A 56,359-nucleotide genomic window follows, 5' to 3' on the forward strand; every position below is an offset into this window, starting at 1 on the left:
GTGGTTTAGGCGCAATAGGAATAATGAGTTTCACTCAACTTGCTCCTTTCGCTGATTCTTTTCGCTTAAATATGCGGCTAGCTTTGCATCGATTTCAGCCTGTCTCTCTGGAGAAATCTGAGGTTCTTCAACTGGATTATCTGCCCAATCAGGAAGCTTCTCTTCACGAATCGGCTTTTGATTATAGCTTTGCTTTTTAGCACCTCTTGTCCGTTGATACTCCCTTGCCTGTTCAATGGTTTTTACGTTAGCATCTGCCCATTCTTGTAGAGACGCTGTTAAAAAACTAATAGCTCGATTCTTAGGAACATCTTTACTACCAGCAAGTTTAATTGCAGCATTTACAAGTTCATCGCCATAAATGTCCACCAGATTAAGCAGATCATCGACCTGTACAACATTGGGAAAGAGCCATAACTTTTGAAAAGTTTCAAGAGACGCGCGCTCGCTCGCAGTAGCATCTTCTTTTATTTCCTTTTCTTTACTTTCCTTTTCTTTACTTTGTTGATTATTCCCCTGATTAACCGAATTATTCCGCCCATTAATCGAGATATTCGATCGATTAACTTCATTTGTCAGCAAATACTTATATTCAAGCTCAACTTTTTTGCGTTCCTTAGTGGCCAGAATGTATCTGCTTTGAATACCTTTAGAAGTTAATACGGAGTATTTATCAAAAATATCTTTATCAAAGAATTTTACTTGCACGGCTTTTTTCACCAGTTCTTCAACTGTGCCCTCCTTCGTACCAACTTCGTCAGCCACTAAGAACGCAAGGTCGTCATCCCACAAAACGTAATACCCCTCATCTCGATAAATATTAGCCAGCAGGGCGACCAGTATATGAACGGCTTCTTTACCGCATGCTTTGATAATTCTTCGAACTTTTAGATCTGATAAAAAATCGACATCAAGAGGAAAATAATCAAGACCTTTCTTAGTCGGTCTTGCCACGTCTATTCCTCCTAATCAGAGGGAGATAAACTCCCTCATTGTATTAAAACGGTAAATCATCATCACTAATGTTGACAGCTCCACCAAAGCCACCATTTGCAAAACTACGAGTGTCTTGAAAAGGATCTGTACCTGGTAAAGAAGATTGTCGATATGTTTGTTGAGTGGCATTTGAATCATGGAAATTTGTTTGATTGCTGGCTTGATTCTTAGAAAACTCTTCTTTAGTTAGAAAGTTTTTGATATCGGTTCCGATAGATTGCTTTTCCTCACCGTTTTTATCTATATAAGTACCAGTTTTTGCTTTTGCCATGATAAATACACGCTTATTTTTTAGGAAGCCTAGAGTGTTTTGGTTAAATCCATAGTCCAATGGTGCTATTGTTTGATTATTGTCCTCTATGCTTGCTAGTAGTCGATTTAAATTCGCATCCGACCAGTCAAGTCCAAATGTTAACCAATAGCTGCCTTGCTCTCCCTGTTCACCTTCCAGATCAATCTGAAACATATCCTTGCCACTTTTACTTTTCTTATTTACAACATTTGTGATCCTTGCTCGATGAACACCTTCTGAAAAATTTTTGAAAGTGTTTAAATCGCTCATATTATTTCGGTTATATTGCATTTTAAATTCCTCATTCCCTTATTTTTTATTGTTTTCAAAATTAAATAGTTCTTCAATGGGACATACAACCCTACTATCAATTCGATTCTTCGCATATACACTATCATTTCCCTCTAGAATGGCTCCACGTCCTCCAGTCTTAGGATTAATCTTGATACGTCCAACCACATCTGTTAGACCTAACAGCTGATTCAAGACTTGATCCCGAACTTGCGGAACAAACTGAGTAATTCTTGAACCGTCTTCCATCTCTAGATCTCGTGTGATTTCCCAAGCAGTAACATAGACATTTACAGGAAGACTGTAAATTTGAGTGATAATCCTTAAGAAGAAATTTGTATAGTCTCCGTAATGCTGAATCTCATTTCGAATACCATTTTTTGAGTGTTTCCCCTGTTCTACAAACCAATCAAATTGAAAAGCTGTGATATTATCGAAAACTACTGTGTCAAAATCTTTAAGCATTTCTGGAATCTCTCTTAAAACATTAGTAATTTCTTTGGTAGGATGTTTTCTATCAAATTCATATACTTCAATATTTTTTGAGTTAGCAAGAACTTTACTTGATCCATCTAAATCAATTAGGAGAACATTTCCTTCAAGATTCTTTACAGCGCTAGTCTTACCCTGCCCAGGCTTCCCATAAAGCAATACTCGCCAATTATTTGTACGGCTTATAGTACTGGCATTTTTAGTAGTTAATGCCATTTTAATTCCCTACCTTTCTATAATTGATACCGTTAAGTTTCATGAATTCGTTCATTGATGCCAAAGATTCAAAACTTCCTGTTACCTCTAAAAAAAACGTCATCATTTTAGATTCAGTAGACTCTAGATTTTTTTCAGTTAAGACTTCACCTGTTTCTATGTCAATCGTTGAATCATTAATTTGTTTTTGTTGATCACGTGCAAGCTCTGCCATTGCAGCTTGATATTGTTCTCTAGCAATTCGCTGCCGTTCTTTTTCCTCTTGGTCAAGGCGTTTTTGCTCAACTGCCTGTTTGATTTTTTCAATTACATCTGCAGTGGAAAATCCTTGATCAATAAGATTTTCCCAAGCATATGGATCCAAACCGGATAACTCAGCAAACTCTTTAACTGCTTGTTTACTAGAGAGAATTTGTTGCTTTTGTAGCTCTAAATAGCCTAACTTGTTGTGAATAGCTTCAATAGTTTTCTTAGTTGGCTCTCCTTTTTTGGTGAAAGCAGTTGTGTTATACCAGCTTTTATCAATTTCTAAGTCTTTGATATCATCATCAACTAGGTTATGGGATACCATCATTTCGGAAAGTAGCTCATAAAGCTTTTCTAACCTAATTTCCGTTTGCTTTGATTCGTAGGAATCAATGTCTTGTTTTATTCCATCAACTACCAATCCAAGCTGATTTGTGTATTTCTTTATTTTCGCTTCAAACTCATTCAGAGGCTTCTGAAATTCACTTTTTACTTTCTTGCGCTCATTATCTAGAGCATTTTTAATTCTGTTTAATTCGGTTCTAGATTGTTTTGCTTCTGATATGTTTTCATCAGAAAAAACTAGTGATCCATAAAATGCTACTTTCTCCTCAACAAATTTTTGAAGACTTTCTTCGTTCTGAATTTCGATAATAGAAGGTTTGAAATTTACTCCTACTTTCAAATCAGTGGTTAGTTCGTTTGTTGGCATTGTGTTTTCCCCTTTTCTGTTTTAAACTAGAGACAAAGATATTTTCAAAAGAATTTCTTGTGACTTGCTATTGCTTTGGTCGGCTAGCAAGTCTTTTTTCTTTGTCTTGGTAATCTTTTGAAGCTACATCATATACAAGAGTTGCGTAAGACCATAAAAAAACTAAAGCTAAACCTGCTGCAACATGAATTGCTGTAAAAGCTACTACAAAAAGTAATAGTGCTGTGACGATAAATGTATCTTTAATTGATCGTTTCATGTTTTATGCCTCCTTGTAATTGTATGTTCGATTACGTTCTTCCCATTCCTTCACTTTTTGCAGATCATATTGAAGCATCCCGCTAAGTTTTGAAAAAGGAATTGGATCTACTTTCCGATGTGTTAGCTTCGATAATGTTGGTCTTGAGATGCCTAGATAATCGGCGATTTCTTTGGCTTTTTTCCACTCAACTTCGGTAACTTCTTTTTTTCTCTCAAGCGGTACAACATTCTTCATTTGAGAAATTTTCACTTTAGATCATCCCCTCATATATCTTTTTTTAATCCAGTGAGGCATACGCTCCTTAATTGCCTCTTGAATAGTGATGTTCAGAATCTTTAGGATGGAGAAGACGATCGCCATTTCAACAATGATTTCATCAAGAAATTCGTCTGTGTAATTCCTAAGCTCCGTTTTTTCAACATCAGTTAGCATCCTGACTTGAGATTCAGCAACAATTCTCTGAACTACTTTTTTCCGTTCTTTCCTTTCGTTTGACTCTATTTCTTGAAAAATTTCTAGATCATTCGTTGATTTGACATCTGCTAGTTGACCATCCATTGATTTGAAAAATCCTAAGTATTGATAACTGATGTCTCCTGTTAATTCATCAGTTGCTTGATACCCATTTTCTTTCATGGCTTCTAGATACTCGATTGCCTTATCAATAGGGACATTGGCTCCGTTAAAATGATCGCTGATCGTTGCGTTTGGTGTTTTGGCGTCGATTGCTAATTCTTTCTGACGTTTACTCGAAAGAAATAATGCAAGCTTTAAAGATCGCCCAATTTTTGCTGTTTTCGGCACGTTATCACTCCTTATATTCGTTATTGTTATTGGCTCAAACGGTCAATAATTGCTTAAAATGTAATCAAGCAATAAGTTTCGGTGTTGAGGCGAACTGCCATTTTTCATCAATATATGAATAAATGTCCTGCGCTACATCATCAGTAGCTAAGAAACGAATAATGATTTCTTCAACACCGCCAGTGTTTGTAAACAGTTCGCCTTCAATACCGATTGAGATATTAAATTTACGTTTGATTGCCGGAACAATCATTTCGATATATTGTGTAAAAAATCCAGAATCGATATTAGCTTTAATCATTTGCGGTTTGTCTTTCATTCGGAGACCTCCGTTCTCTTTTTGTTCGCCTGCCCCTTTTGATATGATTTTCAAAAGGAGGTGACCCTTTTGGATTTAAACAATATTGCTAAAAAGAAAGCTCAAGAGATTTTGCAAACAAAAGGCATAGAAATTACTTGCCCAAGTTGCAAAGAAAAATTCATTGGTCGTTCTATGGAAGTTGAATGCCCTCACTGCCATAAAACTTTTGACGTTGAATTTAATGTGAAGTAATTTGAGCTTGTAGCCAATCATCATTTGTGGTTGGCTACTCTAACATTTCAACATCAATCACAACTTTGCCGTGCTTATCCTCTTCCCATTCAGAATCAACTAAGCCCCACGCTTTTTTGACTTCTTCTGGAATAAGTCGAGGTGTTCCGATAATGATCACTTTAGGAACTTTATCATCTACTAAATCTAACTTGACTGCTTTAACACCTTTGCCAGCTTTTAGTCCGTTAATCACGATTGGATTCGTATAGCACTTATCTGACCCGTTAGAGTTAAGCTCGATGGATTTGATATTTTCTGGTTTTAATACTTGTTGCTTTAGCAATGTGTTGGCTCCTTTCTTTTTAACTCATTTTTGTAGTTAAAAGCTGTAAAAAAAATTTTCTCTTTAGGTACCTTAAAGAAATCCTCAATTTGTTGCATTTGACTTGGCTTCGGAGTAGTACGACCAACTTCCCAAGAACTAACAGTTTTTTGGGATACTGAAAGTTTTTGAGCCAGTTTTTCTTGAGAAATACCTTTGACAGTTCTAACGTTTTTCAACTCGTTTTCCATTGTTATCACCTCTCTTTAACTACCTTATTTAGTAATCATATACTACCTTTCGTAGTAAATCAACGTTTTTTACTACATTTTATTGTAATACTCGTTTTTTTCTTTTTCTACTACATTATGTAGTATATAATCACAGTGAAGGAGGAGCTGCCCATGCTGAAAAATAGAATAAAAGCTTTAAGATCTTCAAAGAAATGGACCCAAGCTGAACTTGCTAAAAAGTTAAATGTTTCTCAGCAAACTATTGGGAGTTGGGAAGTAGGCAGAGCCGAACCTAATTCAGAAGCATTAGTTAGCCTTGCCAAACTTTTTGGTGTTACTACCGATTACTTATTAAATGGTACCGAATCTAACACAGACCCTAACCTCCTTGTTGCAACTCACGTAGATGATGACTTGACTGAAAAACAGAAAAAAGAAGTTCAAGATTTCATCAAATTTATAAAAATGAGAGATCATAACAAAGAGTAGGTGCTTGGATTTGAATGTTTCTGAAGAATTGATGGCCAAATATGATGAACTTACATACAAGTTTGAAAAAAAAATGCCGGATCATCAAAATGGTCTAATTATTGGGAAAACAATATATCTGAGGCCAGGTCAATCTGCAATTGAGCTGGCAACTACTATTTCAGAAGAGATTGCTCACTATTTAACTTCTGTGGGCGATATATCAGACTTAAATAATCCGTTTAATAGGAAGCAAGAAAGAAGAGCTCGTGATATCGGTGCCGTGATGCTAGTATCGCCTTTTGACATAATAGATTGTTTTGAGGCGGGATGTGTTTCGGTTTGGGAATGTGCTGAACATTTGCAAGTATCTGAAGTCACATTTAAGGATGCAGTAAAATGGTATGCAAGAAAATGGAACGGCATTAAAACAGAAAACAACTACACTCTCCTATTCCAACCGAATGGGACTGTAGCAGTTTTAAAATCATTTAATAATTTTTAGGAGATGTATTCATGAAAAAGTTAGCAAGTTTAGGGTTAGTTCTTTTTGCCACAGTATCTTTGGGAGCGTGTGGTAGTAACGAGAAAAAGGAGACTAGTACTGAGAGCACCACTATTGAAACAACTGTAAGTGTTCCAGAGGAAACTAAAATGGATGATGTTTATTTTGATGGGGAAACAATGAAAATTGAAAAGGCTACTGTCAAAATTATCTCTACTGAGGTTCTAACACCCGATGAATCGGTTTATCGAGATAACAATCAACTTGCATTCGTATATGAAGTTACAAATGATAGCGAAGAACCTTTGGATGGATCAATGGCTTGGATTGCTTGTATGAACGCCTATCAGGAAACAGAAAATACAGTTGGTAAATTGCAAGTAGGTACAACACCCCAAGACGAAAAATTCGCAGAATATCGTGGGGATGAATTCGATGAACTGAAGCCTGGAGGAACAAAGAAATATGTGATTGCTTATGATCTTAATGACACTACTACCCCAGTAATATTAAAAGCAACGCAAGGTGTAGCAGGAAAAGAAATAGGCGAAAAAACTTTCAATTTACAATAAAGATTAGCCTCCGGGCTTTTCTTTTTAGGCTCAAAGGAACATACGTTCGGATAAATAGTAATAAACTTCGAATACTTCATTATTCAAGTGATTATTCGATTGAAATCACTCGAATAACCGAATTTATTATGTAGAAATACGAAAGGAGAAGTCTAATGGCTTCTATTAAGAAATACTATTTGAAGAAAACAAAACAATATAGATATGAAGTTTTCGTTTCTAATGGAATTAATCCCGGAACTGGTAAACAAAACAAGATACACAAAAAAGGATTTAAGTCATTTGACGAAGCAAATAGTTATGCCAAAATAATTGAAGGAAAAATAGCATCCGACGAATTTTTCAAAGAAAATCCTCGGAATTTAACTATAGAAGAATTTCTTGAGGATTGGGTAACTAATTACAAGCAGGCTGTAAAAGAAGGAACCCGTGTGGTACACAGAGCGAATATACGAATGTATATTAAACCCTATATAGGAAAATATTCTTTAAACAAATACACACGAGCCAACCATCAAAAGTTCATTAATATGCTGTTAAATAAGAAAGGACTAGGTCGAAGTGGTCAAGGTTTGTCAATCACTACTGCCAAAAGCGTAAATGCTACCCTTAGCAATGCTTTCAAAAAAGCAATTCAATTAGGATATATAAAAGATAATCCGACTCAATTTGTTGAGTTCCCAAGAATCATTGAGAAAAAGGAATCTGTCAGATACTACGATTTGCAACAAGCAGATAGATTTCTGGATTTCGCAAAAAAGGAATCTGAGGTCTTATGGTACCCTTTCTTCCTATTAATATTCGATCAAGGATTAAGAAAATCAGAAGTAATGGGGCTACAGTGGCAAGATATTGACTTTGGAGGAAACATGATAAGCATTGAAAGAGAACGTTTGGGAGCAGTTGAAAAAGGCGAAAACGTGAATTCAATTACTACAGACGATCCGAAAACACCGGCAGGAGTCAGAAGTATGCCAATGACCAAAAGAAGTAAACAAGCCCTGCTTGCCTTTAGAAATCATATCTTAAATATTTTTGGTGCCTTCCCTTCCACTGAAGATGGCGAACAATTTATCTTCTTGCAAACCAGTAAGAGATACAGAGGGAAAATCGTCCGTGATCGATCAGTGAATGGTGCATTTAATCGGATTGCTGAAAAAGCTGAATTGCCGAAAATTAGAGTCCACGATGGCCGGCATACATTTGCAGTAAGGTCTCGTCAAGCTGGTCTATCTTTAGAAGATATAAAAGACTTTCTTGGCCATAAAGACATTTCAACAACTCAAATCTATGCCCATATTTCTCCAGAGGTCAAAAAGAGGTCCATGGAACAGTTCGAAAACTACATCGAAAGCGAAAGAAAAAAGCACTCGCAATGAGTGCTTTTACTCTGTCACTATCACCAAAACTATCACCAGTTGTGAACTAAAGCGAACATGTTTCGTTCACCACGAATTTATAAAAGTGGTAGAAATATTGATTTATAGGCGTTCGTTCAATTCTTTTGCAAGATCTTCAAAACCTGGTTTGCCAAGTAAGGCGAACATGTTTTTCTTGTACGCTTCAACCCCTGGTTGGTCAAATGGGTTCACGCCATTTAAGTAGCCAGAAATACCTACAGCGATCTCAAAGAAGTACATGGTGTAACCTAACGTGTATGCATCCATTGTAGGAATTTTTACTAACAGATTTGGGACATCCCCATCTGTATGTGCAAGTAATGTTCCTTCAAAGGCTTTCGTATTAACAAAATCAACTTCTTTTCCTTCTAAGTAGCCAAGACCATCAAGATCTGCTTCTTGTGTAGGGATCACAATTGATTTGCGTGGTTTTTCAACTTTAACAACTGTTTCAAAGATATTGCGACGGCCTTCTTGGATGTATTGCCCAAGAGAATGCAAGTCTGTCGAGAAGTTTGCACTTGAAGGATAGATCCCTTTTTGGTCTTTTCCTTCAGACTCGCCGAATAATTGTTTCCACCATTCTGAGAAGTATTGCATGCCTGGTTCGTAGTTGATCAGCAATTCGGTTACTTTGCCTTTACGATAAAGGATGTTACGCATTGCTGCATATTGATACGCTTCATTTTTTTCAAGGTCGTCACTTGCGTAAGCATCGCTAGCATCTGCTGCCCCTTGCATCAAGGCATCGATATCCGCTCCGCTGGCAGCGATTGGTAATAAACCAACAGCAGTCAATACAGAGAAACGGCCGCCGACGTCATCTGGAATCACAAAGGTTTCCCAGTTTTCAGCATCTGCTTCAACTTTTACTGCACCTTTCGCTTTATCCGTTGTTGCGTAGATCCGTTTGTTGGCTTCTTCTTTGCCGTATTTTTCAATCAAACGTTCTTTGAAAACACGAAAAGCGATCGCTGGCTCAGTAGTTGTTCCTGATTTTGAGATCACATTCACAGAGAAGTCACGGTCACCGATGATTTCGATCAAATCTGCTAAGTATGTTGAAGAAATCGAATTACCTGCAAAAAAGATTTGTGGTGCTTTGCGTTCTTCATTTGGTAGCAAGTTAAAGAAAGAGTGATTTAAGAAATCAATCGCTGCTTTCGCTCCTAAATAAGATCCGCCGATCCCGATCACGACTAATACTTCAGAATCAGATTGAATTTTTTCAGCCGCTTTTTTGATACGCGCAAATTCATCTTTGTCATAGTTTTTAGGAAGGTCGATCCAACCTAAAAAGTCGCTACCAGCACCTGTTCCTTCGCGTAATTGTTTGTCTGCTGCTGTAACTTGACTTTGCATGTAGCTCAATTCGTATTCGTTCACGAATGGTGCTACTTTCGAATAGTCAAACTTGATGTGTGACATGATTTGTCCTCCTTGAAAAAATAGTTTTTCATACACTACCTACTTTACGTTTTTTTTCAACTTTTTTCAAGTAATTCCGGATAGGTAGCCTGTTGGGTGATTTTAGACAAGTCCTTGAGCAAACATTGCTTTAGCAACTTTTTCAAAGCCTGCGACGTTCGCACCTAACATAAAATTATTTTTTTGATCGAAGGTTTCAGCAGTATCACGGCATGCTTCATAGATCGACTTCATGATATCGTCCAATTTGGCATCGACTTCAGCTTTTTCCCATTGCAGTCGTTGGGAGTTTTGACTCATTTCTAACGCAGAAACGGCCACGCCGCCAGCATTGGCTGCTTTTCCTGGGCAGTAGAAAATTCCTTCTTCAATAAAATATTCTGCTGCTTCTAATGAGCTAGGCATATTCGCGCCTTCAGAAACGACCCGGACACCATTGGCTTTTGCACGTTTGGCTTGTGAGAGATCAATCTCGTTTTGGGTCGCGCAAGGAAAGGCTAATTCCGCTGGTGTATCAAAATCCCAGACAGATGCCCCTTCATGATATTCGGCTGATGGACGTTCCTTGGCGTAAGCCGTCAACCGTTCACGCTTCACTTCTTTGATCTCTTTTAACAAGGCCAGATCAATGCCGTCTTTGTCATAGATAAAACCAGAGGAATCAGAACACGTGACAGGGATCGCACCTAATTCTTGCAATTTCTCAATTGCATAGATCGCAACATTGCCGCTTCCAGAAACGATCGCTTTTTTGCCTGCAAAGGTTTCACCTAGGTCTGTCAATAAATGCTTAACGAAATAAACGGCGCCATAACCCGTTGCTTCTGTGCGGTTTTTACTGCCCCAGAAGTCTAATGGCTTACCAGTTAAAATACCAGCATCGTATTGCTTCAATCGTTTGTAGGCACCAAACAAATAGCCGATTTCTCGGCCTCCGACACCAATGTCGCCAGCTGGAACATCTAAGTCAGGTCCGATATGTTTTGACAGCTCCGTCATAAAGCTTTGGCAAAAACGCATCACTTCGGCATCTGATTTGCCTTTTGGATCAAAATCACTTCCGCCTTTGCCGCCGCCGATCGGCAGACCTGTCAAGCTGTTTTTGAAGATTTGCTCAAACGCCAAAAACTTCAAGATACTCAAGTTTACACTTGGGTGAAAACGCAAGCCGCCTTTGTAAGGCCCCATTGCCGAGTTGAATTGAATCCGATAGCCACGGTTTACTTGCCAGTTGCCTTGATCATCTTGCCACGGGACTCTGAATTGGATAAAACGTTCTGGTTCAGTTAAGAGTGCAAGGATATTTGATTCAATATATTCTGGATGCTCCTCTAAAAAGGGAACGATCGTAGGCAAAAATTCATCAATTGCTTGAAGAAATTCCGGTTGGTGTTGGTCTTTCTCATGAATCTTCGCTTGAATTTCTTTCACGTAAGCTGAAGCTTTGGTCATAGTGCATTACCTCCTTTAAGATATTTTCTATTTTAAAGAAATTTTCTGAAATTGCACGCTTTTTTTTAGAATTGTCAGAATTTTTTATTATTCGAAAAAAATCGACCAATCCTTTCAGCACTCATAGCCGATGTGTTACAATCCCAAAGAGGTGAAAAGAATGGAAAAAACCTATGATGTCATTGTTGTTGGTGCAGGTACGAGCGGCATGATGGCTGCGATCACTGCTGCCAAACAAGGTGCGCGGGTGTTATTAATCGAAAAAAACAAAAAAATCGGCAAGAAATTATTGATGACTGGCGGCGGACGCTGCAATGTAACCAATAATCGGCCGGTAGATGATTTAGTTGCTCATATTCCAGGAAACGGCAAGTTTTTGTATAGCACGTTTTCTCAATTCAATAATTATGATGTAATGGCGTTTTTCGCAGACTTAGGTGTCGTCTTAAAAGAAGAAGACCACGGACGGATGTTCCCTGTGACGAACAAATCAAAAACGATCGTCGAAGCGTTGCTTCAAGCAATCAACGATCATCACGTCACCCTATTGACGAACACGGTCGTCACAAAGCTGATCCATGACGGCAGTCAAATTCGCGGCGTGCGAACCGAAACCGATGAGTTCTCTGCCCCTAGTGTGATTTTGACGACAGGTGGCCGTACCTATCCTTCCACGGGCGCAACGGGGGACGGCTATAAGATGGCAAAAAAAGTCGGCCATACCATTACGCCGCTTTATCCAACCGAATCGCCGCTTGTTTCAGAGGAATCCTTTATTCAAGAGCGGACGTTGCAAGGCATTTCCTTGCAAGACATCACGTTGAGTGTCTTGGATCAAAGAGGAAAGTCCATCGTCGCCCATACCATGGATCTTTTGTTTACCCACTTTGGATTATCTGGTCCAGCTGCTTTACGCTGTTCCTCCTTCGTAAATCAAGAATTGAAAAAGCAGCAACCCGTGACGGTTGTTCTGGATTGTCTGCCAGCAAAATCTCATGAAGCCTTGACCCAAGAATTGATTCAGTCTGCGGCTTCGAAGAAACAATTGCCGAATGCTTTAGCTGGCTTTTTGCCTGAGCGCTTGATGACCTTCTTTTTGCAGCAGCTAGACCTGCATGAGCTGGTTGCTGAAAAAGCCTCACCAGAACAGTTGGCGGCGCTCGCTTCCTTGATCAAAGGCTTTTCAGTCACTATCGTTCGCACGTTCCCGTTAGAAAAGTCTTTCGTGACTGGTGGCGGGGTCCATCTGAAAGAAATCAATCCAAAAACCATGGAGAGCAAGAAAATCAATGGCTTGTATTTTGCTGGTGAATTATTGGATATCAATGGGTTTACAGGTGGTTTCAACATTACAGCAGCGTTTTGTACTGGACATGTTTCGGGGAAAAACGCAGCAGAAACAGCTAGTTATTTCAGTTATTGATCGATGACCCAGGTGTTGGCAGCAATATCCTTGCCGTTGCTACCAACACCTGGGTCTCCTCTCTTTTTGCTTATTAGTTGGGTTTTTCTCAAAGTAGGCGTAGACTAAAGATAGCAAGATTGAGGGAGGTTTTATAATGAAACGAATTTCAAGAGGTAAATTTGAACGAATGCAAAAACTTTCAAATGAGGATGGTGTGATTGCCGCACTAGCGATCGACCAACGTGGTTCCATGAAAAAAATGATGAAGGCAGCAACTGGACCGGATGACTTTACGATGGAACACATTTATGAATTCAAGCAGTTGGTTTCCCAAGAATTGACCAAATATGTCAGCAGTATTTTGTTAGATGAAGAATATGGCTTCTTAGGGATCGAAGCAAAGAATCCCAATGCTGGCTTGATCCTTTCCTATGAAAAAACGGGGTATGATGTCAATACGCCGGGTCGTTTGCCAGAGATTTTACCCAATGAATCGCTGCAGCGCTTAGTGAAAAAAGGGGCAGATGCTGCGAAAGTTTTGGTTTATTATAATCCAGATGAACCGCAAGAGATTTTAGATACCAAACATGCGTTTTTAGAACGTTTAGGTACGGAGGCGCAGGCGGCCGATATTCCGTTATTTGTGGAACCAATCGTCTATGACGATGAGATCACAGATGACAAATCACCTGCTTTTGCCAAGATCAAACCGAGCAAGGTCATCCGAACCATTCAGGAATTGACGAAAGATCACTACCATATCGATATTTTGAAAGTCGAAGTACCGGTTCAGTTCGACTTGGTTGAAGGTTTCCAAAAAGAAGGCTTAGAGGCCGTCTATACGCAAGAAGAAGCCGCCAATTACTTCAAAGAAGCTAGTGACGCTGCGACGCGACCATTTATCTATTTGAGTGCGGGTGTCCCAGCGAATGTCTTTCGCGATGAATTGACCTTTGCTGGTCAACACGGTGCTAAATTCTCAGGAATCTTAGGTGGTCGAGCAACTTGGCGCGATAGTGTCGAAATTTATGGGAAACAAGGGGCCAAAGCGTTATTGGAATGGCTGGACACCCAAGGGAAAGAAAATGTTGAAGAATTAAACGCCATTCTAAAACAATATGCCACTCCATGGTTTGACTTTTATGGCGGTTTAGAAAATATTGAGGTTTTCGATATTGAAGTCATGGAATAAAATAGTACAAAAGAATCCCCGTGAACGGCATTTCAAGATGGTTCACGGGGATTTTTTATTCGTGTTCAGGTGCCAACAAATCGGCAAAGACCGCCCTAGTCAATTGTTGCAACGCTTGTGGGGCAAGCCCCATCTGCAACCCGCGCTTTCCTGCAGAAACCACGATTTCTTCCAGTGTATCTGCCTTATGATCAATATAAGTAGGAAAGAGCTTTTTCATCCCAATCGGCGAACAGCCGCCGCGAATATAGCCAGTCGTTTCTTCTAAATCTCTCAGATGCAGCATCTCTACTTTTTTGTTTCCACTGACTTTTGCTAACTTTTTCAGATCCACTTCTCTGTTTCCAGGAATCACAGCCACCAGCGGACCTGTTTTGTTGCCCACTGCCACCAGCGTTTTGTAGATGGCTTGCGGGCGTGCTAGTTGCGCAGCGACGGATTGCGCATCGAGATGGTCTTCCGACCACTCATAGGTGTATTCGTTATAAGCGATTTTCTGTTGTTCTACTTGACGGATCGCATTGGTTTTTTGTTTCTTCTTCGCCATTTTATCCCTCTTTTGTTTTGGTTTCTTTTAAGAGAAGGCCTTGGCTGGTCTTACTCATTGAGTGAAAATTCTTGTAAGTAGTTGGTCATTCGTTCGATCGGTATTTGTCCAGGTGCTGATGCCCCTTGCAACGAAGCAAAAGTAAAGACCGAACCAGTCAATGCCCCACTAACCCGGCTGATTTTCCCCAGCTCCCCCATCGACATGATCGCCAACGGCAGTTGGTTGAAGCCACGAGCTTTAGTAATGATCCCCATCAAACGTAAAACATCTTGGACTTGCTTGGGCATCATCGCTAACTTACCAACATCGGCACCAAATTGATTCATTACGCCGATCTTTAAAATCAACACAGCATCTTCTGGCGTTTTCTCAAAATCATGATTGCTCAATATCAGCTTTACCTGTGCCTTTTTGATTTCTTGAATAAAGGCTCGACCTAAAAATTCAGCTTTCTCTAATTCGACATCGATCCAATCGATCAAGCCTGAATCAGCAGCAGCTAAACACAATTCTTTGTACTGGGTCAATGTGAACGCCCGCTCGCCCCCTTCTTCCAAGGTTCGAAAAGTGAAGAGCAGCTCTTTGTGCTTTAATGTCGTGCGAATATGTGATAACGCATCTAAGACCGCTTGCTTGTCTTCGACATGTTTGTAATGATCAACACGCCATTCGACGATCTGTGCCTCTGATTCCTCAGCAGCGATGGCTTGTTTCAAGATCTCTTCATTGGTTTTCCCAATCAATGGCACACAAATCAACGGTGTTTTCCCGTCTAACGTTACTGGTTTTGATCGGCTCATCTACTTCACTCCTTTTTCATTTGATAAAAGAATACTTTCAGATAGTTCCCTTCGGAAAAATGCTTATCTACCGCAAAGTCAGCTGGTAGACGATAACTTTGAATACATTCATAAGCAACGTGTGCTTTCTCTAAGGATGCTTCGATCATTTCTTGAAACTTCCTCGGTGAAAGATTGGCCGCATTCGTTGAGGCGATCAATAAGCCATCAGGCGCTAAAATCGCCAAACTATCAGTGACTAAGTCGCCATAATTTTTCGCAACCGAGAAGACCTTTTTCTTGTTGCGGGCAAAACTCGGCGGATCTAAAACGATCACATCAAAGCGCAAGTCTTTTTTGCTGGCATAATTGAAGTAATTGAAAACATCCATGACATGGATACGCTGGGTATCTGGATCAATGCCGTTGACTGCAAATTGCTCGCGGGTCTTTTCTAGACTGCGTTTTGCCAAATCGACGCTCGTTGTTTGAGCAGCGCCACCGACAGCAGCAGCGACAGAAAACGCCCCCGTATAACTGAACATATTTAAAACCGTCTTGCCAGCTGCCAAGCCATCAACAAGTTGCCCACGAACTTCTTTTTGATCCAAAAAGATGCCCGTCATTAGTCCTTCGTTCAAATACGTCGCATACGTGACGCCATTTTCCTTCACCAGTAAGGGTTCAGGTGCCGTTTTTCCATAGACCCATGCTGATTCAGGCAGTTCAGACGTAAAGCGGATTTTTTCATAAGCCCCTTTGATTTCGGGAAAGATTTGACGAAAAGCCGCCACGATCGCTTTTTTATGTTGATAAAGGGTGGCATTGTACCAAGAAAAAACGACATACTCGCCATACAAATCTACGGTAAGTCCCCCCAATTGATCCCCCTCGCCATTAAACAGACGAAAGGCATCTGTCAGGTCATCTTGATAGTAAGCACTACGCTTGCCTTTTGCTTTCGCAAAACGTTGGGCAAAAAACGCTTGGTCGATCACTGTTTCTTCAAAGGATACGACCCATCCGATCCCTTTATTTTGTTCCCCAAGATAGCCGACACCTAAGAAATGGTTGGCCTGATCAATAAAGGTGACCCACTCCTTCGTCTCGATTGCTTGTTGAAGATCTTCTCTTTGGATCAACGGATTCTTTTTGCGAAGCTTCGCTGATCCTTGCTTCGTTAGTTTTATTTTCATGTTCATCTGCTCCATTCATTCTCCTTTTTAGTATAGCAAAAAGCGACTGTATTGTCTGTATCCTTGAAAGTAAAGAAATACTTAATTCCGCGTCATGACAAGGAATTCATTTGACACGTCTTTCACAGCCTAGTAAAATGTACTGTGATGTAAAATCGTAATTTACCGGTTATACTGGAAAAAGAGAGGACGATTCCTTTGAAAAAAAATAAAGTATCCACCTTTGTGAATACAAGAATGGGCTTTTTTTTCCTATTAGCCCTATTATTTTGGCTAAAAAATATCTTTGCCTATATGGTGGACTTCCACCTAGGTATTGAAAGCAGCATTCAGTACTTCATCTTATTCATCAATCCGATCGCAACGACTTTGTTGCTGCTGTCGATCGCATTGTACGTAAGAAGAACCAAAGCAGCTTATATCACGATGCTTGTGATTTATTTCTTGATGACTCTGCTGTTGTTCTCCAATGTTTCGTACTATCGAGAATTCACTGACTTTATCACCATCAACACGATGCTTGGTGTAGGAAAAGTGGCAAGTGGTCTAGGAGAAAGCGCAATTCGCTTGTTCCGTCCCTACGATGTGTTGTATTTCATTGACTTTATCGTGCTGATTGCAGCCTTTTCAATGAAAAAAATCAAAATGGACACTCGTCCTGTGCGGGCACGGATGGCTTTTGCGATCTCAACCTTAGCTGTCATGGTCTTTTCTGCCAATCTTTTCTTAGCAGAAGCGGATCGTCCTGAACTGCTTACTCGAACGTTTTCTCGTGACTATTTAGTGAAATACCTTGGGATCAACGCCTTTACGGTTTATGACGGCGTGCAAACCTATCAAGCTTCGCAAGTACGTGCCGAAGCAAGTCCCAACGACATGAACGAAGTAGAAAGCTATGTCAGAGAACATTACGCGGAACCGAATGATGATCTGTTCGGTATCGCAAAAGGCAAGAACGTCATTTATATTCACTTAGAAAGTGTTCAGCAATTCTTGATCGATTATAAATTAAAAGATGAAGATGGTGTTGAACATGAAGTTATGCCATTTATCAATAGTTTGTATCATAGCGATAGCACCTTTAGTTTCGATAACTTCTTCCATCAAGTAAAAGCTGGGAAGACCAGTGATGCGGAAACGTTATTCGAAAATTCCTTGTTCGGATTGAATCAGGGGGCATTATTCACTCAACTGGGTGGGAAAAATACCTTTGAGGCAGCGCCAGATATTTTAGGTCAAACCCAAGGCTATACCAGTGCGGTTTTCCACGGAAATACGGGTACCTTCTGGAACCGAAATGAAACCTACAAACGGTTTGGCTATGATTATTTCTTCGACGCATCGTATTATGATGTCAATGATGAAAATTCATTCCAATACGGTTTACATGACAAACCGTTCTTTGAACAATCGGTACAATACTTAGAACGTCTGCAACAACCGTTCTATTCAAAATTCATTGCAGTTTCTAACCACTACCCATATTCTGAATTTACCAATGAAGAAGGCGGCTTCCCGCTAGCGAACACTTCTGATCAAACGATCAATGGGTATTTCGCAACCGCGAATTATTTAGATAAAGCCGTAGAAGAGTTCTTTAATTACTTGAAAGAAAGCGGCTTGTACGAAAACTCAGTCATCGTTTTATATGGTGACCATTACGGAATTTCCAATTCTCGGAACCGCAACTTAGCAGAATTGCTTGGAAAAACAAGTTCGACTTGGACAAACTTTGACAATGCTTCATTGCAACGTGTCCCTTATATGATCCATATTCCCGGACAATCAAACGGCGGCATCAATCATACGTATGGTGGCCAAGTTGATGCGTTGCCAACCCTCTTGCACTTACTCGGTGTCGATACATCGAACTATATTCAATTGGGACAAGATTTATTCTCTGATCAAAATGAACAACTGGTTGCCTTCCGCGATGGCGACTTTGTGACACCAGACTACACTTACTATAGCAGTACATTGTATGACAATCGTACCGGCATGCCGATCAACGATCCATCCGATGAACTGCAAGCGAAAGTCGATGAGTGGAAAACCAAAGTTGACAAACAGCTGTCGGTTTCTGATCAGATCAACAATGGTGATCTCTTACGTTTCTATGCGAAGAGTGGTTTAGAAGAAGTCGATCCTTCGACCTATAATTACAAAGACGCCCTTCAGCAAATGATGGATATCGAAAAGAATCTAGGCAGTGATTCAACCAGCGCCTTTTCTCAAAACGGCAATCAATCGACCGTCGATCTGTACCAAACAAAAACCTTCCAAGAATACCAGCAGATGACGGAACAAGATAGCGGAGAATAACCTATAAGTACTACAAGATCAATCCAGCAAGGCGGATGCTTTGCTGGATTTTTTTCGGCTGTTTTGTTCGTAAAAACCCGATTTTTTCTATTGCTTTTTTAGCTTCGATATTTTACTACAAGAACTTCATACTTTATTCAAACTCCCCTTTTATACTATAAAATAGGATGAGGTGAACTAGATGAAAACTATACATTTTGCGATTGCCAGCATATTTTATCATAAAAAAGCCATGGTGCTTTATACGCTTGTATCCTTCTTTGCCGTGATTGGCTTGATCGTGACCTTCGCCTTGATCTACTCAATGGATCAAGTGATCGCTCAAACCAGAGATCTCTTAACAACAGAAGATTTGCAAACGAAAGTAGCGGAAGAGATCCAACCAGTCACGACGATCTATCATCAACTGTTCTATTTGATTTTTAGTGCCTTTACACTGGTCTTTATCGGCTTTCAAGTTTATTACCAATTATCGAAACGCTCAGAGTACACTGCCTGGTTAGCAAGCGGTGCCACCACCAGACAATGGGTGGCGATGCAGTTGCTTGAAATGCTCTTGCCGCTTTTAGCAGCTGCCGTGATCGCCTTTGTGTTGTTGCTGCTCTTCCAGCCTTATTTCCAGCGAGAATTGCTTAGCGGGCATATCATCGCTCTTGATCGTGAGCGTGCTTCGGATCACTTTTGGGAGGCTGTTCAAAGTCTTCCTGGTCAAGAATTCGCCATTACGATCCCGCAAAACAGTCAAATTCTTGTCCAAAATGTTGACTTGAACAGCACCACTTGGCTGGCTATTTTATTTGAGAGTACGCGCCACACACTTATCGTATTGCTTGCTGCTGTTACCAGCTTTACTGGTCTGATTGCTAGCGGACATAGTCTGTATTGGAGGAAAAAACAATGGAAAAACCAACTCAGCTAACGAAATCAATTGGTTTCTTTTATGTTGCGAAAGACAATGAAACAAAAACATCTGAATTAAGCTTGCTGCTTTCACAAAAAAAAGCAATCTTGATTCGCGCACAGTGGCCCTCCGTCCCCTTTTTATCGGTCATGGACAATGTATCTCTTGCAAATAAAAAAGGGGGCGATTTAGAGGAAGTGCTGCCTTATGTACAGCTTCCCTTATCGGCTTTGAAAAAAGATCGAACAGAGTTAACACCCTTTGAGGAGCTCAAAATTCAACTGCTCTTAGCTTTACTTTCAGAAAGAGAAACCCTTTTAATCGAAAATGTCTTGAGCACATTAACAACGAAAGAGGTTCAAACCCTGCTGCCCTTGTGTCAAGAAATCGCCGAACAATTTGCTGTTGCCATCTATTTGATTCATGAAGACGAATGCTTTGCCCATACCCCTTATACTACTTATCTATAGTTTACATAGCCCCCAAACAAGAAGGCTTGCTTGCAAAAGCAGGTCTTTTTGTTTGGACTGCTGCCACTGAACCGCAAAAAAAATCGACCGGCTAAGCGAATTGCTGCCGGTCGATTGCTATTCTTCATTTAAGTCGATATCAGGAAAAGAGATTTTAAACGTCGTGCCTTTGCCAAGTTCACTTTCTACACTGATCTTTCCTTTGTGCAGGCGTACGAGCTGTTCAACGATCGATAGGCCCAAACCTGATTCACCAAATTGACGGTTTTTACGGGAAGGATCGACTTTGTAATAACGATCCCAAATATTCTTGACTTGTTCTTCAGACATGCCGATTCCCGTATCACTGATTTCGATGATCGTTTCCAAGTAGCCTTTTTCGATTCGAACCCGAATTTCTCCATCTTCCGTAAACTGGATCGCATTTTGTAAAATATTGACCATGATTTGGACGAAACGATCGTAGTCGGCATAGACGTCAATTGGCTCTGTTGTTTCTAAAATCAACACATCTTTGGCGATTTCTGCCTTGCTCTCAAGTTGCGTCAGCAGATTTTTAATGGTTTGCGTTGCATCGAATTTTTTGATGACCATCGAGATTTGATTGGTTCGGATTTTCTCGTAGTCAAGGTTTTCGTTGACTAACCGAATCAAGCGATTGGTTTCATTTTTCATCAAGCGGATCGCATTGTCCTTTTGATTTTCAGGAATCGCGTTGTACTCTAACCCTTCCAATAAGCCATTGATGGTCGTCAAAGGCGTGCGCATCTCATGAGAAGCGTCTGCCATAAATTGCCGACGACGTTCTTCTTGTCGTTCAATTTCCTCTTGCGACTCTTTTAAGGATTTCGTCATTAAATTAAAATCTTCGGCTAACTCATCAAATTCATCCCGATTATGCACTGGCAAGAAGATATCAAAATTGCCATTGGTGATCTCCTTGGTTGCTCGTTTCATGCGATTGATCCGCCTTACTTGGAACGTAGCAAATAGGTAACTGATCAATAAGGAAACGACGATCGAGATCAAACATACTTTAAACAAGTTTTGGTTAAAAGCACTGACAAGATTCAAGATGCTGCTTGCCGATTGTGAAACCACCATCACCCCGTAAAAATCCGTTCGATTGACAGAAAAAGGAATCAAAACATAGGAAGTCAGTTCTTTTTCCCCATATAGATTCGTGGGTGATGTCAATTGCAGACGCGCCCCGTTTTCTAAGGATTGCCAGTCTTTTTCAGAAATTGGAAAATCCACCGCACGAGTCGTATCTAATGGATAAATAATGTCATCGGGGCTTTTAAAGAAAGCAAAAGAAATGTCTTGGTTGCTCAAAATATTTTCAGCCAAATGCAGAGAATATTGCAGATAGCCATCTCGCGTCATATTTTGCTGCAAATATTCTGAATCGCTGATTTGCGAAATCGTCGCGACCGACGAAGCATACCCCATTAACTGCTCATAATTTCGTTCTTGTAATGTTTGGCGCGTCATTTGTGTAAACGCAATACCAATCGTCATCAAAATCACGAAGATCACAACAAAAAACGCAATCAGCTGTTGATACAAGTAGCGCATTAAGCAGCACCTGCATCGTCAAATTTATACCCCACACCCCAGACGGTTTGAATGATCTGAGGTCCCACTTTTTCTATTTTTTGTCTTAGTTTTTTGATGTGCGCATCAACCGTCCGTTCATCACCAAAATATTGGTAATCCCAAACTAGTTCTAACAATTGCTCTCGTGAAAAGACTTGCCGCGGTTTTTTCGCTAACGTATAAAGCAAATCAAATTCCTTCGGCGTCAACCCATCGATGGGTTTGCCATTTAAATAGGCTTCCCGTGTTTTTGTGTTCATTTTGAAATGATCGGTCACAACATCAAAAGTTGCATCGGAAGCTTCAGGCGTTGTTTTTTCAACCAATTCACTGCGGCGGTGTAAGGCTTTGATCCGCGCGATCAAGGTCAGTGGACTAAATGGTTTCGTCACATAGTCATCTGCCCCCATCTCCAACCCGATGACTTGGTCGCTTTCTGAATCACGAGCCGTCAACATAATAATAGGTACTGTACTGGAGATTTTGCGAATTTCGCGCGCCACCATCATGCCATCCATGGAAGGAAGGTTCAAGTCAAGGGTGATCATGTCCCATTTGTCTGGTTCAGCAGCAAAGGCTTCCAGTCCTTCTTTGCCGTCGTACTTAAAAGCCGCTTCCCATCCTTCATTCAAGAAAAACATTTGCATCATTTCAGAAACAGATTCGTTGTCTTCAATCATTAATATATTCATTTTCTTCACCTCTATGTTCTTTATCAAATCGTTGCAGATTCTCTTCGATCAGGCCAAAGATCGGCACGATGAACCAAGGGATCGCGATCATTTCAACTAGGAAAAAATTGGTCCATTCTTGCCATTTCAAGACAAACCCAATGAGAGCCATGATTCCGCCAAAAAGCAGAAAATAACGGGCGCATAGTTTCTGAGCATGCCGCCAGTTGCGTTCATTTTGTTTTGCTAAATAGGAACGGTAGCCATAAATAAGGTTCATTTTTTTTGATGGAAAAAGAAAAAAAGTGAGACCAATCAAGAAAAAAATGATGCCAATTACTAAAAAAATCATCGTTTCACTCCATTCTTCCTATAGTATACTCGAATTTCTTTCTTCTACCAACAACTTCACCGATTATTCATAAAGGTTTGCCTTTTTTTCAATCTTTGATAAGATTGTGAGTGGACTATGACTATAAACCTTAGGAGTAAGATACATGACCTATAAAGCATTAACTTTTTTTGATCTTGACGGTACGCTTTTAGATGAACACTCGCAAATCACATCCGAAATCGCTGAAGCGATGGCGATGTTGCGAAAAAACCAAGTACTGCCGATCATTGCAACGGGAAGAACCGAACCTGAAGTTACCGCCATTCGTGAAGCAGCTGGGATCACCTCGAACATCGTTATGAATGGTGCCTTTATCCGTATTGACGGCAAAGAAGTTTTTTCCGATACCCTTGAACCCGAACTTTGCGCACGGATGTTCCAAGCAGTGAAAGACAATGGCGATGAACTGTGTTATTACAATGAGAAAGGCTATTGGGCGACTGGACATACTGAGGAAATGATTGGTGCGTACAACTACGTCCGCAGTCCTTTACCAGAAATCGATCCTCTGCATTATGAAACAGATCGGACCAATATGTTGTTGGTTTTAGGTGTCGGCAACGATGCTTATTATCATGAGCGTTTTCCAGAATTAACTTTTTATCGTAATACCCCCTTTTCCATCGATGTCGTAAAATCTGGCACCTCTAAAGGGACGGGCGTAAAAACCTTGGTAGAATTGTTGGGTCTAGAAGATGTACCTACCTTCGGCTTTGGTGACGGCAGCAACGACTTCGCTCTTTTAGAAGCCTGCGACCACAAAATTGCAATGGGAAATGGAATTCAAGAGTTGAAAGAGTTGGCAGACTTCGTGACCCTGAAAAATACCGAAGGCGGGATCGTGCACGCCCTGAAACACTTTGACTTAATCTGATTCTTTGCATACAGGCAAAACTATGGTATACTAATGAATGGTAGCGATACCCCTTTTATCAAGGGGATGTTACGGATTCGACAGGCATAGTTGAGCCTGAATTGCGCTTCGTAGGTTACGTCTACGTTAAAACGTTACAGTTAAATATAACTGCTAAAAACGAAAACTCTTACGCTTTAGCTGCCTAAAAACAGTTAGCGTAGATCCTCTCGGCATCGCCCATGTGCTCGAGTAAGGGTCCTATTCTAAGTGGGATACGTTTTATCTTTCCGTCTGTAAGATAAAAAAGAGATCATCAGACTAGCGATACAGACTGCCTGTCACTCGGCAAGCTGTAAAGCGAACCTTCAAATGAGTTGACTATGAGCGTAGATTTTTAGGTAGCAATATGTTTGGACGCGGGTTCGACTCCCGCCATCTCCATAAAGAAAAATCGATTAGATTTTCGTAGTTTTTCCTAAGTGTTCAAAACCTTGATTTAAAGAGGTTTTGAACACTTTTTTTGTATTTTCGGATTCGCAATGTTTTTCGTAGTTTTTCTTATTTGGTAGTCATTTGGTAGTCAAATGGTGGTCAAATTTTATCTTCGCATCGATGTGCTTTTCCTCGCTTTTCTTAGATTGTATTTCTTATACCGATTGAACCTAAATTAATTGTTCAAGTGAAGTCAGATGCTTTTTTAAGCAATCAATGCTCTTCAATGGCGTACCTTCTCACCAAATTGTATACGAATCTCTTTTTTGCGAGTTTTTCTTGGGCTGATTTTTTTACTCTATTTTTGATTTAAGGCTTTTTACTCCTTAGTATCTTTAGATACACTTTTTTTCCACTCCTGTTTTGTGTTCTCAACGGCTTTCTTTGCTTCTAAAATAGTTATTTTCCCTGCCTCATCGCATGAAATTTTTTGAAGATGTTTCTTTTCATCAAAGCTTGATGTAAGTTTCATAATCTGCTTGATCATCAGCAATCTATGATAGTTCGTTGCTGGCTTGATATGACTCTGCCTCAGTAAAAAAAGTGCTAATTAAAGTGTTTTCGATTTCTCTACAATTTCCTTTACTCGTTCACAAAAACTATCTGGATTCATTCCAGGTTCCATTTTCTCAGCCTCATCAGGAAGTAAATCATTCAGGTACAATGTAGCTTCCTTGTTTTCGGTATACATTTCCTCGTAGTGATCGACTAAATAATGTTCCAAATCTATGGAAAACATAAAAAAATTGATTTCTTCGGAAAGTCCTTTTTTAATAAAATTGAAAAATTTATCCATTCATCACACCACCTTGACTAAAGTTTATCAAAATATTACAAAGCGTTCTTTACCTTCTCCTTGAATCTTGTAAGGTCTTCTTAAAATTTAGCATGTTCCTTCTTCTCTTTATGATCCTCAGTATCAATTTTTCTTCCAATCAAACAATTAGTGATTTATGTTCCATTCCTCTGTCCACCATAATTTTATGTACAATAATAGTACTCAACCATTGATTTATGATTGAGTGCTATTTATCTTCTATTAACTCGATTGATTTCAAATCTGATTCAGCATAGATTGCGGATCCAATTGATATTTCTTCTTCTCCAGAAACAGAGGTATACCCATCAGTTTTAATCGCTTATTTTCATCTGTATAGAATCTACCCGTCTGTTATGCCTCGCAGAAACGACACAACGCTTAGAATCGTACGTGATCAAATGATAATCGCCTTCCCTTCTTTCTTATCCTTTGATATGATGTTTGCATCAAACGAAGGACGTGATTAGATGAAACTAACCTTATTGGCACCCTCTTTTTCTGTCATCCAAGTAGAGCGTATTGATCCTTCGATACTGAAGATCGTTCCTCTATTTTTTGCCCATACGTCAGAAGAACTTTCTTTGGTGTTACCAACGGCAAAGGTTCCAGCTGAAACACTAAACAGAGAAGATGGATGGAAAGCGATGAAAATAATTGGTGTGCTGGATTTTAGCTTAATTGGCATTATTGCAAAAATCTCTTCCCTTCTAGCCGAGGAGTCAATCAGTATTTTTGCTGTTTCTACCTTCAATACTGATTATATTTTAATCAAGGAGCATCAGATAGAACAAGCTCGTACTGTTTTAACCGCCAATGATTATTCCTTTGTCAATTGAGAAAAACTTGTTCTTCCTTACGACAAGTTACTCTCGCTCGCTTTTTGAAATACAAAAGAACGACTGAACCAAAGAAGTTCAGTCGTTCTTTTGTATTTCACTTGTCGTTTAACAAAGATAAGAGTACTGGGTATCCCAAATAAAAGACTTCCCCAAGCTTTCATTTGCCCCAGTACTCTTCATTGCTCGTTGTTAAGATAATCATAATACAAAAATGATTTTTATTCAATAACTATGCTTTAAAAATAAACAAAATGCTATTTTGTGACAATTTATAGGGGTTTCACTTCATTTCTAGCTAATATTCCCAATATCTGTTTATATTCTAAATCGTTACGTGAAGCATCAGTTGATGAGATGCGATCCCTTCGATAGCGATCCTCCTTCTTTTAAAGTTTTGAATTTGAGGAAATTCAGCCTTGTCAATCTCGCCTTCCCATGCTACCATGGTTATGCAAACGTTAACATTAAAATGCACACGTGAACATTAATTTGAGGAGGATTTTTAATGGCAAAAATTACAGATGTACAAACAGCGTATTATCGGATACCTCTTCCAGAAATCATGGAAGATGCGAAGCACGGCTTACACACCCACTTTGAAGTGCCTATCGTCAAGATCGTTACTGATGATGGACGTGAAGGGGTCGGCTATACGTATACTGGTGGCTTCTGTGGCGAATCGATCGCCAAACTGATCGATAAAGAACTAAAAGCGATCCTTTTAGGGAAAGATCCAGCATGTGTGGAAGCCTTGTGGGATCAGATGAACTGGGGCATCCACTATGTTGCCAGAGGCGGTTTAGCAAGTTTCGCCATTGCGGCTTGTGATATCGCCTTGTGGGACTTACGTGCGAAAAAAGCACAAGAACCCCTCTACAAACTTTTAGGCGGCGCAAGCAACAAAGTAAAATGCTATGGTGGTGCGATTGATCTAAACTTTCCTCTTGAAAAACTCTTAGCCAATAATCAAAAATATTTAGACATGGGATTAAAAGCGGTCAAAATCAAATTGGGACAAAAAACACTTGCCGAAGATATTGCTCGAATAAAAGCGGTCAGAGAATTGATTGGTCCTGAGGTTGTCTTTATGGTGGATGCCAACATGAGCTGGTCTGTTGAAAAAGCGATCAAAGCCGCCAAACTGATGGCGCCTTATGACATTTTGTTCCTTGAAGAACCAACGATCCCCGAAGATTACGAAGGCTACGCTCGTATCGCTAAAGAAGGGCAAATTGCGGTGGCAGGCGGAGAAAACTTACGCACCCCTATCGAATTTGCTCATATGATCAAATATGGCAATGTCGATTTTCCGCAACCCGACGCTTCCAATTGCGGGGGGATCACCGGCTGGTTGAAAATTGCTGCCTTAACACAAACAAGTAACTTATCTGTTTCTACACATGGCATGCAAGAATTGCACGTTAGTCTACTAGCAGCGATGCCTAATGCTGGGTATCTCGAAATGCACAGTTTCCCAATCGATCAATACACCACGAGACCGTTAGTGATCGATCCATCCGATGGCTGTGCGATTGCCCCAGAAGAACCAGGGATTGGCGTCACCTTTGACTGGGAGAAACTTGCTCCTCATAAGCAACCCTTTTAACTGAAAACCCACGCTGATTTCCTTTAGGATGAGGAAATCAACGTGGGTTTTTATTACAGAATCAATGGTTTTTCTTCAAATTGAAGCCACCGTTCATCAATCAGGGAACGATACCAAGCGGCTGATTTTTTTAATGACCGAGTCCGTTCTTCATTTAGCTCGATTCGTACGAGACCATAGCGGTTTTTGAACGCATTCATAGGTGAAACGCAATCGGTAAATGCCCAAAGCATATAGCCTTCGCAGTTGGCGCCTTCCTCGACGGCTTTTAGCAGCCAGTAAAGATGTTCGGTAATAAACTGAATCCGATAATCATCTTGGACTTGACCTGTGGCATCCATATACTGTTCTTCATTTTCCCGCCCCATACCATTTTCAGTGATCAGCCATGGAATATTGCCATAATTCTCTTTAAGATAATTGGCCATATCGTACATGACCTTCGGATAGATTTCCCAGCCACGGGAGTTATTCATTTGTTTTCCTGGCAAATCAAAGGTCTCATAAAACATTTCTGGATGAAATGGTGTATCCGAATGCCATTGATATCGTGGTGCCCGCACGCGTTTCGGGTAGTACTGATTGACACCTAAGAAATCCACCGTATGGGTGCGGATCGTTTCCAAATCTTCTTCTGTCGGATCAAAGTAGATGTCATAGGTTTGGCAAAGTGTGATAAGTTCATCTGGATAATGCCCCTTGACCATTGGATCAAAAAAGATTCGGTTGAAAAAAAGATCGTACATTTTTTGCGCGTTTTGATCCTCTGGTGAGGAAGAGCGTGCGTAAACCATTTCTGGATTTAGCACACAACCGATGCGCCCCTCATAGCCTTTTTCATGATAGACAGCCACCGCTTGGGCGGATGCCAATACTTTGTGATAATTCCAAAGCATCCATTTTTTTGTGTTTTGCTCATGGGGCCAGCGGATCGCATCGAGATAGCAACGAGTCTGAATAACGATCGGCTCATTGAAGGTAAACCACTGTTTGACTCGATCACCGTAACGCTCGAAGGCGATTTCGGCATAACGGGTATATAGATCGACCACTTTCCGCGAGCTCCAGCCATCATAGGCATCCATCAAACTAGCTGGCAGTTCATAATGTTCCAAACAAAGCATCGGTTCGACCCCAGCCGCAAGCAATTGGTCGATAAGCTGATCAATATGAGCAGCATAATCTTCGTCAACGATCAGCTGTTCATGGTCGGTAAAGAAGCGCGCCCAGTTGATCGATGTTCGGTAATGGGTCAAATGAACCTCCTGCATCAGTTCAACATCCTCTGAAAACTTTTCCATAAAATTCGTCGCAACAGCAGGCCCGTAGCCATTATGCCAGACAAAGCGTTCTTCTTTGTACCAGCGGTCGAGATACGAATCTTGCCCTTCTTTCTTTCCTTGCCAGCCTTCTGTCTGCCAAGCAGACGAAGCAGCCCCTAAAATAAATGTTTCAGGTATTTTTACCATTTTTTTAAAACTCCTTTATGCAACTTCATTGGTCGTACGATTCATTACCAAAACAAAAGGTAGATAGATCAAAATCGCCACGACAATACAGATAACTTGCGTGATCACAGCCCCGATATCCCCAGCAGTAGCTAGATAAGCATTGACGATCGGTGGCATCGGCCATGGGACCATTACCACGGCTTTAGCGGCAAAGCCTAGACTTGTCGCCACGTACCCAATCGTTCCTGTTACTAACGGTGTCAGGATAAAGGGAATCGCCAAAATGGGATTCAGCATAATTGGCATTCCGAAGATCACTGGCTCATTGATATTGAAAATCCCAGGTGCTAATGACAATTTAGTGATTTGGCGCATGTCCTCCCGCTTGCCGACGATCAAAATCGCAATCAGCAACCCAATCGTAACCCCAGAGCCGCCCATACTCATATACATATCCCAAAACGGCATCGTAATAATATTGGGTACTTCTTTTCCAGCTTCAAAAGCTTCCGTATTGACAGCGATCGCTGCCAGCAACAATGGTTCGCGAATGGGTTTGACCATCTGGTTCCCATGAATCCCGATGACCCAAAAAACTTGTGCGATAAACATCAACAACAAGATACCTGGTAATCCTTGGACGATCCCTTCCAGTGGTCGTTGGACGACATTGTAGATGATATCGTAAGCATACATCCCTGTGAGTGCTTTGATAGCAAAACCAGCGGTGGCGATGATGGTCACGGTGAAAATCGTTGGAAACAATGCCGAAAAACTTGCCGAAACATTCCCTGGAACACTATCAGGCATCGTGATCTGCAGCCGTTTTTGTCTTCCTAACCACGCATAAAGCTCGATGGAAACGATCGCAACGAACATGCCTAAAAATAGGCCTTTCGTGTCAGTATATTGCTTAGCCAGCACGTTTTCGGCAACCACCGTCGCATCTTCGTGCAAAAATTCAAAGATCATTGGATTAACAGAAAGATAAGACATCACTGCGATGATTCCTGGAAAGACCCCAGAAATCTTATTTAATTTTGCTAGCTCAATCCCAATCAGAAACACTGCATAGATCGTTAGGAAACTCAACGTCACATAACTGACCGCAGATGAGATCGGTTTTAAACTTTCTAAAAAGCGCAGTGCCTCGATTTGTGCCAATCCATTTTCAGCATCAAAAACCATTGCTGAAAACAATGTACCAAACGCCCCTGTAATGATTACTGGAATCAAAGCAGCAAAGGCATTTTTAATGACCATGATGTAGCGTAAATTATTGATCCTATTGGCAAACTTTCCTAAAACGTCAGCGAGTCGATCCATAAATCCTTGCATAAAACTCCCTCCTATACCCCTATTCTTCAATTGTTAGAAAACGATTACATTACAAATGTAATTCATTTCCTGAAGAATGTAAACGCAGGAAAAGCCTTCAAAACAGGGTATGTAAAGCTCCACGTTTACATACTTCGTTTTATCACTTATTATTATTTTGAGGTGAAGCAAATGGCGAACTACCATGACATCGCTGCCGATTTACGGAGCAAAATCAATCACGGGTTTTACGAAGAAGAGAAAAAATTGCCGAAGCAATCCGAACTGGCTGCGGATTATCAAACGAGCCGCGTGACGATTCAAAAAGCATTGAATATTTTACAAATGGAAGGCATTATTTACGGTAAAAAAGGCACGGGTACGTTTATCAGTGATTCCTATTCAACCTTCGATTACAACGCCAAGATCAATCGTGGCCTGACCAAGCGCCTTGGAGAGACAGGAAAAATCACCAGCAAGATCATTTCTTTTGCCATTCTTTTTCCCGATGAGAAAGAACAAGAAAAACTAAAAATTCGCAGTGACCAGCAAATTTATGATATCGTTCGTTTGCGCCTGTTTGACGATATACCCGTGGTTTTAGAATATACCATCATGCCGCTTCATGTCATTCCTGGCATTACCGAAGAAGTCTTATCCTCTTCCGTCTATAGCTACATCACGAACCAACTCCACTCCTCGATTGGAACATCTGTCCGTCGTATCAAAGCGGATCGTGCAGACACCTATGACCAGCAATACTTAGCTTGTGCTGCCACCGATCCCATTTTAGAAGTTGAGCAAACGGTTTACCTCGGCGATGGGACGCCTTTTGAATTTTCACAATCACGGCACCGCTATGATATGGGGGATTTTATTGTTGTAAATAATTAATACGCTGCGGATCAAGTGCCTCTAAGTGAGGAGCGATACGCAGCGCATTTTACTTAAAAATATTGCTGATAGACTGTTTGACCAATTTCTCTTAGCCAACTGATCCCTTGACCACTACCGGTTTTATCATAGGAAAATGCCGCAATGATGATCGTCGTTTCATTGGCTTGTAAATACGCTACATCGTGTTCGATGCGGTCAAGACGGCCTGTCTTATTAAAAATGCGGCAAGCAGGATACGCAGTTTCCGCAAAATTTCCCGCTAATCCTTCTTGAAATTGCTGCTGATTTAAGGGTGAAAATCCTAGTGCAGCTTCTTCTCGTTTAACACACCTTAGTAGTAGTTTGGCAGCCGCCGCGGGGGTCAAGCGGTTCTCTTTGTCTTTGGTCGGTCGCATCATATACCGTTCAAATTGAATCTCTGGCTCCTGAATCCAGGCCTGAAGCGTGGTCAACCCTACTAAGTCCAATAGTACATTGGTCGCAGTATTATCAGATACGGCGATCATCGCCGTGAGAAGTTCACTGATGGTCCAACCTTTCTTCTGAGGAAAAAGACGGATCACCCCAGCACCCCCTGTCAGATCAACGGCGTTCACACCGATCAGCTGTTGCGGATCGATTTTTTCTTCGATAATCTGTTCAAGATAATACGCGTACAAAACAAGCTTACTGATACTCGCTGCCGAAAACGACTTTTGACTCTGATAGTCAATGAGACATTCCGTTGGCGTACCGATCCATAAACCCATTTCCAAGGTTGTCTGATAGTTTTTTAGAATAGGCTCAATTGCTACACGCAAGTCATCTTTTCCCATCAAATGCCCCTTTCCTTACGTTCATGAAAAGAATGTTCATGAGCATTCCTGTGATTCATTCGGCTGTTTTTGCCAATAACGCGCCACAACTGCGAGCTCTGGTTCATAATTAGAGCCAGTGATTTTGGTTTTCATGACCCGCGATCCGGGTGTTCTTGAATGAATCATTTCATCATCTCCCAAGTACAGCCCAACATGATGGACTTCGCCTTTTCCTTCTTCATAAGCAAACAGCAGCAGGTCCCCTGGTTGTGCCTGACTGTAAGGTACGGTGTTTGCTTGTTGTGCTTGCTCGATCGTATCACGGGGGATCAAAATACCATGAAGTCGATGCAGCGAATACATGAATCCAGAACAATCAAAGCCACTGCCGCTAATGCCTGCCCAGACATAGGGCTGGTTTATAAATTGTTCGGCTAAAGCAACCATTTTTTCTGGGAGCTTTGCCCATGTATCCGATAGGTCGTGTGCAAAAGCTTTAGCAATCGTTGCTAGTCCATTAGGCGTAGCCACTTGATAGGAATCTGCGGTTTCCCCAACAAGTGGTAAAACTGTTCCAAAAGAAACGAGTCGTGTGGTCGAGTCAAAAACAAGCACGGCTTCTTTTGCAATCACACCAATCCTTCTTTTAGCTGTTGCATAATCTGGTGGCAATGGCTTCAATACCTCGTTCGGCAGATAACCGGGATACCCGAGTGGGTGTTTATTGCTTATTTGATCCAAGACGATCACATGGGACCAACCATCCGTTTGGGCGATGACTTCTACTATCGTCCCATATAATACTTCGGAGTCCACTAAGCTTTCCTGGTAAAGCCGCATCGTATCTTCATCAGTCAAAAAAGTGTGCAGCGCTTCTAAAGGAAATGCTTTGATTTTTGCTAGTACTTTGTTTTCTTTGGGTTCCTTCCATAAGAAGGAAGAGCCAGCCTGAACAATTTGTTTCATCTTTGCTCCTCTCATAACTGTTTATTCGTTGATTCCTAGCCCGATGCGTTCGGTGACGCTCAAGCTTCCTGGACGCTGAAGAATCCCTTGTGTTTCAGGGGAAGTCGTTTGGGTCTCCCACATAAAAGGAACATCCAGATCATAAAATTGGACATCAGCCATCCCCAAAGCAAAATGGGCGGCTGCCGCCATTCCCCCATACCCTTCAATCATCGAACCGACCATCACCGGCACTTGATGCTCTTTTGCCAAGTGATAAATTTTTTGTCCCTCTTTGATCCCGCCGCTTTTCATCAATTTAATGTTCAAATAATTGCAGCAGTTTTCAGCAATCAAACGCTTGGCATCCTCATAGGAAAAAAGACTTTCATCGGCCATGATTGGAATCGTCGTACGAGCAGTCACATAGCTGAGTCCAGCAAAATCATGGGCTTTTACTGGCTGTTCAACAAACTCGATCGGAATGTCTTGCCATTGGTCTAAAATCTGCACCGCTTCTTCTTTGGTCCAGCCTTGATTCGCATCGATTCGAAAGGGGATCTTTCCTGCCAAGCTTTCATTGATGCGGCGAATTTTCGCAACTTCCTCTTCGATCGTTCCTGCCCCTAGTTTGATTTTCAAGGAGCGAAATCCCGCCTGGACTTTCGCTTGGGCATCATGCAGCATCTGCTCCTGTGAGCCAACACTGATCGTATAGTCGGTTGTCAGTGTATTGGCAGAACCACCTAAATAGCGATAAAGAGGCAAGTTTGCCGCTTTTGCCAGTGCATCATGCATCGCGATATCAATCGCCGCTTTTGGGCTCGTATGATGCTGGATCAACGCATGAAGCTCATCCATTACTAGCAATTGGGCATCTACCTTTTTGCCTAACAGGAACGGGGCAAAGACCGTTTCGATATCTTTTAAAATACTTTCTTTTGTATCACCGGTGATCACTTCGGTAGGTGCTGCTTCTCCGATGCCAACGATCCCATTATCAAAAAAAAGCAGCACTCGAATCACTTCGACGGCGTGCACCTCTCTGAGGGCCGTTTTAAACGGTGCATTCAGCTGGATCGGAATTCGTTTGGTTTCAACTGCTGTGATTTTCATTGGTGTTCCTCCCAAAAAGAAAAACAGTTCTTATCTAGCTAAAATGAATACGTCATTGTTCGCTGCTAGAAAAAGAACTGCTTTATTCCTTGTTATCAAGTTGCTAAACATTCTAGTAACGTTTTTCTCGTCTGCTGCCCTCTTTGGCGAAGTCAGACAATGAATAGACAAAAGGAGCTTTTTTCTCCTTATTCTTCGACAAAGACATTTTTATAATCATAGGCCGCGCCAACACTATGAACGATGAGGCCTTTGATTTTTGGCGACCGTAGATGTGCTTCAGCACTTTGGAAGAGTGGAATAACGCCTAAGTCGTCGTTTAAGATTTTTTCTGCTGCTACCATATTTTCCCAACGAGCTTCTGGATTGTTAGCATTTTCATTGGAGGCTTGTTCGATCAATTGATTGTAGTCATCATTTAGCCACTTTCCACGATTATAGGAACTGTCTTTTTTGAACAATTCCAAAAAGTTGATTGGATCTGCATAATCCCCGATCCAGTTGTTCATGACCATCTCAAAATCGCCGCTATTTGAACGATCCAAGCGCACAGAAAATGGAACGTTTGTGACTTCGACAGTCAGCCCATCCAGTGTTTGCTGCAAGGTACCTTGAATGTATTCTGCCATTTTTTTCGATTGATCGGTATCTGATGTCAACAGTTCAAAAGACAATGTATCGATACCCAGTTCAGCTTTTGCCTTTTCCCAATATTCTTGGGCTTTTTCTTCGTCAAAGGCTAACGTGGTTGCCGCATCCTCGACAAAATCAGCCTTTGTCTCTGGATTAAACGCTAGGTCAGAAGGAACAAAACCGACCGCCGGTAAGGAGCCGTTACCTAAAATATTGTCAACGATTTGTTGTCGATTCATACTATACGAAATGGCTTGGCGCAGATTTGCATTTCGAAAAGGCGAATCTTCTGGTGCTTGATTCATTTCTAAATACTGAGTGGTTGCACTAGGCTGAACAATGTAATCAGGATGATTCACATTCTGCATCGCCAATTCACCGCTTAAAATAATGTCATCGGCTTGTCCGCTTTCGTACAAGTTATAAGCGGTCGATGAGTCTTTCACGACATCAAAGTTAATTGTTTCAAGTTTGACCGAATCAGCATCCCAATAATCGGGATTTTTCGCCAATGTCCATTGGATGTCGGTGCCTGGTCCAGCATAATTGGTCAATAGGAATGGTCCATTGTACGCCGCGTTTTCACTGGTTAAGGCATATTGGTCACCGAACTCTTCTACGACACGCTCGTTTTGCGGGAAGAAAGTTGGAAAAGCCAGTAAAGATAAAAAGTAAGGCGTCGGTTTTTCTAACGTGATTTTCAATTCATGATCATTGACTGCTTCGATCCCTAACTCGCTTTTATCTAGCGTACCATCTGAAATAGCGGCAGCGTTTTTAACGGGTGCCAGCATATAAGCATAATTGGAAGCAGTGGCTGGATCAACGGTGCGTTGCCAGCTAAAAACATAATCAGCTGCAGTAACTGGATCGCCATTGGACCATTTTGCCTCTTCCCGCAGTGAAATGGTGTAAGAAAGCCCATCTTCACTAACTTCAGCGTCTTCGCTTGCACCAGCGATCACAGGAACATTGTTTTCATCTAAGCGATAAAGACCTTCATAGGCGTTGTTTAACGTGATAAAGCTGTAAGAGTCGGTTGCTAAAGAAATATCTGCACTGCCCATCTCTGCCGAAAATTGCACATTGATCACTTGCTCTGCAGAAGAAGCGGCTGATGAATCCGTCTCGTTATCTTCATTGCCATTTTGACAAGCTGCTAAAAATAAGCTGCCTAGTAACACAAGCGATACTGCATATTTGCTACGTTTCCCCATTTTTACTCATCCCCTTCTAACATTCAGATAATTCAAAAAATTCTGTTTGTTGTACCGAGTTTACCGCATGTTTATGCAGCCTGTCAATTTAACACGACCAAAAAATGTAAGAGGTTACATGGTTGTGTCAGAAGCGCTCTTCTGAATGTAAAAAGTAGAAAAGAGCGACTTTATACTGAATATCGTTGAAAGGAGTCGTGCCAAGAAAGCATACAAAAAAGTCCTGATCTTCTAGTAATCAGAACTTTTGATACTTTCTTATACATCATTTCGCAGGTAAAATGGATAAAAAAACTTTCTTAATTTTCCTTCCCTTTCACACAAAAAAAGAAGACATAAATTTCGTCTTCATAGCGCTTTCTCAGAGCCTTCCCACTTTTTTGCCTTTCAACTCAAGGAATAAAAGAAATCTCCTCAGAAAGTAAAAAAAACGTATCTATTTTAAAATGGGAGTGGTACACTAAACAAACGAAGAGTATTGCACGTGAGAAAAGAAAGACTTCCCCAAGTATCCATTTTCTCCAATACTCTTCGGACTCTTCAGTACGTATATTAATTATACGTACTTTTTTCATTTGTTCAAGGCTTTTGAATGATTTAATCAAAAAGTGAAAATCGATAAAAATGTACAAATTCCTTACGCTAATTGACAATGATTCTCAATTAGCGCTATACTAAATGAAATCACTCACAGTCAAAGGAGGAATTTCATGTATATCCGTACCGTCGCATTTGAAGTCATTCCAGAAGGCAAAGACATCTTTCTAGCTAAAATGAAAAAAGATACCGCCTCAATGAAAACATTTGCTGGCTGTCACTCTGCTGAAGCTTGGTTTTCAGAATCAAAAGACAGCCTCGTTTTCCAGTTGGTGTCAAAATGGACTGAGAAAAAAGCATTTCAAGCTTGGTTAAAACGCCCCGAACATCTGCAAAAGCACCGAGAGGCGTATCGAGCAGAAAAGGAAGGAACTGCAAAACCGAGCCTTGTTTTGTCCAAAACAGGTCAAGAATTTGTCTTGATCGATGAAGAGCCTACTCCTAGTTAAACGATACAAGCGATCCACCAAAGCTGATTCCGTTCGCTTTGGTGGATCGCTTTCTTGTTCAGTGTCTTTCTTTTCTATTCCACCGTTCGCTCGTTCAGGGTTCTTCCTTGCTGATCTTTTAATTGAAGCCAGCCATTGGTTCCCCCATAGTAAAGAAACATGCCGACCTCATTGACACTTTTTAATACGACGTCTTCAATCGTTCGTCCCTCTTTGATCGCTGATTGATTCTCTTGCCGTATCTTTTCTGCTAATCGAGCTGAAAAGCCCACCGAGCCGTCTTTGTTCAAAGGAACCTCTTGACGCAAAGTAGCGCCTTTTTCAATTCGAACCTCGTTGCGTTTCTGCCAATAGACCGTTGCTGTACTTCCTTGATAATCCACCATAAAGGGTTCATCTTGTAATTCTTTTGACCATTTATGACGAGGCTTGCCCCCTTTTTTCACCGCTTTCGTTTCCTTTTTGCTGGTAGATACATAACCCAGAAAATCGATCAAGCAATCAAATGGTTCCGCACAAACAGCGACCCCTTGTTGCAGTTCCTGTGGAATCACGATAGGTGCGTTGGAAGCATTGGACAGTTGATATTTCTCTTGATAATAGGCTGCTAAGTATGGCGCCATGATCTCCCAAGGTGGTGTAAGGATCATTAAGCGATCATATTCTTGCTTGTCATCAAATGTTTTCTCATCTGCAACTGATAGTAATTGGCCTTCTTTTATGGCTAAAAGGACGGTATTGTCTTTTGTTTCAATAAGTTTTCCTTTAACAATTTGCAGTTGCCCTGCTTCCTTCGGCAATTCAAAAAGCATCTGTTTGTCATCAATGACCGTTTTTTCTAATTCCATTTCGCTCCCTGCTTTCTGCTAGTTTCTCGCCCATTATAGCATGTATTTTTCTACGCAGCGGTGTCCAAGAATCAAAAAAAGAGGCTGCTTCCAAGAAACAGCCCCTTTGTTAAGGGAATTGGTTTACGTGCATGGCTTCGCTTGATTGGGATTAACCCTTAGCTAGAAAAGCATTCAACCAATGCTGGTTGATAGATCTCGTTGTATTTTGCCACAACTCGTCCACAACGTTCTTCAAGCTCGTCATGATCAGTCTCTTCATAACGGATCACATGCAAAACGGCACAACGTTCCATTTTTCTGACCACTTCTCCGATAACGCGGCTTTCTAAGCCGACTGGTTTACATTCATATGCTTTACCTAATACAATTGTTTCTGCTTCCATAATGCGCTCCTTACTACTCGTTTCTCTAATTGTATTATCATCTTATCATCTAATTCTAATAAAATAAAGCGATATGCATGTCTATTTAAAACAAAAATGAAAAAAGTGCCCATTATTCAATGAACACTTGCTTTGTAAACGTTATATTGTTTTTTGCTAATTATTAAGAAATGACGATTTATTTACGACTCGCTACTAGGATCGCCGCAAATTCTTCAAGATATTTCTGATCGATCGCATCATAGCTGTTCGTTTTGCCACTATCGATATCCAAAACACCAATCAATTGATCATCAGCTATCATAGGAACAACGATTTCAGACATAGCTGCCGAGTCACAAGAGATATAGTTCTCATGTTCTTTGACATTCGGGACGATCAATGTCGTTTGTTTTGCCGCTGACTCTCCACAAACCCCTTTGCCCATAGTGATTCTGGTGCAAGATACTCTTCCTTGGAACGGGCCTAAGATCAGTTCGCCTTCTTCAAACAAATAGTAGCCGGCAAACACCGTATCTTCCAATGTTTCATTTAATAAAGCAGAAGAGTTTGCTAGATTAGCGATCCAATTACTCTCTGCTTCTAGTAATCCTTTTAATTGCAGAAGCATCAATTCATACGCTTCGATTTTTTTATTCATTTTCTCACCTCTGTCCTTGATTATAAGCAAAGACAGAGGATTTGTCTTGTCTAAATTACTGAGTATGGGAAACAATAATGTAAAAAAAGAACTGTTGCCTAAAATAGCCTATCCATCCACTCGTACCAATAGTCAACGCTACTCATGGCATTTCCTTCTCAGTCGTCTTTGAAAACTTACTAGGCATCAATCACAGTAAAGCGGGTGTTTTCATGTTGTACTGTTTCGATCTCATCGATAATTGCCTTAGCTAACGTACCGCTAGATGTCACCGATTGCTTTTGTTCGTTGAATAGTAAGTGATCTTTCCCTAAAATCGCTGGTTTAGCTGGTCCTTCTTGAAAGACATTCCCAGGAGAAATCCCCACCCAAGGGACATTTTTGACTGTTTCTAAAAAGAGATATTCGTCTAGCTGATTTTCTGGAATCGCAATCCAACTTTCGCTTCCTGGTGCTTTTTTCAACTCAGAGAGATTACGTTCCCCCGCTTCATTGAATAAACTGCCGGCTCCTAAGATGAAGAACAAACGAGTGTTTTTTTCTCGAAACAGGTGCACTAATTTTGCTGCCAGATCCACATGCAAGTAAGCTTTGTCAGGACTTGTCGCAAACGCGTCAACAAGCACATCAAAGTCACTGAGCTCTTCTTCTGTGAGAGAAAAAGCATCCTTTGTAAGTGTTTTGACCGTCTCACCAAGTTGTTCTTTGGCCTTCGCTTCATTTCTCACGATAGCAGTCACTTCGTGTCCTCTCTGTACTGCTTCTTGATAAATTGCTGAACCTGCATTCCCTGTTGCGCCAATAATACCGATTTTCATAATGATCATCCTTCCTACTTTTGTTTTTTCAAAATCAGTTGTTACTAATTAAGTTACAACTAGAGTATAAAAGAAACTTTCTTCCCTGTCAAGAATTTGCCTAGCAGGTGAAAGTTCTTTTTTTACAGCCTTCCATGTGACTCTTTTAATGATTGGCTTCTACTTGAATGCCGTCAATGATGGATTGCAGCGAGATAGCGCTCATTTCCTGCTCAATTTTCTTTTGCAGCACATCGTAAGTTTCCTCTAATACCGTCTGGATATTCCCCCCAATCAAGCAATTGGGATTGGTCTTTTTGTCCGCATGCAAAAGATGCTGATCTTTTTCAACACTCGCATAGATGTCCAACAAAGAAATCTCATTTGGTTCCTTCGTTAGTTTAGGGTTTGGTTTTCCTCTTTGGCTTTCGATCAATCCGGCAATACGCAGATCACTCATAATCCGGCGAACATAGGCAGGATTCGTTTCAACACTCTGGGCGATCCGATCACTTGATAGATCAGTTCCTTTAAAGAGGTGGATGTAAGCGAGGATGTGAATGGCGTCGCTGTATTTCGTTGAATATTTCACTTCGTCTCCACTCCTTTTTCTTGTATCATACCTCTTTTTTCAGATTTAGACAAAGGGTACTGACCAATCTTACAAAACTCGAGGATCCCATCAAGAAAAAGCAGCCCTCAAAAAGTTAGCACAAAAGCCTAACTTCTTGAGGGAACTGCATACTGAACCATTTTTTTCCTTTTTATTTAAACGAGCACTTTGCTAATAGCCCTTCATCCAAGCAGACTCAATCTGATTGCCGTCAGGATCAACGATTTCATAGCCGACCATCATGTCCTCTGGAATCCCCATATCAACTTGGAACGACTGTCCACCATTTTCTTCAGCAATTTTCGCAAAATTCTTTGCTTCTTCTGGTGTGTCAAAACTAAACGCGATCAATGCGCCACTCGTCTTCTTTGTATCTGCAATACTTCTACCATTTAGAAATTGTTGGTAAAACGCATGTTCTAATAGCATTAACCAAATCGATTCACTCCAAACCATTCCACTGCTGGTCTCGTTTGAGAACTCTTCATTTTTTACAAACCCCAGCGCTTCATAAAAGGATGTTGCACGTTTGATATCAGTGACAGGCAAGTTAATAAACACCATTTTGTTCGCCATTTTCTTGCTCCCTTTCTTTGGTAAGCTGCACTGCTGAATCCGTTCTCATTATAGCACCTATCGGTTCATTCACAAAAACATCAGTCTTTATCATCTGCTGCTAGTTTGAATAACCTGATCCAAAAAATTTTTTCAAGTAAAAAAGGCCTTGCACGCATAGGCCTTTTAGCTTTTCTCATCTTATGAAAAAGTAACTTGATAAGCATTAGCAAAGAATCATGTTTTCGCTAATACAATCAGCCCAAACTACTTTATTTAATACTCAAAGCTCAAGTCTTGAGTCGATCACGGTTACTTTCCCACGATAAATTTTTCGATACTCTTTGGGCGTATAAGAAGTTGCTTTTTTAAATTTCTTACTAAAATAATTTGGATCATTGAATCCTACTCTAACAGAAATTTCACTGATTGATCGATCACTTGTTGAGAGTTCTTTTTTGGCAACTTCAATGCGATAAATCATCAAGTACAATGAAAAGGTCATTCCTAATGTATTCTTGATCAAACGGCTGGTGTGATACCGACTTAAATGCAGGTGATCTGCTAAAGTGTCTAACGTAATATGTTCTCTATAATTTTCATGAATATAGCGCAATATCTTATGTCTTAAAGAAAGCGAAGGAGAAGCTTCATTGTTTTTCTCGACGTGCAGCAAGGAAATCTGATTGATGGATTGACTCCCTCGGTCCAATGCATAAACAAAATCATTGGTGATCGGTTCGACCAAATAATCGATCAAGTCGTAACGCAACGCTTTTTGAGCGATAGCAAAACTTTCTACTGCAGAATACAAAATTGCTTTTGCATTCGGATAAAAAGAAAGCAACTCTTTGTATAATTCAAAACAGTCCTCTTCGCCATCCGCATTGATCACTGCAATGTCAACCATCTGCTCAAGACAGGTACGCTGAAGTGTTTTTTTCGAATCAATCATTGGAAGCAAGATGACATTTGGGAAATGACGATCAATCAAACGAATCATCTCGCTAACTGCTCTTCGTTCTTCGCTGTCAATGATCAATAAATTACACACGAAATTTTCTCCTTCGCTAAAAATTCATAGTTGGTTTCTCTATTTTCGTTTATTTCTCTTGAAAATCAATGACCATCCGTCCTTTGATTTTTCCTGAAAGCATTTCATCAAAAATATCGTTGATCTCTTCTAACTGACGCATGACTACTTTAGGAACAACTTTTCCTTCCGCCGCAAATTGGAAAGCTTCTGCTAAATCAGTTCGTGTTCCAACAAGGGAACCGACAATCTTAATCCCATCCAATACAAGTCGAGGAATGTTCAAGTCCATGCTTTCTGGTGGGAGACCGACCGCTACAATCGTACCGCCCGCACGAACAGCATCAACAGCAGAATTGAAGGCTGCTTTTGAAACAGCAGTTACTACAGCTGCATGTGCGCCGCCGGTTGCTTCTTGAATGATTTTTGCCGCATCTTCTTTCGCAGGATTGATTACAAGATCAGCGCCATGATCTTTTGCGAAGTCCAACTGTTTGTCGTTGATATCGATTCCAATCACTTTTGCATTAAAGACATTTTTGGCATATTGTAAGGCTAGGTTTCCTAATCCCCCTAAACCATAGATGGCGATCCATTGACCTGGTTTAATGTCAGAAACTTTTACCGCTTTATATGTTGTTACACCTGCACAAGTAATGCTGCTGGCTTCAGCAGAACCTAAGTCCTCTGGAACTTTCACTGCATAGTCAGCTACAACGATACATTCTTCAGCCATACCACCATCTACAGAATAGCCGGCATTTCTAACCGAACGGCATAATGATTCATTCCCGTTCACACAGTATTCGCATGATCCACAGCTTTCATACAACCAAGCGACACTTGCACGGTCACCGATTGCTAGAGAAGTAACATCATCACCGATTGCAACCACTTTACCGATTCCCTCGTGTCCGAGTACGATCCCAGATGCATCTCCAAAGTCGCCATCTTTTACATGCAAGTCAGTATGGCAGACACCGCAACACTCCATTTTCAATAATGCTTCATTCGGACGAAGCGCTCTTAATTCTTTTTCCTCGATTTTTACAACCTTATCTTTTGATACTACAGCTGCTTTCACAAAGACACCTCTTTCAATTCGATTAAATAAAGAACTTCCTTTTATTTGTGAAGTAATTAACTAACAAATAGAGGTCAGCAATAGCTAGATAAAAGAAAGTTCTCTATCGAGAAGATTACCATAGAAATCATCAAAAAAAGGGGAATTTATTGCTTTTTTTCTGTAATCATTTATTAGAAAACAATAATGAAATCATTCAAATTTTTTTCTTTGACTCCAAGTTACATAGAATTAAAAATAAAAAGAGAGAGATAATTTATCTCTATAAATAACAATCGTTTCAATAAAAAACACCAAGACGATCTGATAGAAGACTGAATGAAGCATTGAGGGAAGTTGGATAGAAGTTTCAGAAACGGCAGGCGGTTTGAATGACAAACCGTCTCCAGGCGTCATTTGCGCATGCTCCACTTGAAACATCGTAAGAAACGGCTAACGAATAGAAATAATTATTTTTGTTAGCACTACGTTTGCTCTTGAAGGAAAACCTGAATGGAATTTTTTAGAGAACGTCATTTCTTGATGTGCCTTTTTCTTGACCTAAAGTTAACTTTAACATTTATACTAACAATACTAACTTAAGAAAGAAGGATTTATATGAGAGCAGCAATTTTTGAAAAAGCAGGATTAGTTAAAGTGGAAGAAGTAAAAAAGCCAACTTTGCAAGCAGCCGATGATGTTATTATTAAAGTTGTCCGAGCATGTGTTTGCGGTTCTGATCTTTGGTCGTATGCCCATGGCGATAGTAAAGAACCTCATTCAGTTAATGATGGTCATGAGGCATTAGGCATCGTTGAAGAAATCGGTCCAGACATTACGACTGTAAAACCTGGAGATTTTGTCATCGTCCCCTTCACCCATGGTTGTGGTGAATGTGATGCTTGCCGTGCCGGCTTTGATGGCACATGCGACCGTCATCAAGGTACAACGAATTGGTCTAACGGTTTCCAATCTGAGTATATTAACTTCCATTACGGCAACTGGGCCCTTGTAAAAGTTCCAGGTCAGCCAGCTGATTATACGGAAGGTATGATCAAGTCTCTTTTAACTTTGGCAGATGTTATGCCCACAGGATATCATGCGGCACGTTGTGCACATGTAGAAAAAGGGGATAAAGTCGTCGTGATTGGCGATGGTGCCGTAGGACAATGTGCTGTCATCGCGGCAAAAATGCGTGGGGCTTCCCAAATTATTTTAATGAGCCGTCATAACGATCGACAAGAAATGGCTCTTCAATCAGGTGCTACAGCTGTTGTGGCTGAGCGTGGTGAAGAGGGAATCGCGAAGGTACGCGAGATCCTTGGCGGAGGCGCGGATGCTGCTCTTGAATGTGTTGGTACAGAAGCTGCCATTACACAAGCCCTTGGTGTATTGCATAATGGTGGTCGTGTAGGTTATGTCGGCGTCCCTCACTATGACAATCGACCAATCGGTTCCACTTTTGCTCAAAACATTTCCATTGCGGGAGGATCTGCATCGGTCACAACATATGATAAGGAAATCCTGTTAAAAGCGGTGCTTGATGGTACTATCAATCCAGGCCGCGTTTTCACCCAAACCTATGATTTAGATGATATCAACCAAGCCTATGCCGATATGCAGGAACGAAAAACGATCAAATCTATGGTTGTTGTTTCAAGGGATGAATAGACAAAGCTAATTAAAAAAAGCTCGTCCTAACAATGGACAGCCTCTCGATAGACAAAGTACTATAACCAGTACTTTGTCTTTTTATCTATGAAGAAAGAAAACACTGTAACAGCCTACCCTTTTTCCCACAATTAATCAATTCTAGAACTTTAAAATGATAGAACATAACGCCAAACAAAAGAAAAAAGGGACTGTGACATAAGTCCATAGAAGAAAACCGCAAGAAATGACGAGAAATCGTTCATTTCTTGCGGTTTTTTGGGTAAAATAAAAAGGAGCACCGGTTGCCGCCAATGCCCCATCATTTAATCCTGAAAGGACTAAACAAAATGTATACTAATTATAACATGAATCAACTCACTTTGGATCTATCTACTTCATTTTCTCCAAAAGAAAATCATGTCGCCGTTTTTATCCATGAACTGGTCGAAGCGCTTCAGATTAATGACCCCTATCTTTTTGGTCGACCAAGAGAATATGATTTAGGTGCCATGTTGAAGTTGGTTCTTTTTGCGTATACGCGAGAAACCTTTACAAGTCGCAAGATTGAACGCTTAGCTGAAGAAAACCTATATGCTCGCTGGTTGACGCAAGAACGGGTTCCGACTTATCGAACGATCGCCCGTTTTTGTGTATCTAACGATGTGCAGGAGTTGACCAATAAAGGCTTAGATCAGTTGACAGAGTATCTGCGTGCACGGAATCTGATTGATGATGCGTTGTTTATTGACGGTACAAAAATTTTGGCAGATGCGAATAAGTACAGCTTTGTCTGGAAGAAAAACACGATCCGATTCGATCAAATGAATCGCGAAAAACTGCTTACTATGATGACGGAACTAAGAGAAGCGTATGCCCTGAAACAGATTCCCGAAGGGACGACCTTGACAGTAGACATGATAGATGAACTGTTAACACGGATGGAACTACGTCTGGAAGAACTAGAAAAAGAAGTTGAGGCAACGAAACGTCTTTCGCCAAATCCAGCGAAACAACAACGGCGAACGTTGAAAAGCCAAGTACGCAAATTAAATACAAAACGAGAAAAACTTCTGGAACATCAAACGCAGTTTTCTACTTATGGGACAAGAAACAGTTATTCAAAAACTGATCATGATGCGACATTCATGCGCGTAAAAGAAGACCCTATGAAAAATGGCCAACTTAAGCCTGCGTATAACCTGCAGATCGCTACTTGTAATCAATTTGTACTCGGCTACGATGTCTTTCAAAACCCAACAGACACTAAGACGCTGAAACCATTACTGGAAAAGATGAAGATCGCACAAAAGTCCCCTCATTATTTGGTCGCCGATGCAGGCTATGGTTCAGAAAGCAATTACCGCTATATAGAAGACGAACTTCCCCAGCATACTGCACTGATTCCTTATGGAACGATGTTTAAAGAACAAAGCAAGAAATGGCAGACAGATGATCGGAAAGTAATGAATTGGGATTATGAGCCTAAGGAGGACTTTTACATCGACCCCAAAGGGGTACGATTCAATTTTCATGCTTACCGTCAACGAACAGATGCGGATGGCTTTGTCCGAGATTTTAAAGAATACCAAGCAGAAAAAACGGATGCGAACCAAGCGCTCATTCCTGAAGCCTTAACCCCAAAGGGGAATCGCAGAAAGATCACTGTAAATCCGTCTTGGGAATACCATAAAGAAAAACAAAAAGAGCGCTTATCAACGCCTGAAATTCAAAAAATATATGGTCGGAGAAAGATCGACGTGGAAACAGTCTTCGGATTTATGAAGGCTTGTTTGGGTTTCACTCGATACACGGTTCGGGGCTTAGAAAAAGTCAGAAAACAGACGGGTTTACTCATTACGGCAATCAATATGATGAAATTGACAAAAATAGGTACTTGAACTACCCAAAATGAATAAAAAAAACAAGGAGCACTCGAAAAATCACATGATTTTCGAGTACTCCTTATATTTTGGAGAGCGTAACTAGTTAACTTATGTCACGCCCCCTTTGCTTCATCTGATAATAAATGATTAACGACGAATTTCTTTGATACTTGTGAAAAGCCATTAAAGCATTGATATAAAAGCATTTAAAAAAAGTGACTACTTTTTGACTACTGAATAGAAAAAACACTTTTTGAGAATCTTAAATACCTTTGTTTTTCCCTAATTTTCCAATGAATTAAAAGCAATTAAGGGCTTTAATTTTTCATTTGATGTCAAGTGTCGATAGATTTTTGAGGTCGTGCTATCTGTATGACCTAAACGATCCTTCAAAACATCCCAACTACAATATTCTGCAACTAAACTTGCCATAGTGTGACGTGCTAAATGGGTATGAAAATCTTTATTAATTCCACAACGTTCAACACAACGCTTAACATGATCATTTACATACTCACGACGATAAGGAATTCCGCGCTTACCAGGATCAAGATAGACAAATAAGAAAGTCTCATCTACAACGAATTTACTGTTTGTTCTCATATCATTCAATACACTAATTAATTGTCCAAGCTTTTCTATTACTAAAGATGTGACCGGTACTCGCCTAGCAGAACTAATAGTTTTAGTTGTTTCAATACGGAAATCTTTACTTTTACCTTTTACTGCTGTCTGTTTATAAAATAAGATTTCATTTCGCTCAAAATCTATATCTTGAGGTTGCAAGGCGAGTGCTTCACTCACACGACATCCAGTATAAAATAAAATATGAAAAAGCACAGACATAGGTAACTCTTCATGAATAATCCCGTAGTTTAAAAAAGTTCGTAACTCGTCTACTGTTAAAAACTTATCCTCTAAACTACTCACAGACTCTTTTAAATCTTTAACAGTTAACTGATACTTGGGCATTCTAACAAACTTCATTGGATTCTCATTTATCAAATTCTTTTTCTTGCAATAATTGAAAATCATATTTAGAACCTGAACAAGAGACTGTAAACTGTTTTTTGCATAACCTACGTCAACCCCATTAATTCCTTTTTCTTTTAAAATGAAAAGAAACTCTTGAAGTTCTTCTGAAGATAAGTTACTTAGCTTCATATCACCAATCCATCGATTAAGAATTTTCACCTGTTCTTCTCTCTTGTCATAAGTTGTCAGCTTCTGTTCACACAGAGATCGATAGTATTCAAACCACTTTTGACTAATTACATTAAATCTATCATCACTACCAATAAATTTTTGCTTAATTCTATGCTGTTTTTGCATTTCGAGATAAGCTAGTTGAGCTTCTCTTTTAGAATTAAACCCTCGTCTTGTAGTTCTAAAAGCCTGAAAGTACCAAGTGACCTTTCCAGTTGCAGTAACATGTTTTTTAAATCGATTCATACTTTCCATTTGTTTTTCCCTCCAATTACTAAGGAACCCAACAATCGGAAATTCTTGAAAATCTTTCTATTTATGAAATAATTATACCTCAAATAGACGAAGAAATGAATCCTATAATGATCGAAGTAAACGAAGCTGATCACGAAAATCATCTTCCTTTCCTTTTTTTACCCATTCTAAAATATCGTCTCTAAGATAGTGTCCTCTAATTCCAAACCAACAGTTAGGAAAATCTCCAAGTTTTATAAGACGATTTAAAGTACTATCACTTATTTGCAATTGTTCTTTTAAATCTTTATTAGTTAAAACTAATGGCAATTGATTGAGACTTAACAATTTACTAGTGTAATCATCTATCTTTTCCTGACAAAACAGACAATTCTCTAATACCGAAAATGTTTTTTTATCGCCATCATTTGACATATTGCCTCTTCCTTTCTAATAATAAATTGCTCTATCAGCTGCTTTTGTCAAAAGCACATAGGTTTTTTCACCTCTCCCCAAGTTTACGGCGAGCCTTACGGAAGTATCATTATCCCACTATCAAGTCATCGCTTTTTATTGACTATATAAAAATTATTTTAGAACATTTATCGCTCGCTATTATAAAAAGGTCATGGCGTAACTAAAATATGCTCTTTGAAGTGTTAACGTACTGATAAAACCTATTCAAATTTCAAGGAACAATTAGAACTTTCAACTAAAGATCTCCTAATCTGAATATTAAAAGATCCTTTTAGAGAGAAAAATGGAAAGGGGATTTTTTTATTTTTTAACTTTAAATTTCAATATAGATTCTATTAATTTTGTTTCTAATTGTCTTAACATGATTTCATCTATATAAACAATAGATTTTCCCGTTTCGTTAAAACCATTTGACAATGATAAACTAGCCATGTAGCTTTGATAATACTTAAGTATAATTTTTATCGAAACTGGATCTTCCTCTATAGCAGATAAAATAATTGGTATTGGAACTAGTGGATAATAATTTCTCACCAAAGACCATACCCCGTTTTTAACTGTTCTATTGCCTTTGTTCGTTGGTACCAAATACCACTAGTACTCATGTTTAGTATTGTTGAAATTTCTTTGTCGTTAAAACCTGCAAAGTAATAAAGCAAAACAATCTTTCTCTTCGTTTCCGTTAAATCGTCAATGGCTGCTGATAATTTTTGGTCTGAAACTAAAATTTCCATTCCTAGTAAAAAATAACTACTTTGATTTTCAAATTCAGTCTGCGGATATTTTCCCTCATTGGAATAATCTAGTGGTTCTTCACTCTTTTTTATTCTAGAATTCCGTTTTCTGATATTTTTTGCTTCATTCCGTAAAACCTTTTTGCAATAAGCATCAAATTGATGTTGTATAGAATTTTCATTAAAAATTTTTCCCATCGTAAATTCGCTCCATTTTCCCCTTTCCACTAATACAACAATCTAAGAGTGCTTTTTTTTCGAAAAACTAGAAAAATATTGTAAAAATCCATATACTGAAATAGATAAAACTTGTTTTATCCTACAACTATCAAATGTTGCACTTACATTAAAAAAACAGATAACAAAAAACCGACTAGGTTAGCCTAATCGGTTTTCAAAATCTAAAAACTTATAATTTTATTTTATTATGTTTCTATAAAAAAACATTCATAACTCTAAATATATCTATTTTTTATAATTAAAATTTGGTATCGACAACCTTCCGATCTTCCCGATCTTCAGAAAGTGCGCAATCCTTTTTGGCCTTCTCTCTAGTACGTATTCCTTTTATTACTTGTACTCTTAATATTGCTTCGCTTGACTCAAAATCTGCAAAATTCCAAACCTGTTCACCAACAAAATGATTACATTTATCTGTTACTTCGTGATTTACTTTTTAAGAGGCAGCTTGATAATCTACTATGAACATTGTTGGTAATGTATCATGAAGTCATGCTACTGTATCTACACCACATTCTGTAAACATTATTGGTATATCAGGACATATTTCCATCTACCTAGCTCTTTCTTCAACAGATATTTTGCATGTGTTAAGTCTTCACCTAAAACATACCAATTATAATAACGACTTAAAAATAATATATCAACAATATCACCTATTTTATAAATATTGAGTGTTGACTTTAAATACGTAACGTTTGTTACAGGTCTCTTCTGAGAATCAAATTTTCTAGTCAATTCGACTAAGGTCCCAAAATATTCTTTAGCATCTTCAGAATCCGAATCTGGGTCATTTACTATAGACCACATTACAACATTATGATGATTCTTATCTCATTCTATCAATTCTTTAATTACTGCTTCGTGGGCACTTTTTTCCGTATTTCTTTCCACGTATCATGCTTTTCTACAGTATCATCTATTAAAGTAACTATGAAATTTAATTACAATCCTACTGCAAGTAATTCATCAATAACTACAATACTTTCTCGATTTGCTAATCAAATAATTTCTTCTGAATAAGGATAATGGGAGGTTCTAAATGAATTAGCACCAATCCATTTCATTAAATTAAACTCTTTAATATTTACTGGTTCATTCAAACCACGCCCTTAAAGAATGTCTGTCGACATTCAACGCTTAGACGCAACTGTCCTGCGTTTTCTGCACGCCTGTAAAAAAACGTATCATCCTCGTTTTGATACGTTACCTTCGGTCCCTTGTTTTGATGAGTTCAAATCAATGAAGTCCTGCAGTGGAAAAATGAGTTTTGTTTTTATGAATAGGCAGACCCAGCAATTGATCAGTGTATTAGGGGGTCGTCGACTTGCTTTCTTAAAACTACATTTACTTAAATTCACTCGAAAAAGAACGAGCGAACGCGAAATACGTCGTGATGGATATGAATACACCACATTTTGAACTTGTAAAGGCGGTCTTCCCAAAAACAAAAATTGTGACCGATCATTTTCACATTGTCCAACAAATCACTCGTTCGTTAAATCAGTTGCGAATCAAAACAATGAACATCTTTCAAAAAACGAAACCGACAAAGTATCGACGATTGAAACGATTCTGGAAAATACTCCTTAAGCATGCCTGTGATCTGGATAGTGCCAATTATCAATATGATCGATCCTTTCGTAGACCAGTGACGCAAAAAGCGATCGTTGATGAACTTTTGAGTTATGACGAGCAATTAACAAGGGCTCACGAGACTTGTCAGCTCCTCCTCTATCACTTTGAACACAAGGACAGCCAAAGCTTTTTCGATACGATCAACAGCTTAGATCAACACCTCCCCCAATGGTTTTGTAAGAAGCTAACGTTTTTAAATAAATACAAATTAGGGATTCAATATGCTATAAAAACCAGGTATATTAATGGTGCATTAGAAGGAACAAACAACAAGATAAAAGTGATAAAACGAGTAGCCTACGGATTTAAATCATTGAGAATATGAGAAATAGAATCTTTTTGAGCAATTAATTAAAGTAAGATGACAAAAAATCTGAGTTAAAATTTGATTTTATACAACTCATCACTCCTTATTGACAAAGAGCCTATTTTATTCATTCTGTCTCAGTTATGAATTTAAGTAACTCATCATGCCTTATTAATAAAGGAAAATTTTTCCCTCTATTTCTTAAAAAGCCCCCAAATTGCTATACTCTTTGTACACTATTATTCTGTAAAGTGATTGATTGTAATATTGGATATTTGTTCATAACATTATTATATATATTGGTATCGTTCTTATATTTCACTGTAACAACTAAAGCGTATTCTATTCTATCTCGTGCTTCTGATCTTGATAAACCATGAAGTCTGATAAATGGTTTATTTAAACTAGATATTAATTTGTTGACTCTTTGAGTTTTAGTAGTATCCCATTTTAGTAGCGTTCTTCTTCTTTGTCCTTCATCTAAATATTTAGGATTTTCTTTTATTGGATATGAAGCTTTACGATACCCACTTTGAACCAATGCCTCAACTTGTTCCCTATCTTCTTCACGAGACAAATCAATTGTCTTGGTTTTATTAGATTCTCTAAACATATATTTCTCTGAATTTGGATAAAAATCATCTTCTATCCCATATTCTGTGTATCTATCTGTGTGATTAGGATTAACTTTTGTTTTTGTTACCAGAGTCCAAGTGATGGTTGCAACTCGCGCTTCTGTGTTATCTGGAAGTGGGATAGGCAATAATACATAGCCTTTCGCAGATATTTTACCAGAATATAAAATTCTTATTTCATCTTCATTAGATAAAAAAAGTTGCTCTTCTCCTCTATTGAATTCTCCTTTTCCTTCCAACGAGATATCTCTGTCTGATGTTATCTTTAATGCAAGTGAGTGTTCTAAAAGAGCACGTGCTTGCCATACGTTTAATTCTGGATATTGGTCGAGAATAAAACCGAGTTTTCTGGCTATATGCGGTGCTGCAAATGATGTCCCATCAACTTTATTTAATAAATAGCTATAAGAAGAAATTGTGTGTATCGGATCCTTAGGAAGTAATCCCCCATGGTCCACTAAGTCAGGTTTTAGTTTAGCACCTTCTCGACCAGGTCCTATTGAACTATAATCAGTTGTTAATAACTTATCTTCATCATTTACATAATAGGCAGACACTGTCAGATTATTTACTGAATCTCCAGGGATTTGTATCCTCTTTGATATTCCTGAGTCTAATCCTGTATTTCCAGCTGCAATAACAAAGATAACATCATTTTCATAAGATATCTGATCCAATAAGCGTGTTAACGAAGACACAACTTCATCAAGTATTGGTCCTTGTGGTCCAATAGATAAATTCCATACTTTTATATTTGGATACCGAGGCACAACTTCCTTAATTAGCTTATCTACTGTAATTAAGTTAAACTCAACATCAAGATCTGATGGTAGCGCTCTAATACTTTGAATCCTAAACGCAGGTGACAATTCAAGGTTACCCGATTCTTCTAAATCTCCATATAAAAGTACGCTAGCTACAGATGTACCATGTTCTATATATTTTTGACTAGATGGGGCCGAACTCTCATGCAATTGATTTACTGTAGAAAAGAATTCTGTATTTTTTGCCACTCCACCATCAATTAAACCAATCCAAGGCAACTTCTTCAATTCCTCAGTTTCAATTTTATTGTACTTATAATTATTTCTCGTACTTTCTTGAGAAAAAGATGCAGATATAAATTCTCTATTATTAACAGAATAACTTGCTCTTAGTGGGTTGAAACTTTCGATTCGTCTTAATTCATCTTTAGATAGTCTGACAACAATAAATATTACATCTTCATCTGTTTTTAGGACATTGTAACTTTTAGAATCTATACCTAGTTTAGATTCAAATTTTTCGAGTAACTCATCAATATCAGTCACCGAATAGAAAGAAAGCTCATATAAACATTCGTCATCATCTTCGGAATCATAATTTATTAACGGACTCAACAATGAGATTTCTTCCATTCTTCTGATTTCTTTTTTTTGTATTTGTACAGAAGTATCAGAAATGTAATTTCCCAACAAATCAATGCTTTTTTCAGATCCCCTTAAAAAATCTGATCTTCCTTCTTCTCCTTCTTCATCAATCCACGTACAAGAACCAACAACTTCAATTTTTGAATCTCGATAAATTGAAGAAACTTGATATGATTTTGCTAGAAATTGGTGTGGATAGCTAATTTTAAAATAAATATTATCGAGTCTATCATCTATAGACATGGTTTTCACCTTATTTTTCAGCTGATAAAGTTGTGGTAAAAGATGTTCTCTTGCTTCTTCCAATTTTCTTTTAAATTTTTTTTCTTCAATGTCAGGTCCTCCCCCTCTGGATGGATCAGGACCAGACTCGGCTAAAACCTTACCATTAAGAATTAATGGATGCTTCTCCCCCATCTTCTTTCATCTCCTTTAAGTATCTTTGTACAGAACTTTTTGAAATATTAGTTAACTCTCCAATTTCTCTAGTTGTTAGTTTAGGGAAATTTTTATTTACATACTTAACAATCTCTTTCTTTTTTTTGGAATCTATCTTCGAACTAGAAATCTGATTAAAAATTGTTAAGAACATATTTTTATTTTTAAGTACTTGCAAACGCAATCCTTGTTGTGATAAAATTTCAATTTCTGCTGGAGAGAACTGTTCACTAAATTCTGCTAATAATAAAAGTTCTTGTCTAGTTAAACCGTGCTTAGAATATTGATCCCAAAGCTTAATTCTGTTATGAATATCTGGTAAAGTAACGTCTATTTTATCATCAAATCTCCTCCAAACAGCACTATCTAAATTCTCTTTGTCATTTGTAGTAGCAACAATTAGCCCTTCCCCATTCCAATTATCCAAACTTGTTAACAAAGAATTAACGACTCGTCTCATTTCTCCAACATCATTTCCCAAAGATCTACTTGTTGCAATACTGTCAAACTCATCAAATACTATTACAGCTTTTTTGGGTTCGAGTGCTGAAAAAAGTTTTGAAATTGTTTTACCAGAATCACCTAAATAACTCGAAAAAAGTGCAGGTAAATTTACTAAATTAAAGCTAAGGCCTAATTCATAGGCTAAGGCTTCTCCTATAGATGATTTTCCTGTTCCGGGAGGACCATTCAATATGATTTTTTGACTATATCTAATATCTAATTTTCGAAGTTTATCTTTGTTTTTATATGAAGCAATTATATCCTCTATATGGTTAAATACTTCATTATTAAGCACTAATTGAGAAAGCGATTTTGTTGGAATTTTTTGATACATGTATAAACTACTTTCAAAGAGATCTTTTTCACCTTTATATGAGCGAATAATTTTTTGATCTGGATATAAGCCTGCTTGGTGTTTAGATAGAAGCTTAGACATTTTTTCAGCGATGTTTTTTGTAGCATCATCCTTGTTTAACATACGAATCATAGATAAAATAATAGACTCGAGTGAATTGTTGTCATTACCAAAGCTTGCTTCAACTAAATCCGGCAAATAATTAAGAACATTTTTACGCATTGCGCTCCTCCTTTTCGTCCCAAATAAAACCAAATCCATATCGCGGGACAGGATATGGCATATCTATTGATATAACTGAAAAAAAAACGATAATATATCGTCCCACAATTATACAATATAACCATCAATAAAAAAAGAAGAAAAATACAAAGCTAACTGATGTTCGATATTTTTAGTATTACCTATTAATAGTTTTTCTTTTTGAAATATCAAAAATTAGATTATAATGATTTTGACGTCTTATTTTTTGTGATGTTACTATAATTTCAATAATCTCAAATATAAACCTTTTCCCTAATGGTTATCACAGTTTCAATCCCCCATCTAATCCCCTTAATAATTGGTTTTAATTCTTGAATCTCCTTTTTATTTGACAAAAAATCAATTTTTTATTGAAATATTTTTCTTTTTAAAGATTTTACATTATGATTACTTAAGCTAAATTCAATCCCAATAAATCTGTTATCAATCTATCAATTTCTCCATTATCTGATAGATCATTTACAATTACCCATTAGTTTCTTCTTTTATAATCGTGAAAAATCATTCTAAGAAACACACTTTCATTTCTTATTTCACATTCATCATTGACGTAATTGACTACTATATTTGTAAGTGATTGCTCAAAATATTTTGAGCAATCACTTACTTTTGGATAACGTTGTCCATTATAATGTCATTCTCCTATTTTTTTATCTATTTAATTCTAATATAATGTCACATGTTTTTATTTCTGAATACTTTTTCTATTTCTTCGGAATGTTTTTTATTATGTTATTTTCAAGAAGTTATTCCCTGAATTGTTCTCTGTATAACCTTTAAATAGGATACATCCATTCAAAGGTTCCGATAAATCAAAATTAACTATTGTTTAGTTCTCTTGATCGCTGATTGTTCTGCATTAGGACAGTAAATCGATAATAATATATTTTAAAACCTAAAATATCAAATTCATTTTTGACAACTAATCAACCAAAGAACAACAACGAAAAAGGGAGACAAAACGATGTTCATTCTGTCTCAGAATTAATTTTCCCTTTCCATCAGTTCTTTTAAGGACATAAAAACTTTTCATGACACTATTAATTAATTTGCTTAAATAAAAAATAGGCATCCGTAAGTATTAATTTTATTGTATTGCTTAGAATACATTATTCGTCCATTACTTTTAGCTTCGTTTTTACCTCTCCACCGTTCATTTTTTGCTTATAATCATCGATCGAATATGTGGAAATTTTCAATGTGATATTATATTCTCCTTCTTCAAGTTCTTTTGATATAGGTATTGCTTTGACAGCCTTACCCGGCTCAATTAAATCTGTTTTTAATAAAACTTCTTCCGTATCATCCATTATAACTTCAAACTGAAAATATACTGGATTTCCTTCTGGATTATATAGCGCAACGTATGCAGCCCCCTCTCCTTTTTTCGCGACAATTTCATCATACCCTGGAATTGCAATTTTACTATCGTCCCAGTTAGCAGGTCGTTTTAACTTGGATTCATAATCACTTGCCCCTCCATCTAAGCTAGGACCGTTGTCTCTAAATTGTAATCCTCCAACGATTAATAAGACAAGTGCTAATACACTAATCAGTATACCTCCAACTTTTTTCCAGTCTGTCCCATTAATTGCCACATACTCGTCATTATCACAAACTACATAACCTATGTGTCGTTGAAATTTTTTATTTGTCTGAATATTTCCTATGTAATGATACTTTTCTTCTTTCGTATCATCACTCAATAAA

The 56,359-nt window shown here is 39.1% G+C and carries 63 protein-coding genes and 1 other RNA gene (2 of these 64 only partly in view); 19 read left to right on the forward strand and 45 right to left on the reverse strand.

Annotated features, from left to right (window positions below; all coding sequences use genetic code 11):
• From IGK61_RS12395 to IGK61_RS12435, 9 genes are all read right to left on the reverse strand, one after another.
• Positions 1-34: the start of a RusA family crossover junction endodeoxyribonuclease gene (locus tag IGK61_RS12395; protein ID WP_438844897.1), read on the reverse strand. The gene continues 374 nt to the left of window position 1, outside the view; the window shows 34 of its 408 coding nt (coding positions 1-34); its start codon is at positions 32-34; the stop codon falls past the left edge of the window.
• Positions 31-954: a Lin1244/Lin1753 domain-containing protein gene (locus IGK61_RS12400; protein ID WP_438844898.1), complete on the reverse strand. Its 924-nt coding sequence runs from the start codon at positions 952-954 to the stop codon at positions 31-33. Before IGK61_RS12400 ends, IGK61_RS12395 begins: the two co-directional genes overlap by 4 nt.
• Positions 955-997: 43 nt before the next feature.
• A complete protein-coding gene (locus tag IGK61_RS12405; RefSeq protein WP_438844899.1) occupies positions 998-1,579 on the reverse strand; it encodes a single-stranded DNA-binding protein in 582 nt (193 codons plus the stop codon).
• Between the two features lie 18 nt (positions 1,580-1,597).
• A complete protein-coding gene (locus tag IGK61_RS12410; protein ID WP_438844900.1) occupies positions 1,598-2,287 on the reverse strand; it encodes an AAA family ATPase in 690 nt (229 codons plus the stop codon).
• Between the two features lies 1 nt (position 2,288).
• Positions 2,289-3,245, reverse strand: a complete 957-nt coding sequence (locus IGK61_RS12415; RefSeq protein WP_438844901.1) for a DUF1351 domain-containing protein — start codon at positions 3,243-3,245, stop codon at positions 2,289-2,291.
• Between the two features lie 67 nt (positions 3,246-3,312).
• Positions 3,313-3,504 (reverse strand): hypothetical protein, encoded by a 192-nt coding sequence (locus tag IGK61_RS12420; RefSeq protein WP_438844902.1) that lies wholly within the window; start codon positions 3,502-3,504, stop codon positions 3,313-3,315.
• 3 nt (positions 3,505-3,507) lie between these two features.
• Positions 3,508-3,756, reverse strand: coding sequence for a helix-turn-helix domain-containing protein (locus IGK61_RS12425; RefSeq protein ID WP_124018984.1), 249 nt, complete (start codon positions 3,754-3,756; stop codon positions 3,508-3,510).
• A 6-nt stretch (positions 3,757-3,762) separates the two neighbouring features.
• Positions 3,763-4,311 carry a hypothetical protein gene (locus IGK61_RS12430; RefSeq protein WP_029487107.1) on the reverse strand — a complete coding sequence of 183 codons (549 nt, stop codon included), beginning with the start codon at positions 4,309-4,311 and terminating at the stop codon, positions 3,763-3,765.
• Between the two features lie 64 nt (positions 4,312-4,375).
• A complete protein-coding gene (locus IGK61_RS12435; protein ID WP_438844903.1) occupies positions 4,376-4,630 on the reverse strand; it encodes a hypothetical protein in 255 nt (84 codons plus the stop codon).
• Positions 4,631-4,699: 69 nt separating this feature from the next.
• Between IGK61_RS12435 and IGK61_RS12440 the strand changes: the two genes are divergently transcribed.
• Positions 4,700-4,864 carry a hypothetical protein gene (locus IGK61_RS12440; protein WP_156137046.1) on the forward strand — a complete coding sequence of 55 codons (165 nt, stop codon included), beginning with the start codon at positions 4,700-4,702 and terminating at the stop codon, positions 4,862-4,864.
• 34 nt (positions 4,865-4,898) lie between these two features.
• Here IGK61_RS12440 and IGK61_RS12445 read toward each other — a convergent pair whose 3' ends face one another.
• Both IGK61_RS12445 and IGK61_RS12450 read right to left on the reverse strand, forming a co-directional pair.
• Positions 4,899-5,189, reverse strand: coding sequence for a hypothetical protein (locus tag IGK61_RS12445; RefSeq protein WP_438844904.1), 291 nt, complete (start codon positions 5,187-5,189; stop codon positions 4,899-4,901).
• Positions 5,183-5,419 (reverse strand): helix-turn-helix transcriptional regulator, encoded by a 237-nt coding sequence (locus tag IGK61_RS12450; RefSeq protein ID WP_438844905.1) that lies wholly within the window; start codon positions 5,417-5,419, stop codon positions 5,183-5,185. Before IGK61_RS12450 ends, IGK61_RS12445 begins: the two co-directional genes overlap by 7 nt.
• A gap of 153 nt (positions 5,420-5,572) precedes the next feature.
• On the opposite strand from IGK61_RS12450, the gene IGK61_RS12455 reads away from it, so the two are divergent.
• The 4 genes from IGK61_RS12455 (at position 5,573) to IGK61_RS12470 (ending at position 8,325) form a co-directional block, all read left to right on the forward strand.
• Positions 5,573-5,890 (forward strand): helix-turn-helix domain-containing protein, encoded by a 318-nt coding sequence (locus tag IGK61_RS12455; protein WP_123836373.1) that lies wholly within the window; start codon positions 5,573-5,575, stop codon positions 5,888-5,890.
• A 31-nt stretch (positions 5,891-5,921) separates the two neighbouring features.
• Positions 5,922-6,374, forward strand: coding sequence for an ImmA/IrrE family metallo-endopeptidase (locus tag IGK61_RS12460; protein WP_375360564.1), 453 nt, complete (start codon positions 5,922-5,924; stop codon positions 6,372-6,374).
• Positions 6,375-6,385: 11 nt separating this feature from the next.
• On the forward strand, positions 6,386-6,946 hold the full coding sequence (locus tag IGK61_RS12465) for a DUF5067 domain-containing protein (protein ID WP_438844906.1): 561 nt from the start codon (positions 6,386-6,388) through the stop codon (positions 6,944-6,946).
• 155 nt (positions 6,947-7,101) lie between these two features.
• Complete coding sequence (locus tag IGK61_RS12470; RefSeq protein ID WP_438844907.1) at positions 7,102-8,325, forward strand: tyrosine-type recombinase/integrase; 1,224 nt, start codon at positions 7,102-7,104, stop codon at positions 8,323-8,325.
• A 102-nt stretch (positions 8,326-8,427) separates the two neighbouring features.
• On the opposite strand, the gene IGK61_RS12475 is transcribed toward IGK61_RS12470, so the two are convergent.
• Entirely contained in the window at positions 8,428-9,774 is a 1,347-nt protein-coding gene (locus IGK61_RS12475) for a glucose-6-phosphate isomerase (protein WP_074536000.1), read from the reverse strand.
• Between the two features lie 102 nt (positions 9,775-9,876).
• Entirely contained in the window at positions 9,877-11,226 is a 1,350-nt protein-coding gene (gdhA, locus tag IGK61_RS12480; protein WP_010749697.1) for an NADP-specific glutamate dehydrogenase, read from the reverse strand.
• Positions 11,227-11,386: 160 nt separating this feature from the next.
• On the opposite strand from gdhA, the gene IGK61_RS12485 reads away from it, so the two are divergent.
• Positions 11,387-12,649, forward strand: coding sequence for an NAD(P)/FAD-dependent oxidoreductase (locus IGK61_RS12485; protein ID WP_074536002.1), 1,263 nt, complete (start codon positions 11,387-11,389; stop codon positions 12,647-12,649).
• A 136-nt stretch (positions 12,650-12,785) separates the two neighbouring features.
• Entirely contained in the window at positions 12,786-13,823 is a 1,038-nt protein-coding gene (locus tag IGK61_RS12490; RefSeq protein WP_005237193.1) for a tagatose 1,6-diphosphate aldolase, read from the forward strand.
• Positions 13,824-13,878: 55 nt separating this feature from the next.
• On the opposite strand, the gene ybaK is transcribed toward IGK61_RS12490, so the two are convergent.
• Genes ybaK through IGK61_RS12505 form a run of 3 tightly spaced genes read right to left on the reverse strand, consistent with a single transcriptional unit; the run spans position 13,879 to position 16,348 of the window.
• Positions 13,879-14,370, reverse strand: coding sequence for a Cys-tRNA(Pro) deacylase (gene ybaK / locus IGK61_RS12495; RefSeq protein WP_074536003.1), 492 nt, complete (start codon positions 14,368-14,370; stop codon positions 13,879-13,881).
• 50 nt (positions 14,371-14,420) lie between these two features.
• On the reverse strand, positions 14,421-15,173 hold the full coding sequence (gene aroD / locus IGK61_RS12500) for a type I 3-dehydroquinate dehydratase (RefSeq protein ID WP_074536005.1): 753 nt from the start codon (positions 15,171-15,173) through the stop codon (positions 14,421-14,423).
• Positions 15,174-15,178: 5 nt separating this feature from the next.
• Positions 15,179-16,348, reverse strand: coding sequence for a class I SAM-dependent rRNA methyltransferase (locus IGK61_RS12505; protein ID WP_060792547.1), 1,170 nt, complete (start codon positions 16,346-16,348; stop codon positions 15,179-15,181).
• A gap of 237 nt (positions 16,349-16,585) precedes the next feature.
• On the opposite strand from IGK61_RS12505, the gene IGK61_RS12510 reads away from it, so the two are divergent.
• The 3 genes from IGK61_RS12510 to IGK61_RS12520 all read left to right on the forward strand — a co-directional run bounded on the left by IGK61_RS12510 (position 16,586) and on the right by IGK61_RS12520 (position 20,041).
• Positions 16,586-18,670: an LTA synthase family protein gene (locus tag IGK61_RS12510; RefSeq protein WP_074536106.1), complete on the forward strand. Its 2,085-nt coding sequence runs from the start codon at positions 16,586-16,588 to the stop codon at positions 18,668-18,670.
• 181 nt (positions 18,671-18,851) lie between these two features.
• Complete coding sequence (locus tag IGK61_RS12515) at positions 18,852-19,589, forward strand: hypothetical protein (RefSeq protein WP_005229124.1); 738 nt, start codon at positions 18,852-18,854, stop codon at positions 19,587-19,589.
• Complete coding sequence (locus tag IGK61_RS12520) at positions 19,568-20,041, forward strand: hypothetical protein (RefSeq protein ID WP_074536007.1); 474 nt, start codon at positions 19,568-19,570, stop codon at positions 20,039-20,041. Before IGK61_RS12515 ends, IGK61_RS12520 begins: the two co-directional genes overlap by 22 nt.
• Before the next feature lie 117 nt (positions 20,042-20,158).
• Here IGK61_RS12520 and IGK61_RS12525 read toward each other — a convergent pair whose 3' ends face one another.
• The 3 genes from IGK61_RS12525 to IGK61_RS12535 are packed head-to-tail and all read right to left on the reverse strand — an operon-like array spanning position 20,159 to position 22,663.
• Positions 20,159-21,619 (reverse strand): sensor histidine kinase, encoded by a 1,461-nt coding sequence (locus IGK61_RS12525; RefSeq protein ID WP_005229120.1) that lies wholly within the window; start codon positions 21,617-21,619, stop codon positions 20,159-20,161.
• Positions 21,619-22,332 carry a response regulator transcription factor gene (locus IGK61_RS12530; protein ID WP_010749704.1) on the reverse strand — a complete coding sequence of 238 codons (714 nt, stop codon included), beginning with the start codon at positions 22,330-22,332 and terminating at the stop codon, positions 21,619-21,621. The genes IGK61_RS12525 and IGK61_RS12530 overlap by 1 nt, the downstream gene beginning before the upstream one ends.
• Positions 22,313-22,663 carry an SdpI family protein gene (locus IGK61_RS12535; RefSeq protein WP_010749705.1) on the reverse strand — a complete coding sequence of 117 codons (351 nt, stop codon included), beginning with the start codon at positions 22,661-22,663 and terminating at the stop codon, positions 22,313-22,315. Before IGK61_RS12535 ends, IGK61_RS12530 begins: the two co-directional genes overlap by 20 nt.
• 145 nt (positions 22,664-22,808) lie before the next feature.
• On the opposite strand from IGK61_RS12535, the gene IGK61_RS12540 reads away from it, so the two are divergent.
• Both IGK61_RS12540 and ssrA read left to right on the forward strand, forming a co-directional pair.
• Positions 22,809-23,579: a Cof-type HAD-IIB family hydrolase gene (locus tag IGK61_RS12540; protein ID WP_005231883.1), complete on the forward strand. Its 771-nt coding sequence runs from the start codon at positions 22,809-22,811 to the stop codon at positions 23,577-23,579.
• A 62-nt stretch (positions 23,580-23,641) separates the two neighbouring features.
• Positions 23,642-24,005: a transfer-messenger RNA gene (ssrA, locus tag IGK61_RS12545) on the forward strand.
• Positions 24,006-24,372: 367 nt separating this feature from the next.
• Here the strand turns inward: ssrA and IGK61_RS12550 are convergent.
• Entirely contained in the window at positions 24,373-24,540 is a 168-nt protein-coding gene (locus IGK61_RS12550) for a 3-oxoacid CoA-transferase (RefSeq protein ID WP_074536009.1), read from the reverse strand.
• 63 nt (positions 24,541-24,603) lie between these two features.
• On the reverse strand, positions 24,604-24,849 hold the full coding sequence (locus IGK61_RS12555) for a nitrogenase subunit molybdenum-iron protein alpha (protein WP_074536011.1): 246 nt from the start codon (positions 24,847-24,849) through the stop codon (positions 24,604-24,606).
• Between the two features lie 491 nt (positions 24,850-25,340).
• Here IGK61_RS12555 and IGK61_RS12560 point away from each other — a divergent pair, with 491 nt between their 5' ends.
• Both IGK61_RS12560 and IGK61_RS12565 read left to right on the forward strand, forming a co-directional pair.
• Positions 25,341-25,709 carry an ACT domain-containing protein gene (locus IGK61_RS12560; protein ID WP_074536013.1) on the forward strand — a complete coding sequence of 123 codons (369 nt, stop codon included), beginning with the start codon at positions 25,341-25,343 and terminating at the stop codon, positions 25,707-25,709.
• A 508-nt stretch (positions 25,710-26,217) separates the two neighbouring features.
• A complete protein-coding gene (locus IGK61_RS12565; RefSeq protein WP_074536015.1) occupies positions 26,218-27,318 on the forward strand; it encodes a mandelate racemase/muconate lactonizing enzyme family protein in 1,101 nt (366 codons plus the stop codon).
• 53 nt (positions 27,319-27,371) lie between these two features.
• On the opposite strand, the gene IGK61_RS12570 is transcribed toward IGK61_RS12565, so the two are convergent.
• A complete protein-coding gene (locus tag IGK61_RS12570) occupies positions 27,372-28,787 on the reverse strand; it encodes a glycoside hydrolase family 1 protein (RefSeq protein WP_074536017.1) in 1,416 nt (471 codons plus the stop codon).
• Positions 28,788-28,802: 15 nt separating this feature from the next.
• On the reverse strand, positions 28,803-30,107 hold the full coding sequence (locus IGK61_RS12575; protein ID WP_015510115.1) for a PTS sugar transporter subunit IIC: 1,305 nt from the start codon (positions 30,105-30,107) through the stop codon (positions 28,803-28,805).
• Between the two features lie 171 nt (positions 30,108-30,278).
• On the opposite strand from IGK61_RS12575, the gene IGK61_RS12580 reads away from it, so the two are divergent.
• Complete coding sequence (locus tag IGK61_RS12580; RefSeq protein WP_074536019.1) at positions 30,279-30,980, forward strand: GntR family transcriptional regulator; 702 nt, start codon at positions 30,279-30,281, stop codon at positions 30,978-30,980.
• Between the two features lie 53 nt (positions 30,981-31,033).
• On the opposite strand, the gene IGK61_RS12585 is transcribed toward IGK61_RS12580, so the two are convergent.
• From IGK61_RS12585 to IGK61_RS12600, 4 genes are all read right to left on the reverse strand, one after another.
• A complete protein-coding gene (locus IGK61_RS12585; protein ID WP_074536021.1) occupies positions 31,034-31,798 on the reverse strand; it encodes a serine hydrolase in 765 nt (254 codons plus the stop codon).
• 36 nt (positions 31,799-31,834) lie between these two features.
• A complete protein-coding gene (locus tag IGK61_RS12590; protein WP_074536023.1) occupies positions 31,835-32,746 on the reverse strand; it encodes a C40 family peptidase in 912 nt (303 codons plus the stop codon).
• A gap of 21 nt (positions 32,747-32,767) precedes the next feature.
• Entirely contained in the window at positions 32,768-33,841 is a 1,074-nt protein-coding gene (locus IGK61_RS12595; RefSeq protein ID WP_167826982.1) for a dipeptide epimerase, read from the reverse strand.
• Between the two features lie 188 nt (positions 33,842-34,029).
• The gene (locus IGK61_RS12600; protein ID WP_074536026.1) at positions 34,030-35,691 is read right to left on the reverse strand and encodes a peptide ABC transporter substrate-binding protein; all 1,662 of its coding nucleotides are present in this window, start codon (positions 35,689-35,691) and stop codon (positions 34,030-34,032) included.
• 710 nt (positions 35,692-36,401) lie between these two features.
• Between IGK61_RS12600 and IGK61_RS12605 the strand changes: the two genes are divergently transcribed.
• Positions 36,402-36,737 (forward strand): antibiotic biosynthesis monooxygenase family protein, encoded by a 336-nt coding sequence (locus IGK61_RS12605; RefSeq protein WP_074536028.1) that lies wholly within the window; start codon positions 36,402-36,404, stop codon positions 36,735-36,737.
• A 74-nt stretch (positions 36,738-36,811) separates the two neighbouring features.
• On the opposite strand, the gene IGK61_RS12610 is transcribed toward IGK61_RS12605, so the two are convergent.
• The 9 genes from IGK61_RS12610 to IGK61_RS12650 all read right to left on the reverse strand — a co-directional run bounded on the left by IGK61_RS12610 (position 36,812) and on the right by IGK61_RS12650 (position 43,089).
• The gene (locus tag IGK61_RS12610) at positions 36,812-37,585 is read right to left on the reverse strand and encodes a hypothetical protein (RefSeq protein WP_074536030.1); all 774 of its coding nucleotides are present in this window, start codon (positions 37,583-37,585) and stop codon (positions 36,812-36,814) included.
• A gap of 158 nt (positions 37,586-37,743) precedes the next feature.
• Positions 37,744-37,971, reverse strand: coding sequence for a hypothetical protein (locus tag IGK61_RS12615; RefSeq protein WP_005229082.1), 228 nt, complete (start codon positions 37,969-37,971; stop codon positions 37,744-37,746).
• A 178-nt stretch (positions 37,972-38,149) separates the two neighbouring features.
• Positions 38,150-38,611, reverse strand: a complete 462-nt coding sequence (locus tag IGK61_RS12620; RefSeq protein WP_074536031.1) for a GAF domain-containing protein — start codon at positions 38,609-38,611, stop codon at positions 38,150-38,152.
• Positions 38,612-38,790: 179 nt separating this feature from the next.
• Positions 38,791-39,438, reverse strand: a complete 648-nt coding sequence (locus tag IGK61_RS12625) for an NAD(P)H-binding protein (RefSeq protein ID WP_005229078.1) — start codon at positions 39,436-39,438, stop codon at positions 38,791-38,793.
• 136 nt (positions 39,439-39,574) lie between these two features.
• Complete coding sequence (locus IGK61_RS12630) at positions 39,575-40,000, reverse strand: Rrf2 family transcriptional regulator (RefSeq protein ID WP_010749722.1); 426 nt, start codon at positions 39,998-40,000, stop codon at positions 39,575-39,577.
• Positions 40,001-40,192: 192 nt separating this feature from the next.
• On the reverse strand, positions 40,193-40,597 hold the full coding sequence (locus IGK61_RS12635; RefSeq protein WP_005229066.1) for a VOC family protein: 405 nt from the start codon (positions 40,595-40,597) through the stop codon (positions 40,193-40,195).
• A 262-nt stretch (positions 40,598-40,859) separates the two neighbouring features.
• On the reverse strand, positions 40,860-41,579 hold the full coding sequence (locus IGK61_RS12640) for a helix-turn-helix domain-containing protein (protein WP_175445288.1): 720 nt from the start codon (positions 41,577-41,579) through the stop codon (positions 40,860-40,862).
• A 100-nt stretch (positions 41,580-41,679) separates the two neighbouring features.
• Positions 41,680-42,693: an alcohol dehydrogenase AdhP gene (adhP, locus tag IGK61_RS12645; protein WP_005229064.1), complete on the reverse strand. Its 1,014-nt coding sequence runs from the start codon at positions 42,691-42,693 to the stop codon at positions 41,680-41,682.
• 231 nt (positions 42,694-42,924) lie between these two features.
• Positions 42,925-43,089: a hypothetical protein gene (locus IGK61_RS12650; RefSeq protein ID WP_270267248.1), complete on the reverse strand. Its 165-nt coding sequence runs from the start codon at positions 43,087-43,089 to the stop codon at positions 42,925-42,927.
• A 201-nt stretch (positions 43,090-43,290) separates the two neighbouring features.
• On the opposite strand from IGK61_RS12650, the gene IGK61_RS12655 reads away from it, so the two are divergent.
• A complete protein-coding gene (locus IGK61_RS12655) occupies positions 43,291-44,343 on the forward strand; it encodes a zinc-binding dehydrogenase (RefSeq protein WP_438844908.1) in 1,053 nt (350 codons plus the stop codon).
• 329 nt (positions 44,344-44,672) lie between these two features.
• Complete coding sequence (locus IGK61_RS12660; protein ID WP_074536951.1) at positions 44,673-46,223, forward strand: IS1182 family transposase; 1,551 nt, start codon at positions 44,673-44,675, stop codon at positions 46,221-46,223.
• A gap of 267 nt (positions 46,224-46,490) precedes the next feature.
• Here the strand turns inward: IGK61_RS12660 and IGK61_RS12665 are convergent, their stop codons facing one another.
• The 6 genes from IGK61_RS12665 to IGK61_RS12690 all read right to left on the reverse strand — a co-directional run bounded on the left by IGK61_RS12665 (position 46,491) and on the right by IGK61_RS12690 (position 50,166).
• The gene (locus IGK61_RS12665; protein WP_438844909.1) at positions 46,491-47,669 is read right to left on the reverse strand and encodes a tyrosine-type recombinase/integrase; all 1,179 of its coding nucleotides are present in this window, start codon (positions 47,667-47,669) and stop codon (positions 46,491-46,493) included.
• Positions 47,670-47,771: 102 nt separating this feature from the next.
• Positions 47,772-48,083 carry a helix-turn-helix transcriptional regulator gene (locus tag IGK61_RS12670; protein WP_438844910.1) on the reverse strand — a complete coding sequence of 104 codons (312 nt, stop codon included), beginning with the start codon at positions 48,081-48,083 and terminating at the stop codon, positions 47,772-47,774.
• Positions 48,084-48,425: 342 nt separating this feature from the next.
• Positions 48,426-48,659, reverse strand: a complete 234-nt coding sequence (locus IGK61_RS12675) for a helix-turn-helix domain-containing protein (RefSeq protein WP_430601486.1) — start codon at positions 48,657-48,659, stop codon at positions 48,426-48,428.
• On the reverse strand, positions 48,656-49,057 hold the full coding sequence (locus IGK61_RS12680; protein ID WP_430601485.1) for an RNA polymerase sigma factor: 402 nt from the start codon (positions 49,055-49,057) through the stop codon (positions 48,656-48,658). Before IGK61_RS12680 ends, IGK61_RS12675 begins: the two co-directional genes overlap by 4 nt.
• A gap of 567 nt (positions 49,058-49,624) precedes the next feature.
• Positions 49,625-49,909: a glycoside hydrolase family 2 TIM barrel-domain containing protein gene (locus IGK61_RS12685; protein ID WP_430601484.1), complete on the reverse strand. Its 285-nt coding sequence runs from the start codon at positions 49,907-49,909 to the stop codon at positions 49,625-49,627.
• Between the two features lie 191 nt (positions 49,910-50,100).
• Positions 50,101-50,166, reverse strand: coding sequence for a glycoside hydrolase family 2 TIM barrel-domain containing protein (locus tag IGK61_RS12690; RefSeq protein ID WP_438844981.1), 66 nt, complete (start codon positions 50,164-50,166; stop codon positions 50,101-50,103).
• Positions 50,167-50,495: 329 nt separating this feature from the next.
• Between IGK61_RS12690 and IGK61_RS12695 the strand changes: the two genes are divergently transcribed.
• Positions 50,496-51,062: a transposase gene (locus IGK61_RS12695; protein ID WP_438844911.1), complete on the forward strand. Its 567-nt coding sequence runs from the start codon at positions 50,496-50,498 to the stop codon at positions 51,060-51,062.
• A 202-nt stretch (positions 51,063-51,264) separates the two neighbouring features.
• Here the strand turns inward: IGK61_RS12695 and IGK61_RS12700 are convergent, their stop codons facing one another.
• The 3 genes from IGK61_RS12700 to IGK61_RS12710 form a co-directional block, all read right to left on the reverse strand.
• Positions 51,265-53,505, reverse strand: a complete 2,241-nt coding sequence (locus IGK61_RS12700; RefSeq protein ID WP_438844912.1) for a S8 family peptidase — start codon at positions 53,503-53,505, stop codon at positions 51,265-51,267.
• The gene (locus IGK61_RS12705; protein ID WP_430601481.1) at positions 53,477-54,607 is read right to left on the reverse strand and encodes an AAA family ATPase; all 1,131 of its coding nucleotides are present in this window, start codon (positions 54,605-54,607) and stop codon (positions 53,477-53,479) included. Before IGK61_RS12705 ends, IGK61_RS12700 begins: the two co-directional genes overlap by 29 nt.
• A gap of 1,151 nt (positions 54,608-55,758) precedes the next feature.
• Positions 55,759-56,359 carry the 3' portion of a hypothetical protein gene (locus IGK61_RS12710; protein WP_430601480.1) on the reverse strand. It continues 170 nt past the right edge of the window, so only the last 601 of its 771 coding nucleotides appear in the window; the start codon falls outside the window, past its right edge; it ends in the stop codon at positions 55,759-55,761.

This window comes from Enterococcus sp. AZ063 (assembly GCF_051715045.1).
Classification (GTDB): Bacteria; Bacillota; Bacilli; order Lactobacillales; family Enterococcaceae; genus Enterococcus_D; species Enterococcus_D casseliflavus.

Bases quoted from the DNA above. Each gene is read 5' to 3' on its own strand.
- IGK61_RS12405 (WP_438844899.1), bottom strand. From the start codon at position 1,579: ATGCAATATAACCGAAATAATATGAGCGATTTAAACACTTTCAAAAAT.
- IGK61_RS12410 (WP_438844900.1), bottom strand. From the start codon at position 2,287: ATGGCATTAACTACTAAAAATGCCAGTACTATAAGCCGTACAAATAAT.
- IGK61_RS12415 (WP_438844901.1), bottom strand. From the start codon at position 3,245: ATGCCAACAAACGAACTAACCACTGATTTGAAAGTAGGAGTAAATTTC.
- IGK61_RS12420 (WP_438844902.1), bottom strand. From the start codon at position 3,504: ATGAAACGATCAATTAAAGATACATTTATCGTCACAGCACTATTACTT.
- IGK61_RS12435 (WP_438844903.1), bottom strand. From the start codon at position 4,630: ATGAAAGACAAACCGCAAATGATTAAAGCTAATATCGATTCTGGATTT.
- IGK61_RS12450 (WP_438844905.1), bottom strand. From the start codon at position 5,419: ATGGAAAACGAGTTGAAAAACGTTAGAACTGTCAAAGGTATTTCTCAA.
- IGK61_RS12455 (WP_123836373.1), top strand. From the start codon at position 5,573: ATGCTGAAAAATAGAATAAAAGCTTTAAGATCTTCAAAGAAATGGACC.
- IGK61_RS12460 (WP_375360564.1), top strand. From the start codon at position 5,922: ATGGCCAAATATGATGAACTTACATACAAGTTTGAAAAAAAAATGCCG.
- IGK61_RS12465 (WP_438844906.1), top strand. From the start codon at position 6,386: ATGAAAAAGTTAGCAAGTTTAGGGTTAGTTCTTTTTGCCACAGTATCT.
- IGK61_RS12470 (WP_438844907.1), top strand. From the start codon at position 7,102: ATGGCTTCTATTAAGAAATACTATTTGAAGAAAACAAAACAATATAGA.
- IGK61_RS12475 (WP_074536000.1), bottom strand. From the start codon at position 9,774: ATGTCACACATCAAGTTTGACTATTCGAAAGTAGCACCATTCGTGAAC.
- gdhA (WP_010749697.1), bottom strand. From the start codon at position 11,226: ATGACCAAAGCTTCAGCTTACGTGAAAGAAATTCAAGCGAAGATTCAT.
- IGK61_RS12485 (WP_074536002.1), top strand. From the start codon at position 11,387: ATGGAAAAAACCTATGATGTCATTGTTGTTGGTGCAGGTACGAGCGGC.
- IGK61_RS12490 (WP_005237193.1), top strand. From the start codon at position 12,786: ATGAAACGAATTTCAAGAGGTAAATTTGAACGAATGCAAAAACTTTCA.
- ybaK (WP_074536003.1), bottom strand. From the start codon at position 14,370: ATGGCGAAGAAGAAACAAAAAACCAATGCGATCCGTCAAGTAGAACAA.
- aroD (WP_074536005.1), bottom strand. From the start codon at position 15,173: ATGAGCCGATCAAAACCAGTAACGTTAGACGGGAAAACACCGTTGATT.
- IGK61_RS12505 (WP_060792547.1), bottom strand. From the start codon at position 16,348: ATGAAAATAAAACTAACGAAGCAAGGATCAGCGAAGCTTCGCAAAAAG.
- IGK61_RS12510 (WP_074536106.1), top strand. From the start codon at position 16,586: ATGGGCTTTTTTTTCCTATTAGCCCTATTATTTTGGCTAAAAAATATC.
- IGK61_RS12515 (WP_005229124.1), top strand. From the start codon at position 18,852: ATGAAAACTATACATTTTGCGATTGCCAGCATATTTTATCATAAAAAA.
- IGK61_RS12520 (WP_074536007.1), top strand. From the start codon at position 19,568: ATGGAAAAACCAACTCAGCTAACGAAATCAATTGGTTTCTTTTATGTT.
- IGK61_RS12525 (WP_005229120.1), bottom strand. From the start codon at position 21,619: ATGCGCTACTTGTATCAACAGCTGATTGCGTTTTTTGTTGTGATCTTC.
- IGK61_RS12530 (WP_010749704.1), bottom strand. From the start codon at position 22,332: ATGAATATATTAATGATTGAAGACAACGAATCTGTTTCTGAAATGATG.
- IGK61_RS12535 (WP_010749705.1), bottom strand. From the start codon at position 22,663: ATGATTTTTTTAGTAATTGGCATCATTTTTTTCTTGATTGGTCTCACT.
- IGK61_RS12540 (WP_005231883.1), top strand. From the start codon at position 22,809: ATGACCTATAAAGCATTAACTTTTTTTGATCTTGACGGTACGCTTTTA.
- IGK61_RS12550 (WP_074536009.1), bottom strand. From the start codon at position 24,540: ATGATCAAGCAGATTATGAAACTTACATCAAGCTTTGATGAAAAGAAA.
- IGK61_RS12555 (WP_074536011.1), bottom strand. From the start codon at position 24,849: ATGGATAAATTTTTCAATTTTATTAAAAAAGGACTTTCCGAAGAAATC.
- IGK61_RS12560 (WP_074536013.1), top strand. From the start codon at position 25,341: ATGAAACTAACCTTATTGGCACCCTCTTTTTCTGTCATCCAAGTAGAG.
- IGK61_RS12565 (WP_074536015.1), top strand. From the start codon at position 26,218: ATGGCAAAAATTACAGATGTACAAACAGCGTATTATCGGATACCTCTT.
- IGK61_RS12570 (WP_074536017.1), bottom strand. From the start codon at position 28,787: ATGGTAAAAATACCTGAAACATTTATTTTAGGGGCTGCTTCGTCTGCT.
- IGK61_RS12575 (WP_015510115.1), bottom strand. From the start codon at position 30,107: ATGCAAGGATTTATGGATCGACTCGCTGACGTTTTAGGAAAGTTTGCC.
- IGK61_RS12580 (WP_074536019.1), top strand. From the start codon at position 30,279: ATGGCGAACTACCATGACATCGCTGCCGATTTACGGAGCAAAATCAAT.
- IGK61_RS12585 (WP_074536021.1), bottom strand. From the start codon at position 31,798: ATGGGAAAAGATGACTTGCGTGTAGCAATTGAGCCTATTCTAAAAAAC.
- IGK61_RS12590 (WP_074536023.1), bottom strand. From the start codon at position 32,746: ATGAAACAAATTGTTCAGGCTGGCTCTTCCTTCTTATGGAAGGAACCC.
- IGK61_RS12595 (WP_167826982.1), bottom strand. From the start codon at position 33,841: ATGAAAATCACAGCAGTTGAAACCAAACGAATTCCGATCCAGCTGAAT.
- IGK61_RS12600 (WP_074536026.1), bottom strand. From the start codon at position 35,691: ATGGGGAAACGTAGCAAATATGCAGTATCGCTTGTGTTACTAGGCAGC.
- IGK61_RS12605 (WP_074536028.1), top strand. From the start codon at position 36,402: ATGTATATCCGTACCGTCGCATTTGAAGTCATTCCAGAAGGCAAAGAC.
- IGK61_RS12610 (WP_074536030.1), bottom strand. From the start codon at position 37,585: ATGGAATTAGAAAAAACGGTCATTGATGACAAACAGATGCTTTTTGAA.
- IGK61_RS12615 (WP_005229082.1), bottom strand. From the start codon at position 37,971: ATGGAAGCAGAAACAATTGTATTAGGTAAAGCATATGAATGTAAACCA.
- IGK61_RS12620 (WP_074536031.1), bottom strand. From the start codon at position 38,611: ATGAATAAAAAAATCGAAGCGTATGAATTGATGCTTCTGCAATTAAAA.
- IGK61_RS12625 (WP_005229078.1), bottom strand. From the start codon at position 39,438: ATGATCATTATGAAAATCGGTATTATTGGCGCAACAGGGAATGCAGGT.
- IGK61_RS12635 (WP_005229066.1), bottom strand. From the start codon at position 40,597: ATGGCGAACAAAATGGTGTTTATTAACTTGCCTGTCACTGATATCAAA.
- IGK61_RS12640 (WP_175445288.1), bottom strand. From the start codon at position 41,579: ATGATTCGTTTGATTGATCGTCATTTCCCAAATGTCATCTTGCTTCCA.
- IGK61_RS12650 (WP_270267248.1), bottom strand. From the start codon at position 43,089: ATGACGCCTGGAGACGGTTTGTCATTCAAACCGCCTGCCGTTTCTGAA.
- IGK61_RS12655 (WP_438844908.1), top strand. From the start codon at position 43,291: ATGAGAGCAGCAATTTTTGAAAAAGCAGGATTAGTTAAAGTGGAAGAA.
- IGK61_RS12660 (WP_074536951.1), top strand. From the start codon at position 44,673: ATGTATACTAATTATAACATGAATCAACTCACTTTGGATCTATCTACT.
- IGK61_RS12665 (WP_438844909.1), bottom strand. From the start codon at position 47,669: ATGGAAAGTATGAATCGATTTAAAAAACATGTTACTGCAACTGGAAAG.
- IGK61_RS12670 (WP_438844910.1), bottom strand. From the start codon at position 48,083: ATGTCAAATGATGGCGATAAAAAAACATTTTCGGTATTAGAGAATTGT.
- IGK61_RS12680 (WP_430601485.1), bottom strand. From the start codon at position 49,057: ATGGGAAAAATTTTTAATGAAAATTCTATACAACATCAATTTGATGCT.
- IGK61_RS12685 (WP_430601484.1), bottom strand. From the start codon at position 49,909: ATGTGGTCTATAGTAAATGACCCAGATTCGGATTCTGAAGATGCTAAA.
- IGK61_RS12695 (WP_438844911.1), top strand. From the start codon at position 50,496: ATGGATATGAATACACCACATTTTGAACTTGTAAAGGCGGTCTTCCCA.
- IGK61_RS12700 (WP_438844912.1), bottom strand. From the start codon at position 53,505: ATGGGGGAGAAGCATCCATTAATTCTTAATGGTAAGGTTTTAGCCGAG.
- IGK61_RS12705 (WP_430601481.1), bottom strand. From the start codon at position 54,607: ATGCGTAAAAATGTTCTTAATTATTTGCCGGATTTAGTTGAAGCAAGC.